The following is a 53036-nucleotide window of genomic DNA, read 5'->3' as shown; positions in this document are numbered from 1 at the left end:
TGTCCCGTGGCCTTTCGGGTGGACCACAATTCAAGGAGCATCCTTTGCCAGTCGAAGCCATTGCGCCATCGCCCGCCCTGCTCGCCGTCGAGGGCGTGACCAAGCGCTTTGCCGGCGTCACCGCGCTGAACGACGTTTCGCTTGAAGTCCGCCCCGGCGAGATCCTCGGCCTGCTCGGCGAGAACGGAGCGGGCAAATCGACGCTGCTCAAGATCCTGTCCGGCGTGATGCCGCCGTCCAGCGGCCGCATCGTCTTCGACGGTGTCGAATTCAGCCCGCACAATCCGCAGGATGCCAAGCGCCACGGCATCGTAACAATCTACCAGGAGCTGAGCCTGATCCCGACGCTGACCGTGGCGGAGAATATCTTCATCGGCCGCGCGCCGCTCGGCCGGTTCGGGCTGGTCAGTTGGCGGCGAATGGAGGAAGATTCCCGCACGATCATCGCTCGCGTCGGGCTCAATCTCGACCCGGCGACGCCGGTTTCCGCACTGTCGGTGGCCGAGCAGCAGCTGGTCGAGATCGCCCGCGCGCTATCGCTGAAGAGCCGCTTGATCATCATGGACGAGCCGACCTCGGCGCTGACCGAGACCGAAGTGCACAGGCTGATGTCGATCATGGACCGGCTGCGCAAGGATGGCGTCGCCATCATGTTCGTCACCCACCGGCTGGAGGAGGCATCGGCGATCTGCGACCGTATGACCGTGCTGCGCGACGGCAGGCTGGCCGGCCATCTCGACCGCGAAGGCGGGCCGATCAGGCTGCCGAAGATCATCGAGAAGATGGTCGGCCGTGCCGCTTCCGAGCTCTATGCCAGGCCGACGCAGCGCGATGTCGCCGGCGACGTCCGGCTCTCTGTGCGCGGCCTGCGCACGGTGCGCGATCCGCAGGCGCCGCACGCCATCGTACTCGAAGGCGTCGATCTCGACCTCAAGGCGGGCGAAATCCTCGGCGTCGCCGGGCTCGTCGGTTCCGGCCGCACCGAGCTCGCCCGCGCCATCTTCGGTGCCGACCGCATTGCCGCCGGCACCATCATGCTCGACGGCAAGCCGATCGCGCCGGCATCACCCGCCGACGCCATCGAGCTCGGCATCGGCCTGGTGCCGGAGGACCGCAAGCACCAGGCAATCTTCGCAGCACTCGCCATCCTCACCAATTTCTCGATCGCCGCGCTCGACCGCTACTCCAGTGTCGGTTTCATGGCCGAGCGGCGCGAACGCGAGGCGCTGGCGAACTACAGGAAGATGCTGTCGATCCGCATGGCTTCGCCCGAGCAGGCGATCGAGGGCCTGTCCGGCGGTAACCAGCAGAAGGTGATCCTTGCCCGCTGGCTGGCGCGCGATCCCAAGGTGCTGATCGTCGATGAACCGACGCGCGGCGTCGATGTCGGCGCCAAGGCGGAAGTGCACCAGATCCTGGTGGAACTCGCCGCGCGCGGCATCGCCATCATGATGATCTCTTCGGAGCTGCCCGAGGTGCTTGCAGTGTCGGACAGGATCGTCACCATGCGGCGCGGGCGCATTACCGGCGAGATGCCCGGCGTCGAGGCGACCGAGGAGAAACTGATGGAACTGATGGCGCTCGACCAGAAGCAGGAAGCAACGCAATGACCAGTACGACCGAACGGAGCCAGCGCGGTGGCGTCAATATTGCGCGCCTGCTGATGAGCTTCGGCCCGCTGATGTTCCTGGCGTTGCTGATCGTCGTCTTCACTGTGCTGAAGCCGAGCTTCATCGACCCGATCAACCTGTTCAACATCATGCGCCAGATCTCGATCACCGGCCTGATCGCGCTCGGCATGACCTTCGTCATCCTCACCGCCGGCATCGACCTGTCGGTCGGCTCGCTGCTCGCCTTCTGCGGCATGGTCGCGGCGGTGGTGGCCAAAGGCGGCACCGCCAACACGCTGTCGCTGTCGACAACGGGCACGCAGGGCTATGGCTGGTTCGCCGCCCTTCTCGCCGCCGTCGTCGTCGGCGCCGTGGCCGGCGGCGTCCAGGGCTTTGCCATCACCAGGCTGAAAGTGCCGCCCTTCGTCGTCACGCTCGGCGGCCTAACCGTGTTTCGCGGCCTGACCTTGACCATCTCCAATGGTGGCCCGATCTCCGGCTTCGACGCCTCGATGCGCTGGTTCGGTACCGGCCTGATCGGCCCGGTACCGGTGCCGGCGATCATCTTCGCGATTGCCGCCATCCTTTGCCACATCGTGCTGCGCTACACGCGCTACGGCCGCGCGGTCTACGCAGTCGGCGGCAATGCCGAGGCCGCGCGCCTCTCCGGCCTGCGCGTCGACCGCATCCTGATCTCGGTCTACATCATCGTCGGCTTCTTCGCCGGCCTTGCCGCCTTCGTTTTGTCGGCGCGGCTCAACTCCTCCGAAGCCGTCGCCGGCATCGGCTACGAGCTGACGGTGATCTCGGCGGTCGTTATCGGCGGCACCTCGCTGTTCGGCGGCATCGGCAGCGTCGGCGGCACGGTGGTCGGTGCAGGACTGATCGGCGTCTTGCAGAATGGGCTGCAGTTCAACAACGTCTCGTCCTACACGCAAAGCATCGTCATCGGCCTGATCCTCATCCTCGCCGTGGCCTTCGACCGCTGGCTGAAATCGCGGGTAATGCGGTGATGGCCGAGCGAACGCTGCGGTGCCATAAACTGCACGGCAGGTGGCGATGCCTCAAATAAGAACCATGACCGAACAGGATGTTCCGGCGGTGTCGCGGCTGCTTGGAGGGTCCTGGCGACAGACCTATTCGCCGATCCTGGGTGCCGCGACCACGGCACGGCTGTCGGATGAGAGGCACGCGCCGGAGCGGCTGGCGTCCGAGCTCGGGGACGACAACAAGATGTCCTTCGTCGCCGAGCGGGCTGACAGCTCGCTCGCCGGTTATGCGATGGCAGCGATGGACGACAAGGGCGAGGTCATGCTCGAGCGGCTCCATATAGACAAAAGCGAGTACGGCACCGGCCTTGCCGCCGACCTGCTGCATGCCGTTCTTGCCGCGCATGCGGGTATTCCCAGCATCGCCCTGGAAGTGATCGAGGGCAACGACCGCGCAATCGCCTTCTATCGCAAGCACGGCTTCGAGGTCGTCGAGCGCCGGCCGGCTGCACACGGCGTGGGCGGCCACGCCTCGCTGATCATGCGCCGGCTGCTGCCGATGGCTTAGCAAGCGAAAGCGGCTGAGCGCGTAATCTCCCCCCTTGAGGGGGAGATGTCCGACAGGACAGAGGGGGGCGCCGCGCGTGAGGCGCCAACTTTCTCTTTCGTCCAATATGGCGTCGCGCCAGGACGTACCGACCCCCTCTGTCGCCTTCGGCGACATCTCCCCCTCAAGGAGGGAGATTGGCACTCGCTCAGGCCGGGGCGTTGACGCGCTGTGGGCGCGTTGCCCAGTCGGCAACGGTCGCGCCAGCAACGCTCTCGCCGGCAACCATCCCGTTCGTCTGCGGCGCAAGCAGGTCGTTGCGGCGGGCGAAGGCAACGAAGGTGGCGCGCGCCGTTTCGGCGTCGATCTCTCCTTCCAGTGCTGCACGGCACGCTTTTGCGGCGATGTCATGCGCGGCCGTCCGGCTCGTTGCCGGCCATTCAGCCAAAAGTGCATAGGCCTCAGCCGCGCTTTCTATCTTCGTCGGTGTACCGAGGCCGGTGAGGATATTAACCGGCTTGTCGAACGAAGCACGATCCATGACACTCTCCTTTCCTGGCTCAATCGGCTCCTTTCGGAACTCCACCGCGCGGGCGCTTCGATCCTCGAGGGCCGCCTGCAGAACGATGCCACCGATCTGCGAGTTGGACGCAATCGGGGGCATGCCCGGCCGCGGCAGCAGCCGATGCACCTTGACCAGCGCTTCGAGCCAGGCCGCCACGCCCAGCGGCGGATGTTCGCGCCCGTAGAGCCACGCCTTTGCCTTGGCGAGCGGGTATCCCGCCTCTTCGGCGAAATCGTTTTCCGACCACCGCAGCAGGCGCAGGCATTCGCGCATCCGCGCCGCGATCATTTGCGCTCCTCCGTGCCGGCCCCCACGCGTTGAGCCGATAGAAACATCAGCGTGTAGGCCGCCTTGCGGCGGTCCCAGCCGGCCGACTCGGCCATATCCAGCAAGCCGTCGACCAAAGGCGCCAGCGCCGCCCTGCAGTCGGCTTCATAGTTGAAATCGTTTTTCGGGCGGGTCGGCGCCGCGATCTTTCCAAAACTGTCCATCATATCCATGGCAACACCTGCTCAGCATTAGTCCCGGACCGGCAAGACCGTGCCCGCTTTTGGCGGACACGGTCCATCTGCCGTTTCGAAGTCGCGCTTTGGAAGCCTGGCTTTAGAAGTCCATGCCGCCACCGCCGGGCATTGCCGGCGCGCCAGCTTCCTTCTTCGGCTTCTCGGCCACCATCGCCTCGGTCGTCACCAGCAGGCCGGCGACGGAAGCGGCATCCTGCAGAGCGGTGCGCACCACCTTGGCCGGATCGATGACGCCCTGGCCGAAGAGATCGCCATAGTCGCCGGTCTGCGCGTTCCAGCCGAACGAGAACTCCTGCTTTTCGCGCAGCTTGCCGACGATAATCGAGCCTTCGGCGCCGGCATTTTCGGCAATCTGGCGCACCGGAGCCTCGATCGCGCGCCGCACGATTTCGACACCGGTCTTCTGGTCGGGATTGTCGACCTGAATATTGTCGAGCGCCTTTGCCGCCCGCAGCAGCGCCACGCCACCGCCGGGCAGGATGCCCTCCTCGACCGCGGCACGGGTGGCATGCATGGCGTCGTCGACCCTATCCTTGCGCTCCTTGACCTCTATCTCGGTCGAGCCACCGACGCGGATGACGGCGACGCCACCGGCGAGCTTGGCCAGCCGCTCCTGCAGCTTCTCGCGATCATAGTCGGAGGTGGTCTCCTCGATCTGCGCCTTGATCTGGGAGACCCGGCCCTGGATTTCGCTCTTCGAGCCGGCACCGTCGACGATCGTGGTGTTTTCCTTCTCGACCACCACCTTCTTGGCGCGGCCGAGCATGTTGAGCGTGACGTTCTCGAGCTTGATGCCGAGATCCTCGCTGATTGCCGTGCCGCCGGTCAGGATGGCAATATCCTCCAGCATGGCCTTGCGGCGATCGCCGAAGCCCGGTGCCTTGACGGCCGCGACCTTCAGGCCGCCGCGCAGCTTGTTGACGACCAGCGTCGCCAGCGCCTCGCCCTCGACGTCCTCGGCGATGATCAGCAGCGGCTTGGACGACTGCACCACCGCCTCCAGCACCGGAAGCAGCGCCTGCAGGTTGGACAGCTTCTTCTCGTGGATCAGCACATAGGGCTCGTCGAGCTCGACGCGCATCTTGTCCTGATTGGTGATGAAATAGGGGCTGAGATAGCCGCGGTCGAACTGCATGCCTTCGACGACTTCGAGCTCCGTCTCGGCGGTCTTGGCTTCTTCGACGGTAATGACGCCCTCATTGCCGACCTTTTCCATCGCTTCGGCGAGGAAGCGGCCGATCTCGGCGTCGCCATTGGCCGAGATGGTGCCGACCTGGGCGATTTCGTCGTTCCTGGTCACCTTGCGGGCATTGGCCTTGAGTTCGGCGACGACGGCTTCGACCGCCTTGTCGATACCGCGCTTCAGGTCCATCGGGTTCATGCCGGCGGCAACCGCCTTAGCGCCTTCCTGGACGATCGACTGCGCCAGAACGGTCGCGGTCGTGGTGCCGTCGCCGGCGACGTCACTGGTCTTCGAAGCCACCTCGCGGACCATCTGTGCGCCCATGTTCTCGAACTTGTCCTCGAGCTCGATCTCCTTCGCCACGGTGACGCCGTCCTTGGTGATGCGCGGGGCGCCGAACGACTTGTCGAGGACGACGTTGCGGCCCTTGGGACCGAGCGTCACCCTCACCGCGTCGGCGAGGATGTTGACGCCGCGCAGCATCTTCTCGCGGGCTTCGGTATGAAATTTCACATCTTTGGCAGCCATTGGATCACTCCTTCGATAGGCAGCTTCGTTGACTGGAATGCTTGTTCAGGCCCACTCAGGCAGCCTTCTTCATCTCGCCGGCGCCCTCGATAACGCCCAGCACGTCGCTCTCTTTCATGATGAGCAGATCCTCGCCATTGAGCTTGATCTCGGTGCCGGACCATTTGCCGAACAGGATGCGGTCGCCGACCTTGACGTCGAGCGGCTGCAATTGGCCGCTGTCGTCGCGCGCGCCCGGACCGGCGGCAATGACCTCGCCCTCCTGCGGCTTCTCCTTGGCGGTGTCGGGGATGATGATGCCGCCGGCGGTCTTCTCGTCGACCTCGATACGGCGGACCAGGATACGGTCGTGCAATGGACGGAACGTCATGTCGTTCTCCTCTCGGGACAAACAGATTTTCGAAGATCCTCCTGACCGAACCGGCAATATCGGCCCGGCACGGGGTGCGCGACCCCTTCATCAGGCATCGCGCGCATACGAACTAGTCGCGCTTTTTTCTGCTTTCAAGAGGGTCACGCAAAAATTTTAGCACTCGACGCATGAGAGTGCCAATGCACTGTAATCGTTCGCACATTAGCCGCTCTCAGCTAAAGTGCGGCTCAAATTTTGGCGCGATATTTCAAAATGCCGCCGGTCCGGAGCCGCTCGTGGCGGCGGGAACCTATGTGGAAGGCGAGGCGTTTTGCAGACCGAGATTTCAACGGACCGAGATTTCAACGGAAAGGACGATCGCATGACCAGCAGGGACTTTCAGCTCCAGATGCAAGGGTTTGGTCTTACCACGGCGGAGATCCACTATCGCCTGCCCGATCATCGGAGCCTGCTGCAACTCTATATCTGGCAGGAATACGATATTGCCCCCGATTTCCCGACGCTGAAGCATTTCCTCGATTTCTGGGAGCGCGAAATCGAAGGCCCGCTGCATTCGGTGCGCGTCGCCCATCATCACCTGATCCAGCCCTCCGAATGGCGGGCCGTAAACGGCATTATCACCGTCCACTGAGGAGCAAGCCGATCTGCCGCTAGACAGCGGGCAAAGTCTCTCGCGGTGGGGGAAAGGCAGTTGCCTTTTCCCCAACTTGTTTTGGAGTTCAAATATCGGAGGGTCCGGGCTAGCCGGCGTGGTCGACAGGCTCGCAGGCGAGCAATCCGGCGTTGCGCGCCGCCCTGACGAAGGCCTTGCGCGCATCTCGCGCGGTGCGCCAGCCGTCGAGCGCGTCGCGGCAGGCCCGATAGGCGGCGCGCCAACTCCGGCCGCGGGCACGGTCCGGCCACTGCTGACGCATGCATTCGATGGCTTCCCAACTACTGGCGACCTTGCGCTCGCTGGATTGGAATTTCAACGTGATCGGCTCGGCGAAGCGGACGTCGTCCATCACTTCCTCCTTGTTTTCTGATCGTCTTCTTGTTTGAGCAAGCAACGTCATGCTGGCGGCACCGGCGACCAGCCGGCGCCGCTGAAGGACATGGTTCGTCCCTTTGCGCGGTTCAAGAGCATCGCGGCAACAGCGGTTATTCCTCCTCGTCCGGCCCTTGCAGCAGTTCGATCAGCGTCGCTACTCTTGCCGTCGGCAGCGGTCGGCCTTCGTTCACCAGCGCCTCGTCGGCGGCGATCCAGGCCAGGGCCTCACGCAATTCCTGGACCGTCCCGTCCGTCGCCGCAATGTCGGCGATAACGGCGTCGTCGACCGGGCCCAGCACGGAAATGATCTCGTCGCGTGTCATGGTCAGCTCCATCTGCGAGTGCCGGGAATGGGCCCGGCAACACAAGAATCTGGGTCTTGACCTGCGGCAGACAATAACCGGCCGGGGAACTCGGCGTTGGCGATTGAAGCCAAACAGGCAATCTCCTGCCGGACATCTCTCACAAGTAGATTGGCAGCCTCGCCGAACCGACCAAAAACCGGCCCGAAAACCGGCAACGCGAGAGCCATCGGGGTCTTGACTTGCGGCGGACAATAACCAAATCGATGGCACCGGTCGCCGAAATGGGGCCGGCGAAACCAGGGAGCGCCAGCTCTTTGGCGCTCCTCGTATCTATGTTGCTCGATGGAGGATGTAGCTATGAGAACCGCATTCGACTTTTCCCCGCTCTATCGGTCGAGCATCGGCTTCGACCGCGTCTTCAACCTGCTGGAAAATGCGCCGCAGGCTTTCGACGCCTGGCCGCCCTATGACATCGCGCGCAGCAGCGAGAACAACTACCGCGTCACTATCGCCGTCGCTGGCTTTTCCGAGGACGACCTCGAAATCATTCATGAACCCAACCTCCTGATTGTCTCCGGCCAGCATAAGGAGCCGGACAACGCGGAGTATCTGCATCATGGCCTCGCCACACGGCCCTTTACCCGCCGTTTCGAGCTTGCCGATCACGTCAAGGTCGCAGGCGCCTCGCTCGACAACGGCCTGCTCAGCATCGATCTGGTACGTGAGGTGCCCGAGGAGATGAAGCCTCGGCGCATCGCCATCGCGACCGATGTCGCCTCGCCGAAGACCGGGCCGAAGGCCGCGCAGGTCGAAGCAAACAAGCAGGCTGCCTGAACGAACCAGTCGAGAAAGGAGACTATGCAATGGCTATTCGTGATCTCATTCCCTGGGGCCGGGAGAATAATCAGGCCCCCAGCCTGTTCCGCAGCGGCGATCGCGATCCCTTCCTGACGCTGCATCGCGAAATGAACCGCCTGTTCGACGAGGCGTTCCGCGGCTTCGACACGAGGCTGCCGTCGCTCGGTGGCTTCTCCGCTGCCGGCGCCAGCTGGCCGAGCGTCGAAATCTCCGATAGCGAAAAGGAGATCCGCGTCACCGCCGAGATCCCCGGAATGGACGAGAAAGACGTCGAGCTGCTGCTCGATGACGGTGTGCTGACGCTGCGCGGCGAGAAGCGTGAAGAGACCGAGGACAAGGACAGGCAGTTCTCCGAACGCTTCTATGGCCGTTTCGAGCGGCGTATCCCGCTCGGCTACGAAGTCGACGAAGACAAGATCAACGCCGCGTTCCGGAACGGCGTGCTAAGCGTGACGCTGCCGAAGACGGAGCGCGCTCAGGCCAAGGCCAAGCGTATCGCCATCAACGGCGGCAACGGCAAGTCCTGATGGCTCGCAGCAGGACGACGCCCGCTTCTGCCCTGCCGGTTCCGGCGGGCAGAAGCGGGGAATGTCGATGACCCGTTCTCCCGACGCTCCGGTTCCGCCTGACCAGGCGCAGCAAGTCTTGCAGTGCCTGACGACCGAGCATTTCGTGCTGCAAAACGCTCGCGCCGCGACCATTCAGGAAGCGAACCAGCGAGCCAATCTGTTCCTGACGTCGGTCTCGAGCGCAACGATTGCCTTGTCCTTCGTCGCCCAGGTCACGGAGATGGGCAGGCCGTTCGTGTTGTTCAGCCTTATCTTGCTACCTTGCCTTTTCTTCATCGGCCTGGTCACCTTCGTGCGCGCTGTGCAGGTTGCCATCGAGGACATGGTGCATGCCCGCGGCATGGCCAGGATCCGCCACTATTTCGTCGAGCTGGCGCCGGTCCTGCAAAGATACCTTGTCAACTCCACGCATGACGACCTCTCGGCGGTGCTGGTCGACAAGGGCCTCCGCCCCTCGCCGCTGCAATATTTCATGACCACCGCTGGGATGGTGGGCACGATCAACGGCGCCATCGCCGGCGCCTTCACCGGCATCGTTGTTAAGTCCGCTTTCGGCGGAGGCATGTCGCCCGGCGTGATTTGCGGGCTGGCGGTCTTCGCGACATGCATTCTCGTCCTGCGGCGTTATCATAGTCGCGCCTGGGCCACGGCCGAAGAAAGCTTGCCAGCACGGTTCCCGGTCGACAATGACAGGAAAAGCTAGCGCCGACATATCCGGATGTCGAAAAATGGCAGGGCGCCGCCCTTGCGTCTTGCGCGCCAATTGACCATCCTCGCCAACATCATTTGCACCGCGGCCGGGGGGTTCGCACATGCCGACGCTTTATGCGCTGAAACCGGCCTTCCAGGCCAGGCTGCGGCCGCTTGCCGACGGCCTGGCCAAGGCCGGCGTCACCGCCAACCAGATCACACTGTTGGCCGCTGCCCTCTCGCTCGCTGCCGGCCTTGCGGTGGCAGCCCTTGCAGGCCGCCGCGCGGTCTTTCTGCTGATGCCGCTCGTGCTGTTTACGCGAATGGCGCTAAACGCCATTGACGGCATGCTCGCAAGGGAACATGGCCAGGCCTCGACGCTCGGCATGTATCTCAACGAGCTTTGTGATGTCGTCTCCGATCTCGCTTTGATCCTGGCCTTTACTGTCATTTTTCCTGCCTGGGGCGTCGTTGCATTCGCTATCGCGGCTATGATCGCGGAATTCGCCGGCGTGCTCGGCATCGCGGCCGGAGCTGGGCGCAACTATGCCGGCCCGTTCGGCAAAAGCGACCGGGCGCTGGCGCTTGGCATCCTCGCGGTGCTTATCGCGTCCGGCCTGTGGGTCCCGGCGCTCACGCCGCTCGTGTTTCCGGCCATGGCTACACTCTCGCTGGCGACCGCCATCAACCGGATACGCAGCGGCCTTAACGGGAGCGGTAGCTGAATTCCGGTCTCGCCAGGGAGAACAACATGCTTCACCAACAGACGGTTGCCGCCGTGGCTTCAGTCAATATCGAGCGGGTGGCGCAGGAGCGCAGCTTCAAGAGCCACGATGGCACAGAGATCTTCTATCGCTATTGGCCGGCGCTGTCGGAAAACCCCAAGGGCGCCATCCTGCTGTTCCACCGCGGCCACGAGCATGGCGGCCGTATGGCGCATCTGGTCGACGAGTTCCAGATGCCCGACCACGCCTTCTATGCCTGGGACGCGCGCGGCAATGGCCGCTCCGCCGGCGAACGCGGCTATGCGCCGTCATTTGCCGCGCTGGTGCGCGACATCGATTGTTTGGTGCGCGAGATCGACAGCGACGGCTTTGCCCGGCGCGACATCGCGCTGATCGCGCAATCCTTCGCCGCCGTGCTTGCCGCCGCCTGGGTGCACGATTACGCGCCCGACATTCGCGCCCTGGTGCTGGCCTCGCCAGCCTTCTCGGTCAAGCTCTACGTGCCCCTCGCCAAGCAAGGCATCGCGTTGTGGCAGAAGCTGAAGGGCCGCTTCTTCGTGAATTCCTACGTCAAGGCGAAATTCCTGACGCATGACCCCGAGCGTATCGCCTCCTTCGACGCCGACCCGCTGATCACCCGGCCGATCGCCTCCAACATCCTGGTCGAGCTCTACGACCATGCTGCGCGCATCGTCGCCGACGGACGCGCCATCACGGTGCCGACACAGCTTCTGATCTCCGGCAGTGACTGGGTGGTGCGGCATGAACCGCAGCACGAGTTTTTCGTCAATCTGGCGAGCCCGGCCAAGGAGCGGCATGTTTTGGCCGGCTTCTTCCACGACACGCTGGGCGAGCGCGACCGCCACAAGGCACTCGACCTGATCAGGCCTTTCCTTGAAAAGCAATTCGCGGCGCCGGAAAAGCCGGTCGACCTGACCGAGGCCGACCGCGCCGGCTACACGCGCGACGAGGCCGACCGGCTTGCCTCGCCGCTGCCGCTGCTGTCGCTAAGGGGCCTCTACTGGGCAATGAGCCGCGCTTCGATCCGCATGGGCGCCTGGCTGTCGTCCGGTATGAAGACGGGGATTGCCACCGGCTTCGATTCGGGCTCGACGCTCGACTATGTCTACGAGAACGAGGCGCGGGGCATCAGCCCCATCGGCCGCATGATCGACCGCACCTTTCTCGATGCCATCGGCTGGCGCGGCATCCGCCAGCGCAAGCTGCATCTGGAAGAACTGATCGGCAGCGCCGCCGCCTCGTTCAAGGCCGCCGGCCGGCCGGTCCATATCGTCGATATCGCCGCCGGCCATGGCCGCTACGTGCTCGATGCCGTGCAGAAATGCGCCGAGCCGCCGGCAAGCGTACGGCTGCAGGATTTCTCCGAGCTCAACGTCTCGCTCGGCCGCAAGCTGATCGCCGAGCGCCAGCTGCCGGCGAGCGTCACTTTCCATCAAGGTGACGCCTTCGACGCCACGATGCTGGCCGGGCTCGACCCGGCGCCGGATCTCGCCATCGTCTCGGGGCTCTACGAATTGTTTGCCGACAATGCCGTGATCGCCCGCTCGCTCGGTGGACTGGCCAGCGCCATGCAGCCGGGAAGCCTGCTCGTCTATACCAACCAGCCCTGGCATCCGCAGCTCGAGATGATCGCGCGCAGCCTGACCTCGCATCGCGGCGGCCAGGCCTGGGTGATGCGCCGCCGCACGCAGGCCGAGATGGACCAGCTGGTGGCGGCCGCCGGCTTTGAGAAGCTCGACCAGCGCATCGACCAGTGGGGCATCTTCACCGTTTCGGTCGCGCGGCGCGTCTGAACATGGACTTGCCTGCCTCTGCCTTACCTCGCGATGCCCCTGCCCTTCCGGCCTTGCCGCGTGAGCGGTATCCCGGGACCGTCCTGCGCGCCGCATTGTGGCTGGCATTTCTGGCGCCGTTCTTCTACGCCACCTACGGCTTCGCCAATTGGCTGGCGTCGCGGCGCGACGATGTCGGCAGCATCGTCTTCGGCTGGGAGCATGGCATCCCGTTCCTTGCCTGGACGATCGTGCCCTACTGGTCGATCAACCTGTTCTATGGCTTGTCGTTGCTGTTGAACAATTCGAAGAGCGGCGTCGACCGCCTTGCCGGCCGCTATCTGACGGCGCAGCTCGTCGCCGTCGCCTGCTTCATCCTGTTCCCGCTGACTGCGACCTTCGTGCGCCCGCAGACGAGCGGCCTGCCCGGCTTCATGTTCGCCGTGCTCGGCGGCTTCGACAAACCCTTCAACCAGGCGCCGTCGCTGCATATCGCGCTGCTGGTCATCATCTGGGACCATTGGCGTTACAGATTGACCGGCATCGCCGGCTTCGCCTGGCATGTCTGGTGTTTCCTGATCGGCGCCTCGGTGCTGACGACGTGGCAGCACCATTTCATCGACATTCCGACCGGCGCGCTGCTCGGCCTTTTCGCCCTGTGGCTGTTTCCGCGCGACAGCGAGCTGCCGTTCACCGGCTTCCGCCTGAGCGCTGACCCGAAGGCGCGGCGGTTGGCGCTGTTCTATGCGCTCGGCGCAAGCCTTGCACTGACCGGCGCCGCTGCCGGCGCGTTGGTCTCGGCGCTGTGGCTCATCCTGTTGTGGCCGGCACTGGCGCTGGCCATAGTCGCTTTCGCCTATGCCGGCGCCGGCGCCAAAATGTTCCAGAAAACAGCCGATGGCCGCGTGTCGCTGGCCAGCCGTCTACTGCTTTGGCCCTACCGCCTTGGCGCCAAGGCCAATGTGTGGGCATGGACGCGAAAGCTTCCGGCGCATATCGTCGTTGCCGACGGTGTTTCCCTTGGCCGTTTTCCGACCGCCGCCGAAGCCGACCCTTTCGGCACGGTGATCGACCTTGCCGGCGAACTGGAAAGGCCGCGTGGCGCCTCGATCCGCTGGGTCAGCCTGCCCATGGTCGACCTTTTGCCGCCGTCTCGCGAGGCGCGTGCGCAAGCGGTGGCGGCGATCGGGGCGGCGCAGAACCAGGGCACGGTGCTGGTCTGCTGTGCGCTCGGCTTCCAACGCAGCGCCGCCGTGGTCGCCGAATGGCTGGTCGCCAGCGGCCGGGCCGCCACGCCCGATCAGGCGCGAGGCAAGCTCGCCGCCGCGGGCCGGCCGGTGCATCTTTGCACGGACGCACCGGCATGACCGCCTATCGTGACAGGGCCGAAGCGTTCGCTGCCGGGCTGATGGTGCAGGTGGCATGGCCGCTGCTGCTGATTGCTGCTGCCTTGCTGGCGGCGCCGGTCATCGGCCTGGCGGTTGCGCCGCAAACATCGTCGCTGTCCGCGGTAGCCTGGCTGATCGCCGCCGCAAGTGCCATAGCCACAATCATTCTCTCGGCCCTGCTTTTGTTCGACGCGCTGCTGTTTCGGTTGATGGCCAGCCACGCCAGCGAGGCAGGCGGCGGCGCGGCGATCGACGACGTGCTGGCGCGCATGCGGCTGAAGTCCACTGCCGGCGGCCGCTCACTCGAGCAGCGGATGGCCGGCACGCGCCGCCTGCTCGCCAAGCAGCGTATCGCGTTCGGCCTGTTCGCGGCGGCCTCGGTCGTCGCGGCATTCTTTTGAGCCCGTCCATGACAAAGCTTCGCGTCAGCACCTATACCCTGCTGCAGACGGTGACCTCGGTCGGCCTGTCGGCGCTGGCCTGGGCGGTCACCGGCGTGCGGCCGATCTGGAACGGCAGCCAGCCATCGGACCGGCAGCGCATCTACTTCGCCAACCATGCCAGCCACGGCGATTTCATCCTGCTGTCGGCCTGCCTCAGCGAGAAGGAACGCGCCCGTACCCATGCGGTGGCGGCCGCCGATTATTGGGGCAAGACGCGGCTGCGCCGTTTCATTGCCGAGGACATGCTGTCTTCCGTGCTGATCCACCGGCAGTGGACGGATGAAACGCAGCACCCGATCTCGATCATGCTGTCGGTGCTCGACCAGGGCCATTCGCTGATCCTGTTTCCCGAAGGCACGCGCAACATGACCGACGAACCGCTCCTGCCGTTTCGCTCCGGCCTCTACAATCTGTCGATGGCGCGACCCGATGTCGAGCTCATCCCGTGCTGGATCGAGAACATGTCGCGGGTGCTGCCCAAGGGGCAATTCGTGCCGGTGCCGCTGCTCTGCCGCGTCGTCTTCGGCGCGCCGATCGCCATTCAACCTGGTGAGGAACGCCGCGCCTTTCTCGACCGCGCCCGCGAAACGCTGCTGGCGCTGAACCCCCGGCCGGAGCGAGACGATTGAGGATCAAGGCAAAATGCTGCCGATGATGCACGAAACCCTCATTCTGATTGTCGGCCTGCTGGCGGTGCTGATCAGCGCCAGCGTCGTCGCCGGCGTTTTGTCGTGGCGCGCGCCGAAGCCGTTGTCGCCGACGCTGGTCAACCTCACCCAGCGCATCAATGCCTGGTGGGTGATGGTGGTGGCGATCACCGTTGCCTTCTTCTTCGGCCGCCCCGGCATGACCATCCTGTTCGCGCTGATTTCGTTCGCCGCGTTGCGCGAATTCGTGACGCTGACGCACAGCCGCCGCAGCGACCACTGGGTGCTGCTCGGCATGTTCGGCATCGTCATCCCGTTCCAGTACTGGCTGGTGTGGACCGCCTGGTATGGCCTGTTCACCATCTTCATCCCGGTCTACTGCTTCCTGCTGATGCCGGCGATCACCGCGCTGCACGGCGACACCGAGCGCTTTCTCGAGCGCGTCTCGGCGCAGCAATGGGCGGTCATGATTTCGGTCTACTGCGTCAGCCACGTGCCGGCGCTGCTGACGCTCGATGTGCCTGGCTTCGAAGGCCGCAACCTGTTGCTGATCGCTTTCCTGATCATCACCGTGCAAGGCAGCGACGTGCTGCAATATATCTTCGGCAAGCTGTTCGGCCGGCATCTCCTGGCGCCGACGGTCTCGCCGTCGAAGACTTGGGAGGGGCTTGTCGGCGGGCTGGCGGCATCGAGCCTGCTCGGCGTGCTGCTGTCGTTTCTGACGCCGTTTTCGCCGCTGCAGGCAGCCGGCGTCGCCTTCATCGCCTGCCTGATGGGCTTCCTCGGCGGGCTGGTCGCCTCCGCCATCAAGCGCGATCAGGGCGTCAAGGACTGGGGCCATCTGATCGAAGGCCATGGCGGCATGATGGACCGTGCTGACAGCCTGGTCTTCGCCGCCCCGGTCTTCTTCCATACGGTGCGCTATTTCTGGACTGTATGAAGGTTGGCGCCGTTTGCCGGGGCGGACGGTTCAGCGCGACCTTGCGAGGATAACCTGATCCGTTTGGTTATTACCACTTTCGCGAAAGCGGTAATAACCCGACCTGCCGCCGTCGTCGGCCGCGTTCATTTTGCCGCGGCGAGCGGCTCTTTCTTGCGCGCCGGCGTCAAGCGGCGCATGCGGCGTTTGGCGGTAGCCTTCAGCGCCACCGGCGGAGCGCTGGACAACGCGCCGAGCACCGCGCCGACCATGCCGTGTGCGACGAAATCGGCATTGATCTCGTTGGCCAATCTGGCGTCTGCCTCCTGGTTGTCGCTGTCGGGTTCCGACCACAACACGATACCCACCCGCAACCTTGGTTTGGCGCGTTTCAGCCGACGGACCAGGAACCGGCCGTGCTTGACGGAATCGCGGTTCAAAAATCCGACGACGACGGTATCGACGGCGTCGAGTTCAAGGCGGCGAATGCTTCCCGGTTCCAGATCGGCGAAGCTCGCCCTCAACACCGTAGCGCCCTGGACTTCGAGCACCTGCGCCAGCATGGCGGCAGCGGCGTCGTCGAGTTCGCCGCGCCCTCCGGCGCACAGCACCGACATGCCCGTGCCATCCGGCAGTTCGGTGTCGTCCTCGTCCTCCCCCTGAATCTGCTTGTCCTCGCGTACACCATTGTCCTCGGCCGCGGCCGTATCGTCCGCTTCCGCCTCCTCCTGCGCGCTGTCGTCGAGGTTCGCCACCATCGTCAGCGCGCTGCCGGCGACCTGCTGTCTTTGCTCATCGCTCAACACACCACGCACACGGTCCTGCTCGCCGAGCAGAAGTGCGGGAATCGCGACCTTGTCGTAGAACTCGACTAGATAGTTTTCCTCCAGCATCTCCTCGGCATGGTCTGTCGCTTCCTCGGGATCGCCGGCCAGCAGCCGTTGGTAAAGCCGGGCGTGCGGTTCGAGCACGGGTTCGTTGCCGAACAGAACGTCGAGGAATTCGAACTGCGGCACATGGCGGCCGAGCACGACGAGGCAGACCGTGAGCGGCGTCGACAGAACCAGGCCCAATGGCCCCCAGAGCCAGGTCCAGAAGATCGCCGCAACGATGATGGCCAATGGCGACAGCCCGGTGCGCGAGCCGTAGAGCCAGGGTTCGATCACGTTGCCGGTGATCAGTTCCACGACCACGAAAAGCCCGGCGGTCCATAGCACGAGCGACCAGCCGGGCGCCACGGCCAGCGCCAGGAACAGAGGCAGCAGCGTCGCGATGACCGGGCCGATATAGGGAACGAAGCGCAGCGCCAGCGCCAGCAAGCCCCACAGCAATGGATTGGGTATGCCCAGAACCCAAAGCCCGAACGTAATCGGCACGGCATAGACGATGTTCACGACCAATTGCATGAGCAGGTAGCGGCCGACCCGCTTGCCGGCATCCTGCAGCGCCTCGGTGGTTCGATGCAGATCGCCGTAGCCGACGAGACGTATGAAACGATCGCGCAGGTCTTCCCGCTCGAGCAGCATGAATATGACGACCACGACGATCAGCCCGGCCGATCCCAGCGGGCTCAGCAGCGGGCCGATCAGATTCTGGAGAACCTCGAGCGGTCGTTCGCGCGCGACGATTTCGACCGGGATCGGCTCCCGCGGAGGCTGATCGGCGGCGGGTTGCACAGGTCCGGGTCTGTCGAGTTCCTGGCCGACGCGTTCGATCACCCGGCTCAATCTGGAAACGATACCGCCGCCGACGCCGGTGTCCTTGAGGGACCGGACCTTGGTCAGGATATTAGCCTGGTAAAGCGGGATGTTCTGCGCCAGTTCACTGACCTGCGTGGCGACGATGAAGGAGAACAGCGCCAGCACCGTGAATGCGCCGAGCACGCTCGCGATCACGGCAGGAAGACGCGGAATGCCAGCGCGCTTGAGTGCCGACACCATCGGTACAAGCGCAAAGGTAAGCAGCAGGGCGATTGCGATTGGCAGAAAGACCTCGCGCCCGAAATAGAGCGCCGCGACGGCCGTCACTACCGACGCTACGCTGGGCAACGATGTGCGCGGAAGCGCCCTGGCAGCGGCAACAATGCCCGCCCGCCGGGGCTCCGACAGGTGCGCGCCGTTTCGACGATTTGCCGCCACTTGATACCTCCGCCCCGCCGTCGCCATGATCGGGCATATTGAGCCGGCGTGCAACTTCGCAGCGTCTCCCCCAACTGGACACCGATTGCCCTGGACCTTAATTGGCTTTGTCGGGCTTCAGATCGGCAGCGCGGCTATTCAGTCACGGTAGAATTTTTCAGTCACGGTAGAATTTTTTGCATAAATGGCGTCACGGGCAATCCTGTTCCATGTCTGCGCCGGAACGCGGAACTTTTGGGTCAAAACACCGTTCCTTCGTAGATCGCTGATGGACAACCTCAAAGCAGCAGCTCAGGAGGAATGATCATGAACATCAAGATGCTTTGCATGGGCGCGATGGCGCTTTCGATGATGACCGGCGCAGCGCTTGCCGCCGGTGCCACTGGCACTTCGGCGCTCGACGATCCGCAGAAAATGTCACCCTTCTTCACCGACGCCGGCATGAAGAGCATGAAGTCGGAAGCCGAATTCAAGACCGCATGGATGGCCATGTCCACGAGCGACCGGGCCATGGTGTTGAAGGAATGCAGCGACGCCGGCATTGCCAAGACGCATGCCGACTTCTGCAAGATGGCCAACCAGCTCGGTAACAAGTGACCGCCGGCGTCTTGCCGATCGCAATAACGGACCAAGCGAAAGGGCGGGCAGGTCCGTCATTGCGCGACCTTCCAGTCTGCACGGCGGCTTAGCCATTTGACGTCGCTACGCCGGAATATCCGCGCAATGAAGGCCACGGCTTTTGTTCGATTGCCGTGGCGCCATCGGCATGGCCTGGTCGGAACGCATGTCGCGGAGTGGCAATGCCACCCCGAGCGGTCCCGTCTGCTCGCAGCCCGCCGGTTAGCCTCCGCATGGCATTGCCGGCACCGGCGATCCAGGCGAGATCGCATGCAGCACCAGGCAGCTGAAGGGCCTGGTGCTGAAGACCGAGTTTTTGAAAAAGGCCTGATCGCCTCGGCACCCTTCGCTTCCATCTCAATCGCCTCATGACTGAACCGCCAATGTGAGCGAATCGCCCATGCGACGAGTGGGAGGAGCCTGTCCCCTCGCCCTATGTTGCACTGCGTTAGATTTGTTGCATTGCAATATCGGCGCATCGGGTCGAGCCTCTGCGAGGTGGGCATTCCTTGCACGAGGTGATTGTGTCGGCATCATTTCGGCCTGACATCGAAGGGCTGCGCGCACTGGCGGTGGCGGGTGTCATCGCCTTCCATTTTGGTCTCTCCGGCCTGCCCGGCGGCTTTGCTGGCGTCGACATCTTCTTCGTCATCTCCGGCTACCTGATTACAAAACACCTGGTTACGGAAATAACCGAAACCGGGCGGCTGAACCTCTGGCGCTTCTACGCCCGGCGCGCCCGGCGCCTGCTGCCGGCGGCACCGTTCGTCATTCTCGCCACGCTGTTTGCTGGTTACTTCATCCTGTCGCCGGAGGAACAGGCGCTCTATTCGAAAGGCGCTATGTTCGCCTCCGCCTACATGATCAACCTCTGGCTGATCCGCTGGTCGTTCGACTATTTCGCCGCCGACGCCACCAACAACCCCTTCATCCACTTCTGGTCGCTGTCGGTCGAAGAACAATTCTATTTGGCATGGCCGGCGCTGCTTTTGATGGCCGCATGGCTGCGCCCGGGCAAGCGCACCGCTATAATCGTCATTGGCCTCGCCGGCCTAGCCTCCTTCGCCGCCTGCGCCTGGCTGACGGAAGTGTCGCAGCCCTGGGCCTTCTACTTCTCGCCGCTCAGGGCCTGGGAATTCGCCGCCGGCGGGCTCGCGACCATGGCGCCGGCAAAGATCTGGCGCGACCGGCCGCTGCTCGCCACGTTCCAGGCATGCCTCGGTCTGGTGCTGATTGCCTGGGCCTATCTGATGCTGGACGAAGACTCACCGTTTCCCGGGGTGAATGCGCTGGCGCCTGTCGCCGGCACCGTGCTGCTGCTGCTCAGCGGCAGCGGCGGCCGCAATCTGCCGAGCGCAGTGCTGGCGCTGCCGCCCATGCAATGGCTGGGCCGGCTGTCGTATTCGCTCTATCTCTGGCACTGGCCAGTCATCGTCTACGCGGCAATGGTGGTTCCCAACCTGTCCATCCTGGACCGCTTTGCCTGCGCGGCGCTGACGCTGCTTCTGTCGATGTTCACCTATCATTTCGTCGAGAACCCGATCCGCCGCAATGGCTGGCTGATGGCCGGAGCAGCGCGGGCGCTGGTGCCCGCCGTCGCGCTGACCGGCGCCGGCGTGGTGGCGGCCTATGGCAATGCGCGCTTTGCCGAGCACAATCTCAGCCCCGAACAGCACGTCATCGCCGACAGCGCCGCCCAACTCTCCACCGTGCGCGCGACCAATGGCGGCTGCGTGCTCGATTTCGAGACCGTCAAGCCGAAGCCCTGCATGTTCGGCCGCAAGGATGCCCAACGCTCGGTCGTGCTGTTCGGCGACTCGCATGCCGACCATTGGTCGACGCCGCTGATCAAGGCGGCCGAGAAGAACAATTTTCGCGTCGTCACCTTTCTCAAATCCTCCTGCCGGGCTTCGCGGGTGACGACCTGGAACTGGCGGCTGAAGCGCGACTACACCGAATGCGACCAGTGGCGCGAGCAGTCGGTCAAGGACATCATCGCGCTGCACCCGCAACTGGTGGTGATTTCGGAATTCTCGATCGGCAATGTGATGAAGGAATCGCCCGAGGAGTTGAAGCACGCCGATTGGCAAGCGCAGTGGCGGACGGGCCTCACCTGGACGCTTCAGGCCTTCAGCCAGGCCGGCATCAAGGTCGCGGTCATCAGGGACGTTCCCTACAATGCAAGCTACGCCGACAAATGCGTGGCGCGCGCGCTGTGGCGGGGCCAGACGCCCGCGACATGCGACACGCCGAGGATCATGGCGGCAAACGACGACATCGCCACAGTCGAGCGCGACATCGTGCGCTCGACGCCGAACGCCACTTACATCGACATGACCGACCGGTTTTGCGACCAGACCACCTGCCACGTCTTCATCGACGGCAAACTAGCCTTCCGCGACCGCCACCACCTGGCAACGCCCTTCGCCGAAACGCTGGAGCCGGCGGTGGAACGGGCGCTGTTTTCGAATGTGATGGCGGCGGCTGTGAAGTAACAGTGCGGGATCTTGTCGGATCACGACCGACCAGCCCTTGGCGAGCAACCCACGCCAGGTCAGCTAAGGATGAGACCAGCCAGTAAAACGGTAAGGATAAGCGACAGCGGAACTGCAAGAAGGCAGCACAGCTCGAAAGTATTGGCTCGCCAAGAAGTCATTGGTCGCTTTTCCATGTTGGCCTTCTCTCTCAACGGCCAGACCGGGACGGCAGTTCCTAGATGGTGCTCATCCCCACCACTCATCACGCAATTGGCGCAGTTCGTTCCGCTTCCTGGTCATCCATCGTGCACGCGCCAAATGTGTCGCCCACGCCCGGAAAGCCCTCTCCGGCTCCCGCTCCGGATCAATATGCAGAACGATGCGGGCGACCTCACGCCAATCGGTCCCTTCCGCCGAAGCGTCGAGCAGCCGGATATAAGTAAGCATGCGATCTTCGTCATAACCGGTCAGAACCGAAGACGTCGGCGCTGCGTTCGCGATATGAAGGTTTGGCGGCTTTAGCATTGCAACCTACCAGCACTGGCGCACCGTAGCAGCCTATGAAGAAGCCGGCGCCCTTTGATCGGAGGATGCGGATCGAGATTCGCCTCGACGGTCGACAAATGCGGGCCTCAGGCGGGGTTCCGCGCAGTTGGGCTCACGCCTCACCCATCGCGATCGGGTGGGCGCAATCTATGTATTTTACTAGGTATTTCAGTGGAACCTAATTTAGTCGACGCAATTATGCGTGCGTGAGAAAGCGTGAAATCCAGACCGTCACTGAAAGCCGGCTATCGCGGGATCAGTTGGCCGATGATCCAGTGATTGCAGTCGATTTGACCGAACGGATATTGCAGGCGGCCGACAACGACAGGATAGTCTGCCTCGTCGTGGCAACGGAGCAGCTGGAAGCCGACCGCATCGAGAAGGCGGAGCCTAGGGAGACCAGGATTGCCGCTAGTTTCGTCCGGGACTTTGAGGTGATGCTGCTTGTTCTTTATGCGGCCTACGCCCTCGCTGTGCTGGGTGCGACCGCTTTCGTTTTGCTGGAACTGGGGCATGTCCAATAGATCGGCAAGGTGACGGGACTGGCACCGCCCGATTGTCGCTGTTTTGACGGGACACCGGGATACATACGGCGCGGACCACAACCAGCTCGAGGCTTGCGTCGACGGCCACCCTGCCGCACAGCCAGAGGCATTTTCGCCCACGCGGCGCTAATTGGGGCTCTCAGTTGGGGGCATCTTGCTAATTTGTGGAACGAGCCTGCCCCTCGCGGGTTTTTCTATTAGAGGGACGTTAATGAAGGAGGTAGCTATGAAGAAGCTCCTGCTTGCCTCGGTGATCGCCATCGCCTCGGCGGCTTCCGTGATTGGCCCGGCCAATGCCGGCGGCAGCGTCACGATCGGCATCGGCAACGGCTATGACGACGACTATTATTATCGCCACCATCGGTATTCCGATTACGACGATGAGTACGTCCCCCGTTACCGCTATGATGTCTATAACGAGGACTACGCGCCGCGCTACCGGTACCGGTACCACCGGCGCTGCCATACCGAAGTCATCAGGCACTGGCGTCATCACCACCGGATCATCGAAAGAATCCGTGTCTGCCGTCGTTGACGGATCGATCCGGCCGGTAGTGCCGGCCGGATCGGCGGGGCTCCTCATCTCGGCTTGCGCATCAGCATCATGCCGTAATGCACGGCCAATATGTCGAGCCCGATCTTGAGTAGTTTCACCACCACGTCGCGCGGTTCGCCCGCCTGTTCGGCCAGGCTCTTGACCGTTGCGTCGGCACAGCAGACCTTTTGCACGATGCCGGCGATCTCCCAATGGACAAGCGCCCTGGTGGCCTCGGCATGGTCGCGGCCGGCGGACAGGATGTGTTCTGCGACGCCGCTGCCGGTGCGGCCGCCGTCGACACGCTCGGCCCAAGCCATCGGCTTGGCGGTTGCCTCCGACGAACTGCGGAAATCCTGGCGGTAGCGCATCCCCGCCTCGCGCTGCTGGCGCGACAGCGAGGTGAGGCCGCTCAGCGGGTCGACATTGCGCACCCGCACGATGCCGCCGGTCGCAGTGTGGCCGTCATTGGAGACCTCATAGAGGCGCGCCGCCTCCTGTGTTCCTTTGGCCAGCCGCTTGCGGCCGAACCTGTCGTCTTTCAGCGCGAAATCATGGCCGATCTCCTTGCGGATGCGCACCTGCTCGGCCTCGCCCTTCGGCAATCGCGTCGGCCTGGCTTTGGTCTTCTGGGCGATTTTGCTGCTCATCGGCTCGGTCCTCCTGGTTTTTTGTCGTCGGGCTCTGGCGAATTTCCGTCATCCACTGGGCTCAAATCGTTTCGGCCGGCAGCGTGCGCAGGAAGCGCGCCGCGTGATAGGCGCAGTAACTTTTCGAAGGCTTTGTGCGCAGCCCGCAGCACAGCATGTCCAAACCGGGGCGACTGCCGGTGGCATCGTTTTCGGCATCCTCCTGCAGCGTCGTGTCGAGCGGCGCGCGGCAACGGTCGAAAAGGCAATCGATGAAGCGCATGGCGGCGAAATGTGGCTGGCGGCCGCCGGCGGCGATCGGGCGCGGCGCCGGCATTTCGAGCCGCTCGCCATCGGACCCGGTGATCCGAGCCGGACCCGGCTGCCAGGCCGGCGGCGCCAGCCTGGCCGACAGCCTGGCGGGGCGGCAGCGTGGCTCGGCCTTCGGATCGGCCTCCGCTTGGCTTGCGGCATTTGATGGCTCAGGCGCCGAATCTCCGAGCCGGCCGCCCGAGCGTCCGCCACACCGGCCCTTGGATCTGGCAAGGCCGATGGTGCGCAAACGGGCGGTGCGGTGGACGATGCCGATGATGGCCGCGCGCGAGGCCGGGCGGCCGCCCAGCGCGGTCAACCGGGTGGCGATCTTCGCGGCCGACAGCCCGCTCATCAATAAGTTCTCGATTTGTCCAATTCAGAGGCGGAATAGCGGGCGGCCATGATGTTTTATTCCCTGCAAGGGTGGTTGTGTGTGGCGCCGGCTTCGCCGGCTCTCAGGCTGGAAAGCCGATCAGCCTTCGCGTGGCCTGCTACGATCGAGCTTCATCTCGGCCGCCTGCCTGGTTGCGCCGGAGACTGCCTTGCCCATCCGCTTGTCGAAGGCGATGACCGTGCCGTCTTCGGTACGGATCCAGGAAACCGCGGCACCCGCGTTGCCGGTCGACGGGTAATTCGTGGCCGGAGCCGTGAGGGGAACGGCTCCGGCCGTTCCGGCCGCTTGCGCTGCCGGAACCGAGGCGCGAGCCTCGGGCATCGGCCCGGCCGGGGAGGAGGACAGCCGCGACGAAGGGGAAACGGTTGGCACATGCATGGCCTTGGCGATCGTTTGCGGTACCGCCTCCAGGCCAGCGCCGCCGGCGCGCTGAACGGCGGATTTAAGGACCGAAAGCTGGTGAAGCGACTTGTGCATGCCCGCATAAGAGCATAACTCAAATCATAATGCAAGCGATTCTTGCATAGACGAAACCGAATCTTATGTCTCAGATGGGAGCCATGGCGAAAACTGCACTGTCGATCAAGGTCGGAGCGGCGATCCGCCGGGCGCGCAAGCAGCGCGGCCTGGTGATGCGTCACATTGCCGAGCACAACGACACCGACGTCGCTGCCGTCGGCAATTGGGAGACCGGGCGCAACCTGCCCAAGACCGAGAACCTTTTGAAGACCGCCGCTTTCCTGCGCGTCGATCCGGTGGCGCTCGGCAAGGGCGAGGTCGTCTTCCTCGAAGATGCTGGACCGGTCGCCGATGCCGAGATCGTCACCGATCCCGGCCCCCTGCCCGCCGGACCGATGGACATCCAGCTTCTCGGCACCGCCGTCGGCGGCGACGATGGCGACTTCACCTTCAACGGCCAACCGGCCGGCTATGTCCAGCGGCCGCCGGGGATCCGGCATCTGCGCAATGTGTTTGCGCTGCACGTGCTGAGCGATTCGATGGTGCCGCGCTACGAGCCCGGCGAGATGATCTATTGCGGCGGCCGCGACGCCGTGCCCGGCGACCATGTGGTGATCGAGACGCTGCCCGAAGAGAACGAGCAAAACGGCAAGGCCTTCATCAAGAAGCTGGTCAAGCGCACCGCCGCCGAGTTGATCGTCGAGCAGTACAATCCGCCCAAGACGCTGACCTTCAACCGCTACGCCATCAAAAACGTCTTCCGCGTCATCCCGCTCAAGGAACTGCTGGGGTATTGAGGAGGGTTTTCCCTTCTCCCCTTGTGGGAGAAGGTGGCCGAGCGAAGCTCGGTCGGATGAGGGGTGCCGGACGGATCGCTACGTAAGGCTTTAAAATCGTTCCATATTTTAACGCCGAGTTTCTTCCAGCACCCCTCATCCGGCTCGGCGCTACGCGCCGATCCACCTTCTCCCACAAGGGGAGAAGGAAGTTCCCCCCTCAAGCCCGCCTCGACTGCTCCGGCTCTCGACCGTTGAGCAGGCGCGCCTCGGCGCGCACCCGTTGCCGGTCGTCGATGAAGGCGGCCTGGATCGAAACGGCGGCGCCCGGCAGGCCATCGGCACGGCAGGCCTTGCAGATGAGGCGCCCCGAAAGCGCTGATAGCGGCGTCTCCGGCCTCACCCCATGCCGCTTGAGCTCGGCCGGCTTCCACCACCTGTTGCGGCCGCAATCGATGCACTCGACGGCAATCGAGACGACATCGGCGATCGTCGCTTCCTTGCCCGCCAATGCCATGGCCACCCCATCGTTGTTCCTGCTTTGTTCACATCATTATCGGTTTTTGGAGCGGAGTCGAGTCGGTTCCGCTTACATCAACGTGAAAGTTTCACTTGTTCAATTATTTGAGTTATGCTTATATCTCATGCGGGCTGGAATCGGCGCGAGCCACGGAACCGCGGCCGGCCGGCAGCAAGGGAGCGACGATGAACCCAGCCCAGTTCGCCCATGCCTGCGGCTATAGCGGCGACAGCCCGGCCATGCTTGCCGCTTTCGCGGCCATCCGCCAGGACGGCATCCGCAAGGCACGCCAGGGCCATCGCCAGCGCAAGGTGGCGATTGACCAGATGAAGCCGAGCCGCGTTCTGTTCCTGGCGGCGATCCGCCCGGCGCAGACAGCCGAGGAGGCACTCGAGGACGCCGCCCGCTTCCTGGCGATGTTCCGCAACATGCCGCGCTGGCGGCAGGAAAGGCGCGCCGCCGACCTCGCCCGTGCCAGACAGCAGCGCCTCTTCGCCCGCTTCTTCCGCCGCTACGGCCACCGCCTCTGGGCGTTCGAGATCACCTGAAGGCGCGGGCCTTCCCTTGCAAGTCAAAACGGATATTGCGATCGCCGACGTCGCACCGTATGTCTTCGCGCGATGAGCGAGATCGAATTCCGTCGCGCGCAGGCGCCCGACCTGCCGGCGATCGTTGCAATGCTTGCCGACGATGTGCTCGGCGCAGACCGGGAAGACCTATCCACGCCGCTTGCGCCATCCTATCTCGATGCCTTCAGCGCAATCGATGCCGATCCCAACCAGTTGCTGGCCGTGGCTGTCGAGGCCGGGCAAGTGGTCGGGACCCTGCAACTCACCTTCCTTCCGGGTATCTCCAGGAAGGGTGCCTGGCGCGGCCAGATCGAAGGCGTTCGCGTCGCCCGGCAATGGCGCTCGCGCGGCGTCGGCAAACTGATGGTCGAATGGGCGATTGAAACGTGCCGTTCGCGCAATTGCAACTTCGTCCAACTCACCACGGACAAAGGTCGACGGGAGGCGCACGATTTTTACGAGCGCCTCGGTTTCACCGCCAGTCATCTCGGCTACAAGATGGCGCTGTAGGTTGCGGCGGCGGCCTCCGCGCTGCTTGACAATTCACCCGCAATGTTCTCTTTATGTTCCTATCATAACGCGAGACAATGCGGCGTTCGAGCCGCCGCGAGCGAACGGGCCGGATGGAAGCCAACATCCTCCACGCGGATCTGGATGCCTTCTATGCCTCGGTCGAACAATTGCTCGACCCGGCCTTGCGCGGCAAGCCGATTGCCGTCGGCGGCGGGGTAGTGCTTGCCGCATCCTATGAGGCCAAGGCGTTCGGCGTGCGCGGCGGCATGCCGGGACGGCGGGCGCGGGAACTCTGCCCGCAACTCATTTTCGTCGGCGGCCATTTCAAGGACTATCAGCGGCTGGGCGATGCGGCAATCAAGGTGCTCGGCGATTTCACGCCGGTGGTCGAGCGGATTTCGATCGACGAGGCCTTTGCCGACGTCGCCGGCTGCACCCATTTGTTCGGCTCGCCGGCCGAGATCGCCGGCAAGATACGCCGCCGCGTGCGGGCCGAGCTCGGCCTGCCGATCTCGGTCGGAGTGGCCCGCACCAAGCATCTGGCCAAGATCGCCTCACAAGTGGCCAAGCCCGACGGGCTCGTGGTGGTCGATCCGCGCCACGAGCTGGAATTCCTCCATGAGCTGCCGGTCGAGCTGATGTGGGGCGTCGGCCCCGTCACCAGGGAGCGGCTGGCCGGTATCGGCGTCAACACCATCGGCGAGTTGGCGAAGACCAACAGTGGCGCGCTGGAGCGCCTGCTCGGGCCGGCGGCGGGAGAGAAACTGAATGCGCTGGCGTGGAACCGCGATCCGCGCAAGCTTGAGACGCAGCGCCGGGCGCGCTCGGCCGGCGCGCAATCGGCGCTCGGCCGAAAACCGGCCGACGAGCAGGTCTTCGTCCCCGCTTTGCTGCATCTGGCCGACAGGGTCGCCACCAGGTTGCGTGCGAAATCCCGGCCCGGCCGCACGGTGACGGTTCGTGTCCGCTTTGCCGATTTGCGCTCGGTGACGCGCTCGGTCACGCTCGACCAGCCGATTTCGGCAACCGCCATGCTGGCCGAAATCGCCGAGGCGCTGGTGCGCAAGGTGCTCATCGACCATCCGCACGAAAAGACCATCTCGCTGCTGGCGATCGCCGTATCGCATCTGGAGCAGCATGCCGGGCTGCAACTGGAGCTGCCGCTCGGGCTCGACGACCGCCGCCGCCCCGGCACCCGGAAGGACGCGGCGCGCTGGATCGCGGATCGCGCCATCGACAAGATCCGCGACCGCTTCGGCTGGGAGGCGGTCGGCTACGCCTCGGTCGCGCTCGGACTACAGCGGTCGGTTCCCGACGCATTTCGGGAGCTGGCCGAGAAGGAATTGTGAGTTGCGCGGCGGGGGCGAAAAAAAAATTATCCGACAGGAGCCAGGGGCGATACGGCCGGCCCGTTCAAAGCCGTGCCGTCGACGGCAAAATGCGAGCCGTGGCAGGGGCAGTCCCAGCAGCGTTCCAATGAGTTCCAATGGACGTGGCAGCCGACATGGGTGCATGCGGCCGAGCGCTTGTGGAGCGTGCCGTCCTCATCGCGAAAAGCCGCGACTTTGGTAAGCCCTTCGCGCACGATGGCGCCCTCTCCCGGCCGCAGCTTATCGGCGGAATCGATTTCGCCAGGCGCGACATACTCGGCAAAACTCCTGATCGCTGTCGCATTCTCCGCCAAATAGTCGCCGATCGCCCGTACCGTCTTGCGGGAGGGTTCGTAAAGTTCCCGCCAAGGGCTTTCCCCCTTCAGGATCAGGTCGGAAACCAATTGGCCGGCAACAACCCCATGGGTGATGCCCTGACCGGAATCGCCGGTGACCACGAAGACATGCCGGTTGCCGGGATTGCGGCCGATGAACCCGGCATAGTCGACGGTCTCCATCACCTGCCCGGACCATCGATTGGTTTCCGCGCCGATATCGGGCACCAATTTTTTGATCCAGTCCGCCAGGGCCGCGAAGCGGTTGTCGGCATCGTCGGCCTGCCCTGTCTTGTGGTCCTCACCACCGACGATCAGAAAGTCGGTTTTGCCTTCACCAGGCTGCAGGCGAACGTAGTGATAGGGATCCAGCGTGTCCCAATAGAGTGCATCCGGCAAAACGTCGCGCGCGATCTCGAACGACATCGCGTAGGTCCGATACGGCGCTTGCTTGGTGTGGAGCGCGACCCGATCGTTGATCGGCGAATTAGTGGCGACAACGGCCGATCTGGCAGACACGGTAAAGCCCGAGACCGTGCTTACGCGGACGCCGCCGTCGGTCTCCGCGACCTTGTCGACGATGGTCTGCGCATAAAGCATGCCGCCGCGCGCGCGAATGCCCGCAGCCAGCCCGCGGAGATATTCGAGGGGGTGAAATGTCGCCTGATTGGCGTAGCGAAGGACGGGCGTATCCGAAAAGCCTGCAAACGACACGCCTGCGGTTTTCTCGACGTCGACACCAATCTTCAGAGCGGCGCCCAGTTCGCGCTCGATGACGGATTCCCTTCTGCCTGACGCCGGAAACAGAAAGCCGTCGAGGCGGCGGAAATCACACGCGATACCCTCTGCTTCCTGGATCGATTGGACACGGTCGATAGCCGCCGACTGGCTTTGGTAGTAAATCCGCGCCAGTTCCTCGCCGCGCAATTTGATCAGTTCCGAAAAATAGTCGTCGCAGATCGACGACAGATGCGCGGTGGTGCGTGCCGTCATGCCGCTTCCGATCCGGCCGCGATCGAGCACCGCCACCTTTTGCCCGGCGACGGCCAGTTGGTAGGCGACCGACAGTCCGGCAATGCCAGATCCGACGACCACGACATCGACCTGTTCACTCCGCTCGAGCGGAACCGCCTCAGGCGCGACTTCGGTTGCCGCCCAAAGCGATACAGTCCTTTCATCGCTGACATTCATTGGCGGAGCCCTTCATACCCGACATTCGGATAAACGGACGCCAAGATTCAAAGTTCCTCGACGCCTGAATGCCTGCGTAAGCTTGACGTCACCGCCGGTCCGCCCCGACGCGTTGTGAGCCGGCCTGGCTGGGCGGTGCGATGCACTTTGCGTCAGGAGGGATCGTTTCCTGCAAATGCGACATTCGAGGCAGCCCTGGTCGTCAGACCAAAGCGTTGCGCCGCCCCAGGCGACCAGGGCGATGCCGGCCGCCCGACCAACCCACTGGCCGGCAGGAAACACCGGTTCGACGAGAACCCACGAAGGTCCCGAAATGACCCAGAAGCGGGCGTTCGGCAGCGATCCGAGCAGCAACGATTTGGCAGGACCGAAAATCGGCATGGAATGTCGCAATCATCATCATGTCCCGTCCAAGTTGTGGACACGTCCTTCTCAAAGGCGCACTCTTGGCATGCGAAACGCGAGCCAGAGTTTCGTCCAACGCTTCACATGCCTGACTTGCGTCGGTGATTGTCTGAGCCATCCGGATACTTCCGAATGGGCAGACTTCACATTGTGTCGCCTATCCGTGATCAGGCTACGGCCGAAGGCACGTTGCAGCCCGTTCCGGATCAACGATCAACTGGGAGGTAAACAACATGCCTGATTTTCAGCGCAGAGAACTTCTTGTTCAAGGAAGCGCGGCTCTTGCCGCAATTGCTGCTCTCTATACCTCGCGTCGGGCTTACGCTTTTCCAACACGGCCGAGCGAGGAAGTTATTCCATGGCTGGATCAGCCGACCGAAAATCCCGATCCGGTAGGTATCCAGAAACAGCTTGTCTGGGAAGATTTGGATAGCTGGATAACGCCAAACGACAAGTTCTTCAGCATCTCGCATTTCAACCGACCAACGATCGACGAGAAGACATGGTCGATGGAGATCGGAGGCCTGGTCAACAAGCCCTTAAAATTGACGCTCGCCGACATCAGGGCACGACCGCGGCAGGAGGTCGTTTTCACAGTGGAATGCTCGGGCAACCACGGGTTTCCCTTCTTCACCGGCGGCATCGGCAATGCCCGCTGGGCTGGGACGCCGCTCGCCCCGATCCTCGAGGAAGCCGGCGTTCTGGAGAAGGGCATCGAGGTCGTCTTTTTCGGTACTGACAAAGGCGAGGTCGCAATACGCGACGTCAAGATGCAGCAGAACTTCGCTCGCAGCATGTCGCTCGCCCACGCGATGAACCCCGATAATCTCCTCTGCTATGAAATGAATGGAGCCGTCTTGCCGGCGCCCAATGGCTTCCCGGTACGGCTCATTGCGCCAGGCTGGTACGGGATCGCCAACGTCAAGTGGCTAAAGCGCATCGAGGTTCGCGATACGCGGTTCATGAGCCTTCTGATGGCCCGTGACTATGTCACCATCCGGGAGGAGGACCACAACGGCGAGACCGTATGGGCCGAGACGTCAGTCGGGCGAGCGCTGATAAAGTCCGCGCCTGCGAAGGTTACCCGGAAAGACTCGGATTACCGCATCGTTGGCGCAGCCTGGGGGGCGCCGATCGACCGGGTCGAAGTTCAAATCGACCAGGGGCCTTGGGCACCAGCGACCATTGACCACAGTGAGGAGGCAGAGCACGCCTGGAAAATTTGGTCCCTGGCTTGGGCAAATCCCTCTCCTGGAGAACACACGGTGACCTCGCGCGCGGTCAGCACCACGGGACAAATTCAACCGGCGATGGACGATCCCTTGATTGCCAAGAAACACACATACTGGGAGAGCAATGGCCAGGTGACGCGCCGCGTGCGTGTCGGCTAGAGCATTTTGCAGCCAAATGGAATCATTTTGCGTCCGCATAAATGCGGCAAAACAAATAGTTAGAGTGGGTTACCGGTTCCAGGAGAGCCGGAACCGCTCTAAGAACTTGCGGCCATCTGGCAATTGCGTTTGGGTCAACTAGGAAGAGGCTGCCTGATCCGAAAGCTGGCGCCGCTCTATATCGAGCATGACGGCTGTGGGCCGTAGATCCTCTTCGCGACGATACCGCTCCCCGAAATCGGAAGCGGAACCCTTCAGCTTGGTGACCGAGGCGATGGCAGACTTGTCCGGTGGCGCAACCTTGGCCCCGTCGCCTCCGCGCGCCATCGCGGCAAGCCCCTCACCGCTCTATCGTACTGATCTCCGCATCGGGCAAGCACCAGGGTGCGTAGCGGAAATCCCGGATCTGGATGACCTCCTCGCCCGCCCATTCGACCAGCATGAAGCCGCGCACGGCGCCGTCCGGGTCCCCAGGGTTGCGGATGAGGATCGCCGGCCGGCCGTCGACAAAGCCCAGCGACAGCGCCCAATCGGTCGCGCGGTCGTAATTGCCGAAATAGGTCGACACTTCGGCCTTGCCGCGCAGGCGGACGCGGTTGACGACATCGAGCCGGACGTCCTCGGCGATCAGAGCCCTGACCGCGTCGAAGTCGCGCGCGTTGAACAGGTCGACATAGCGCCGCAGCCGGCGCTCGTCATCGGCGTCGAGCCTCGGCGCGAGCGCCTGCTCGGGCTGCAGCGCCAGCAGCTTGAGCTGCGCCCGCCCGCGATGCAGCGCGGCCTTGGTGGCGGCGAGCGTCGCGCCGGTGACTTCGCAGGTCTCGTGCAGGCTGAGGCCGAGCACGTCGACCAGGATCACGGCGCTGCGCTGCGGCACCGAAAGCTGCATGAAGGAGCGCAGGCCGGTCTGGGCGGCGAGCCGGCTGTCGGCGCTGCCGGAGGGATCCTCGATGACGCTCATGTCGGCCTCGGTCATGCGCGACCTTTCCCGATTGCGCCGCCGCAGATGATCCTGCGCGGCATTGTGGGCGATGCGAAACAGCCATTGCTCCGGCCGTTCGACCATCGCGCCGCCGTCGATCGCCTGCAGCGCCTTGATCAGCACCTCCTGGACGATATCCTCGCCGTCGATCACCGAGCCGGCCATGCGCGCGCAGTAACGATGCAGCCTTGGCCGCAACCCGACGAGCATCGCCTCCAAAGTCGCCCTGTTCATTTTCGGCGTAGCTTCCCATTTCTGCGCGAGCGGCATGGCAGGCGCTACCCGGCGTTTTGATCCGCCAGCATACGGTAGTTGCCGATGACTTTGACAGGCGATCGCATTGCCGGGGTCGAGCGGCGCTGGGCGTGGTTTTCCGTAAACGCCTTGAAGGCCGCAAGCCCGGTCAGCGTCGACGAATCGCCGTCCTGACCGACGATGTGGACGAACGAACCATCGTCCAGCTCGAGCACGAGATAGCGCACCGTCGGCGGTGCCGCCTCGCCCAGCGCTTCGAACACTTTTTCGACCAGCGCGCGGTTATTGTCCAGGTCGGCTTGGTTCACACCATATCGAATAAGCGCATAGTTCATCGTCGTCTCCTGACTGGTTGGTATGAACGAAGGACGACCGGCCGCGCCGAAAAGATTCTCACTACCGAAGAATCTTTTCGGTTGCCCGCATCGTCTTTTCCGCGTGGGCGGCTGCGCGGCAGCCATCAAGCAGGAGAGACGATCATGCATATCCAGTTTGCCGAGCTTCCAGTGTTCGACCAGGACCGTGCCAAGGCGTTCTACACCAGGCATCTCGCCTGTCAGGTGCTGGCCGACCAGAAGATGGGCGATGGCGGCTGGCGCTGGATCGAGCTGGCGTTTCCGCATGCCGTGACGAACCTGCATTTCATCAGGCGCGCCGACGACACCCCCGCCGCGGAGCCGGTATTGGTGCTGGTCGACGAAAATGTCGGAGCAATGACCGCGGCGTTGAAAGCGGGCGGCGTCGAGACCGTCACCGAACCTCATGAGGCGCCGTGGCAGCCGGGCCGCACGGTGGCGGAGTTTCGCGACAGCGAAGGCAACCGCATGGTCCTCGCCAGCCGATAAGCCTCCGGAACCCTCTGTCTGGCGGGGCGTCGTACCTAAGTCCTACCTCCGGCCGGACCATCGGCCGTGCTTCCTTCGCATTATTATTTCGTGACCTCTGCGCGCCGGAACCTTCCCTTGCATCGGGCGTTCGGGCGCTGTATTCGCGATGCCTCATATTTAGGCAGGCGGAGGAAATGCGAATAAGGGCGGGTGGCAAAACAAACATGGGCCGGGGAGGAGCATCTTACCATGTCGAACCGTAAAATCGGAATGTCCCACAGTTTGGGGCTGCGCGTTGCTGACCTCAAAGCCAGAATGCGAAGCGCCCAGATCACCGAGCACGAGATGAAGACGTTTCAGAAAGTTGCCGCCATCATGGGAGGCGCCGAAGGCTCCCTGCGGCTGGATGCCGACGATCTGATCGCCGCATCCTTCCTTGCCGACCCCTTAGAAGATCTCCCGCTACCCAGGTGAAGGGGGTGAACGCTGGTCAAATCCTATCGGGATTGAACCTGCGATTCCCGCCGGCGGAGCATCCGCCAGCCCAAGCCGCATGCCAAGAGGACGTTGGCCAGCGCCAGACCGGAAAGCGCGGCCAACGTCCCATGCGGGCCGAAGCGCTCCAGCAGCAATGCGCCGGCCGAGGGTGCCGCCGCCTGGGCGATCAGGCTCGGCATGGCGAGGCGACCCATTAGTCTCGCATAGCCGTTCGAGCCGAACAGCGCGAGCGGCAGCGTTCCCCGTGCGATGGATTCGAGGCCGATGCCCGCGCCATAGAAACCGAGCGCCACCGGGATGATTGGCATGCCGGCCCAGAGCGCCGAAACGCCGATCGCCACAAAGGCAACTGAGGCGAACTTGGTCAGGATCGGATGGTGGTAGCGCGCAATCATCATCTCGATCGCGCGCGCCGCCACCTGGGACGGGCCGACCAGAGCGCCGAGCCCGACGGCTGCGGCCAGCGCCATGCCGCTGCCCTGCAGGATGGTGAGCAGATGCACCGACAGCGTCGAGGAGATTACCGCCGCAAGCGTGAGGGTCGCGGCCAGAACGATCATGATCGACGGATCCATATTGTTTTCCAGGACCGGTGCCGCCTCCTTCAATTCTGGTTTGACTGCCGGTTGCGGCGCCGCGCGGGGCAGGATCACCAGATAGAGCGGAAGCGCAATTGCCAGCTGAAAGGCGGCGTAAACCAGGCAGGTGCCGCGCCAGCCGACCTCCCCCAGCAGCAAGGCTGAGATCGGCCAGCAGATCGTGCTCGCAAGACCGCCGAACAGCGTCAGCGCGGTGATTGCGGAGCGCGCGCCGTGGCCGTAGTGGCGGCCAAGCGTGGCGAAAGCGGCATCGTAGAGCCCCGCACCCATGCCCAGTCCGATGATCAGCCAGGCAGCGACATAGGCCGCAAGGTTGGGAGCAAGGGCTAGCCCGATCTGGCCGACCCCGATGCATCCGGCGCTGAATGCCAGGACGTTGCGGCCGCCATGCCGCTCGATCGATGAACCGACGCGCGGAGAGATCAATCCCGCCATGAGCAAGCCGAGAGACAGCCCGCCGACAACCCATGCCAGCGGCCAGCCGGTATCGGAGGAGACCGCCGGTGCAATGACCGCGGGAAGATAGTAGGACGATCCCCACGCCATGATCTGCGTCAGGCCAAGCGTGGTTATGGTCGCGCCGCTGCTGCGCAGGATGGCCGTCGAAGGCGGCGAAAGCCTCATGCGGCGACGCTGCAGCCGCAACCGCTTTTGCCGATCGCCTTTGCGTCGACATCGGCGACACAGCAGGCATCCGAAGCGGCGGGCGCCGGACCGCCGCAGCACCCCTTATCGGCAGTACCGATCGTCGGCACGGTGCAGACGCCGGTCTCCGGCAGCACGAGCTGGACATTGTCGGCCGCCACCATGTCTCCGGCGATCGCCGCCGCGACCGAGCGGACCTGCTCATAGCCGGTCAGCAGCAGGAAGGTCGGCGCGCGGCCATAGCTCTTGATGCCGACCGTATAGAACCCTTGCTCTGGATGGCTGAGCTCGCGGTGGCCGTGCGGCGGCACGTCGCTGCAGGAGTGCTCGTTGGGATCGATCAGGGGCCCCAGTGCCTTGACGCTTTCCAGCCACGGATCGAGCTCGAGCCGAAGCTCGCGCGTCAGCGACAGATCCGGGCGTTGTCCGGTCGCGGCGATGATGCGGTCGACCGGGCCAAGCGCCTGCAAACCGTCCCTGGTCTGGCCTTCGACGACCAGCCGTCCGTCGGCATCGCGGATCGAAACAGCCGCAAAGCCCGTCACCAGCCTGACGCCGCCGCTCTCGGCGAGCTCGCGCACTTCGGCGCCGAGTTCGCCGCGTGCCGGCAATTGGTCGGCATCGCCGCCGCCATAGATGCGCACCAGATCGGTGCCGCGCGTTGTCCAGATGAAAGCCGTGCCGGCCTCCACATTTGCCAGGCTGGCGAGATCCAGCACCGCATTGGCGGCGGAATGGCCGGAGCCGGCGACCAGCGTCGTCTTCCCCGCATAAAGGCTGCGGTCGCGGCCGAGAATATCGGGTATGCCGTAGGCGATGCGGTCGGCAAATTCGGCTTCGCCTTCTGCAGGAATTCCGCCGGCGCCGAGCGGGTTCGGCATCTGCCAGGTTCCCGACGCATCGATGACGGCGCGGGCGCTGTCGCGCCTGGTGCCGGTGGAGGTTTCGACTACCAGCATGAATGGCCGGTTTTCGCGTACCTTGCTCAGCACCTTGTCGGCGCCCCAGCGCGAAATGCCGACGACGCGGGCGCCGGTTTCGATCGACTGCGACAATTGCGGAAGCTTTGCAAGCGGCTCGAGATAGTCCGCGACGAGGTCGTCCGCGGTCGGGAATGCCTCGGGCTCGGGCATCCGCCAGCCATGCGCCTCGAGCAGGTCTCTGGCCGCCTGATCGACGCAATAGCGCCAGGGCGTGAACACCCGGACATGGCCCCAATCCCTGAGATTGGATGCAACCGCATTGCCGGCTTCATAGACTTTGACAGGAATGCCCTGCGCGATGAGGTGGACCGCTGCTGCCAGACCGACCGGCCCGGCGCCGATCACCGCGACGGGGAGTTTTTCAATTGTTTCCATGTCTTCCATCCTTCCGGTAATTTCGAATTATAATGCCAAAAAAATCACGCCGCCGTTTTGGCGACCGCTTCCGCCGATGCCGGCGCACAGGTGCCGTCGGCGCAGCATTCGTCCGCGAGGTATCCGATGAGCCCGTTCATGGCGGGATAGTTGGCCCGGCAGATCAGCGTGGTCGCCTGGCGCTCCTGCGTTACCAGGCCGGTGTCGACCAGCCGCTTGAGGTGATGCGACAGCGTCGAGGCGGCGATGCCGAGCCTGTCCTGGATGCGCCCGACCGGCAGCCCCTCATCGCCGGCTCGCACCAGCGTCCGATAGAGCTGCAACCGCGTCGGGTTGCCGAGGGCTTCAAGTTGTGCGGCTGCTTTTTCGAGTTTCATGGAAATAAGCTATTTCCAGAATCGCTGCACGTCAAGAGAATTTCGACAAAGATCGAAATAAGACGATATCTAGCCGACGCGCTTACCGCTGGCGTCGATGACGACCTCGCCGTTCTCCTTGGTGAACGGGCCGATATCCGGATTGGGCAGGATATCGAGCACCGCTTCGGAGGGTCGGGCGAGCATGGTGCCGAGCGGCGTCACCACGATAGGCCGGTTGATCAGGATCGGATGCGCCAGCATGAAATCGAGGATCTCGTCGTCGCTCCACTTGGGGTCGCCCAGGCCGAGTTCGCCATAGGACGTGCCCTTCTCTCGTAGCAATTGGCGCGGCGTCATGCCCATCGCCGCGATCAGCTCGACGAGTTTTTGCCGCGATGGCGGGTTCTTCAGATATTCGATCACCTCCTGCTCCTCGCCGGACTGCCTGATCATGGCCAGCGTGTTGCGCGAGGTGCCGCAATCGGGGTTGTGGTAGATGGTGATGGTCATTGCGCAGCTTTCATCTGTCCGACTGGTTTCGGTTGGGCGAGCAGCCACCCTGCCAATGCCACGGCCAGCAACGCGCCCAATAGCTCGGCGGCGATGAAGCCCGCCAGATCGGCGGGGCGGATCCCGGCAAACGTGTTGGAGAACGCACGGGCGATGGCGACGGCCGGATTGGCGAAGGATGTCGACGCGGTGAACCAATAGGCGGCGGTGATATAGAGCCCGACCAGCCAGGGGATCGAATCCGGACGTGAGCGCAGGCCGGCGAGGATGGTGAAGACCAGCCCGAAGGCGGCAACCAGCTCCGCAATCCATTGCCCGCTTCCGGTCCGCACCGTCGCCGACACTTGCAGGATCGGCAGTTCGAACATCGCATGCGCGAGCAACGTTCCGGCGATGCCGCCGGCAATCTGGGCGGCGACGTAAGCAAGCGCTGCGTTCGTTTCGATCTCGCGTCGAAGCGCAAATACCAGCGTCACCGCCGGGTTGAAGTGCGCTCCGGATATCGGCCCGAATATGGTGATGAGCACGACCAGGATCGCCCCGGTCGGCAAGGTGTTGCCGAGCAGGGAGACGGCGACATCATTGCTCAGCCTGTCAGCCATGATGCCGGAACCGACCACGGTGGCGACCAGCAGAGCTGTGCCGAGGGCTTCGGCGGCAAGGCGGCGGGAAAGATTGGCCACGATGCTCAGCCGGCCTTCGGCAGATTGCGGCCGATTTCATCGAGGCGCTTCTGCAGCGCAAGTCTGTCGACCGCATTGATCGGCAGGCTGACAAAGATCGAAATCCGGTTGTTGAGCATGCGGTACGCTTCGGCGAAGGCGAGATGCCTTTCCGCCTCGGTGCCTTCGACGGCTGCAGGATCAGGTACGCCCCAATGCGCCGTCATCGGTTGCGCGGGCCAGACAGGGCAGGACTCGTTCGCAGCATTGTCGCAGACCGTGAAGACGAAGTTCATCTCCGGGGCTCCGGGCACGGCAAACTCTTGCCAGTCCTTCGAACGGGCAAAGGACGTATCGTAGTTGAGGCTTTTTAAAAGCTGGAGGGCATAGGGATGAACCTCTCCCTTCGGATGCGATCCAGCCGAATAGGCCTTGAACTTGCCGGGGCCGACGCGGTTCAGGATCGCCTCGGCGAGGATCGATCTTGCCGAATTGCCGGTGCAGAGAAAAAGAACGTTGTATGGCTCGCTCATGGCGTACCCTCCCTTCTAGCAGTTGCAGGTCACGGCCTGGATGACCGGCTGGCAAAGTTCCGGCGCGCCATTGCAGCAATCCTCCATGAGGTAGGCCAGCAGATCGCGAAAGCCGGTCATATCGGCGAAGTAGCGCACGCTGCGGCCCTCTCGTTCGGTCCGCACCAAGCCGGCATGCGACAGTATCTTGAGATGGGCCGACATCGTATTCGGCAACGCGGCGAGCCGTGAGGCGATCTCGCCCGCAGCTACGCCCTCGGCGCCGGCCCGCACCAAAAGGCGAAAAACGTCCAGCCGGGTCTCCTGGCCGAGCGCGGCAAGTGCGGAAAGGGCGAGCGTCTTGTCCATATTTCCAGATTTCCAGAAATGGGGAATAGAGTCAACGCGCCTATGCCGGTGACGGCTCGCCTAGCTTATCAGCCAGGCACTGTGGCGGCGACCGCATCAGCGCGTCCAAGGCTTGCAACCGTTTTCCTGACCCGCTGCAGATGCGCCTGGCGTCCGGCGGCCGAGACGCTGTCCATCCGGTAGAGCGCCAGGAATTTGGTCCGGCACAGCGGATGGCAGACGGAGCGGAAGCCGCGCAGCAGGGTTCGCCGGCCGGGCTGTCCCATGATCCACGACATCAGCGGCGTGGCACCGCATGTCGTCATCGCCATCACCCGGCGTATGTGCCGCAATTTGGGCCGCGGACCGCGTCGTGCGGTCGGCATCTCGAAAGCGAAGCCCGGCACCAGCACGCGCTCCAGCCAGCCTTTCAGCATCGCCGGCAGGCCATACCACCAGGTCGGGTAAATGAAGACGACCGCCTCCGCCCAGAGCAGCTCCTGCGCATGTTCGTGCACGAGTTGCAGGTTCGCCGCCTTGTCGTGGTAGCCGCGCCACTCCTGCGTGCGCATGACTGGGTCGAAGCCGGTCGCATAGAGGTCGAGCAGGTGGACCTGATGGCCGCGTTCGGCAAGCGTCTCCAGCACCATATCGCGGACGGCGCCATTGAAGCTGTCCGTGCAGGGATGGCAATAGACGACGAGAACCTTCATCTTGCGCTCAGCCCGGTCGGTCACGAGAGGATCGCGGTGGTGCCAACAGGCGCGTCGCATGCAAACAAGCCACCCGCAGACGTAGTCGATCAGCTGTTTTCATGCGAAGCCCCGCAGCCCGTATCAAGACGCAACAGCTCCAGTCACGTCAAGGCCCGCTCGTTCGCTCAAAGAAAATTGCGCAGACATGGGCTTGCCGGAGGGCGCTGTCCCGGCCCTTCTCTGTCCCGCAAGCCGTCCGTTCCTTCAGTCGCCCATAAGCATTGCTTTCAGAGCATCCGCACCTAGCTTCAGGGCGTATCCAAAACCTCGGGAGAAAAAGATGCAGACAGGAAAACTGAGCGGCAAGATCGCCTTGGTGACTGGTGCCTCCTCAGGCATCGGCGAGGCCACCGCCTTGGCGCTGGCGGCCGAGGGCGCCACGCTGGTGATTGCTGCGCGGCGCGCCGAGCGCCTGGACAATCTGGCGAGGCGGATCCGTGAGACCGGCAGTGCGGCGCTGCCGATTGTCGTCGACGTCACCGACGAGACGCAAGCCACGGCGATGGTCGAACGGGTCCAGCAGGAGTACGGCCGGCTCGACATTCTGCTTGCGGTTGCAGGCGTCGGCGTCGCCGCGCCGTTCCGCAACACGACGCCGGAAGAGTACCGCCGGATGGTCGACGTCAACATTCTCGGGCTGCTTTATCCGATCCATGCGGCACTGCCCTCGATGCAGCGGCAAGGCGCCGGCCACATCGTCGTCGTCTCGTCCGGCACCGGCCGTTATATCCACCCTTCGGTGGTCTATTCCGGCACCAAGCACGCGGTGAGCGCGATGGCGGAATCGCTGCGCCGCGAGATCGGCAAGGACGGTATCCGCGTCACCTGCATCGAGCCCGGTGCCGTCAAGACCGAGTTCACCCAGAATATGCGCGCCGATGTGCGCCAAGCGGTCGAGCAAAGGCTGGGCGACATGGAGCAGCTGGAAAGCGAGGACATCGCCGCCGCCATCTTGTACGCGGTGACCCAGCCGCCACGGGTCAACGTCAACATCCTGACCCTCTATCCGACCGAGCAGGCGTGAGGGCCGCAAAGGTGGTACCCTGCCGCCTCCACAGCCCTGCAGCATCATCCGCCGGTCATCAGCGTGAACACAAGCTGCCGCAGCTTGCCGCCCGGGCCGAATTCGACCCGGTCGAAATCGCGGCTCGCCTGCCGCTGTGCCTGCGAAATTCCGGCGAGACGTCTCGTCACTTCGGTCCTGATCTTGCTGCAGCCGCGGTCATCGGCGACGGTCAGGCCGATGGTGGCCGCCTCGATCTTATGCACCATGTCGATGATCCTGGCGCCATGCACCTTCTCGTGGGCAGCAAGGCCGGCTGAGAATATCTCCCAGTTCTTCTGGATTGCGCCCGGCAGCCGCGCGGCCGGCTTCGGCAAGGTGTAGGTGATGATCAGCTTCGGTAGCGCCGACACCAGTACGCAGGCGTCGCCTTGCGGCTGGTAGTCCCTCACCCAGGTCAGCTTGAAATTGGTATGCGCGATGACGCGGCGCTCGCCGAGCAGCGGCCCGCGCCCACCGATCGAGGCATAGAGCTCCGGCCCAGATTGCCCTGAGATGGCATAGGTCTCGACCTTCTCGACCGCCTGCCAGCCGGCATGCGCCAGCGATGTCGGCAGACAGGCGAGCAGCAGGCAAAGGCGAACGGCTGTTTTCATGCAAGTCCTCGCAGCCGCTGCGCACGATGCAAATGACATGCAGTTCCCTTCCGGGGACATAGCCGGCGGCCGGCTATAGTGGGATGCTCGTATACAAGAATCCACAGGCAACGCCATGTCGCCACGACCGAACATTGCCCGGCAACGCCCTGCCCCCCGGACCCAGCCTCCCGGTGTCAAACTGCCGCGCGCTGTCTAACTTGGCCTGTGCTCGCGCAAGTCGGAGTGCGTTATCGCTTCTGGCTGACGCCTGAATGCTTCGAGTCGGGGTTGACATTCTGTGAAGGTGCGCCGGTTGCCGCCGCCCGTGAACACTGCCATCACCTTTCCGATCAACTTGCCGCCAACTTCCCATGCGCATGCGTTCGGTCGGCGAGCGTTTCGATCACGCGACACTCGCCGACCCGCCCGCACGCGCATTCCTCGACCATCTTCCGCAATTCCCTGCGCAGAGCCTTAAGACTGGCGATGCGCTTCTCCACCTCGACCAGCCGCGCCTTTGCGATCTCATCGGCGCGGGCGCATGATTGATCCGGATCGTCCTGCAACGAAAGCAGCGTACGGATCGCATCAACCTCGAAGCCGAGTTCTCGCGCGTGCCGGATGAAGGCAAGCCGCGCTACTGCCCTCCTTCCATAGCGTCGCTGCTTTCCTTCGGTTCGACCCGTTTCGGGCAACAGGCCAATTTGCTCGTAGTAGCGGATCGTCGGTATTTTCACCTCCGCGCGACGAGACAATTCACCGATCGACAAATCCATAAAAAGCCTCTTGAACCTCTAGCCACTAGAGATCCTACAGTGTCTTCACTGAGGAGTCACCCCATGTCTGAAGCTTGCTGCGATCATAAAACCAAAAGCTGTGCGGGACCGCCGCCGCTGGTTCTGCCGGCGAAGCTGCACGGTCATTCACATGATCGTGCAGCGGAAGCCTCATGCTGTTCGGACGGCGTGCCGGTCTTTGACGGCATGAACCCGCGCTACAAGCGTATGCTGTGGACGGTCATCGCTATTAATGCGGCCATGTTCCTGACGGAAATGACTGCCGCCTCACTTGCCGGTTCTCAGGCGCTGAAGGCCGACGCGCTGGATTTCCTCGCCGACACCCTCACCTATGGGCTGAGCCTCGCGGTCATCGGCGCGAGCTTGAGGACGCGCGCAACGGCTGCGCTGCTCAAGGGTCTGTCGCTCAGCCTGATGGCGCTATGGGTTTTCGGCTCGACCGTCTATCAGACGCTGATCCTCGGCGTACCCAGCGCGGAAGTCATGGGCATCATCGGCTTTCTGGCCCTTGCCGCCAATCTTGCTTCCGTTGGTTTTCTGATACCTTACAAGGATGGTGACGCGAATGTCCGCTCGGTTTGGCTGTGCTCGCGCAACGACGCGATCGGCAATATGGTGGTGATGGCCGCAGCTGTCGGCGTTTGGAGTACGTCAAGCGCATGGCCGGATCTGACCGTCGCCGCACTTATGGCCGGTATCTTTCTAACCTCATCGGTGCAAATCCTGCGGCAGGCCTGGAGCGAATACCGCGAAGGCGCACCAGACCGAACGACTGTGCCTGCCGAATGATCTGTTGGTTATGTGGGCAAGAGCGGATGTCCAGATACCCGTCTCGTTGTCTGTAATCGGGTCACGGAGCGACGCTTTGTGAAAGCGCCGCTCCTCTTCTGCACGATCACCGCCTGATCACGCACGCTGCCGGAAAGGGCGACGTCTCCGACGGTGATCGTGACCAGGTCGCAACCCCGCAGCTTGCTGTCGATGGCAAGATTGAACAGCGCAAGATCGCGTTCTGCATCTGATACTGCAGTCGCGTTCCGATGCTCCAGACCTCTCGTGCCTTGGGCGGAGACTTCTGGCCGACGATGTGGCCCGTGTTCCAACTGGGCATGGTCCTTCTCCTATGCCACCCTCCACAGCCGCAGCGGCCGATGCGGGCCTGCGAAATTGCAACGTCTAACCTGGAGCCGCCTCCGAGGATTCTATTCGGAAGGTTACCGACTTGCGCCGCATCCGATGAAGTGGATCACGCAATGCGCGCAGTCGTGCCATTTGTTGCGCTTCTAAAAAGCGTAAGGGCTCAAGTCGACCAAGGACGCCCATCTGGAGGATAAATCGACTTCGCCGCTGGGTCGCCTCCCACGGATGAGACGACCCACTGTTCCGCGGCGCTCGAGACGGCTCGCGAAACGGGCGACCCGCAGATGAATTTTTCGTGTTATGATGCGCTTGCAACACGCGTAATCTCGACCTCGGCAATATGGCAGAGGTCGAAAGCTATTGCCTTGGCACAGGAAGCTTTCGCCCCCGGCAACTTGATCGCCTCCGAAACGCTGGGTGTGCTGCTTTCCCTGACTGACCCAGGGCGAGGAGGTTGTCCATGTCCACGAGTAGTGTTGACCGCCCGCTGCAGCCGGGCGACCGGGCACCGAATGTTGTGCTCAATGCGATCTCACGCGAAGGCAAGATCGCGCTCGATGATTTTCGAGGCCGTAGCCCGTTGTTGATCGGTTTGTTCCGAGGCCTGCACTGTCCGTTCTGCCGGCGCCATGTCGCGGCGATGGCGCAACTTAAGCCGGCCCTGCGTGAGAAAGGCGTCGAATGCCTGGCGGTGGTCAATACGCCAGTCGAGCGGGCGCGGCTCTATTTCCGTTACCACCCGGCACCCGATCTTCTCGCTGCATCCGACCCGGAGCGGGCCTCGCACCGTGCCTTCGGCTTGCGCGAGGTCGGGATGGAAACGGTCATGGCGATACCGTTCCATCTCCCGGGCGAGTTGCCCGAGCCTATGGACGTCATGGCAATGAATGAATTTCTTAACAAGAAAGAAGGTTATGAGATTACGGAAGTCGATCAGCAGGCGATGGCTTCCAGCCAGGCGCAGCTTGTCGGTCAGTTCCTAATCGACCGGGCGGGCATCGTACGCTGGAATTTCACTGAAGTTCTGGAGGATGGCCTCAACACCTTCAGAGCGCCGAATCCCGAGGAATTGATGTCGGCAGCTTCCGAAGTTGCACATACTTAGGCTGCGGAACCAGGCTGCTGAAAGCTCGCTCGACGAGCACCGAACTGTGGTGATTTTGGATTCAACCATCATCGAGATGCTCAGGCGCGGAGGGCTAACGGCCGGCTGCCGTCCAAGTGGTACAGCGCGTGGTCCAGGCGGAGTGACGCATGGTCGTCTTCGAGCCCCATAATTCCCCCTCATGAGTTAGGACGTCCGGTGGGCACTGGGATGGTTTGCTGCCCGGGTGTGTACCCGGCGCGCGTTTACCTGAGGTGTCGCCCGGTGTCGGGCGGCAGCATCGGGAAGAGTCCTGGCCGCGTTGAAAGCGCACGGCGCTGAGCGGATCGAGATGGATCCGGCGCGGTCTTCTGCTCAACATTGCCGAAAGCTTGCGCCGCAAAGGGGCGGATCGCTGGTTGCTAGCGGGCGGCGAGCTTGTCGGACCGTTTGCAATACAGGCGGACGCCGACGGGCACGATCTCATAGCCGGCGTTGTTCAACTGGAGCTTCATCTCCTCGAAATGCCGCTTTGAGCCGCTGACGATCGATTCAGGCGTGTAGTCCCAGCCGTTGCGGGCGGCATTGGCCAGGATGTCGGCGTAGAGTCGCATGCTCGTGATTTTCACATCCGATTCCAGCACCTGCCTGCATCCTCTTGCGAACGACGGCGACGGGGCCGCAGAAGAACTCAAAATCGTGCATGCAATAACGACCGAAACGGTACGCATGGAAGCCTCCCCTGACTACAGCTGTTGCTGCGGGCGATCTTGCAGTTTGTGCGTCAGCGGCGGCATCGGGCAGATGCAGTATTCGATCTCCTGCATATGTAGTATTCTTCCGCTGGGGACGGTTTCCAGCATGATGCTCAACGACGCTTCGAAAGCGCGGGCGCTCGACGCCTTGTCGGGTCGCGAGCGCGCGGTTGCGGAAAAATTCGCGTCCGGTATGACTTACCGTGAAATCGGCAAGGCGCTTTTCATTGCCCCGACCACAGTTCGCACTCACCTTGCGAGCATCTACGAAAAGCTCGGCGTACGGACCAAGATCGGGCTTGCGACCTACTTTAGCGGTATCCCGCGCGCGTCGCAGGAAGCGCTTTTGCCTTTGTCCGAAGCCCCGCCAGCGCTTGCCATATTCCCGATTGAATGCCTCAATTCCGAAGAGCGATGGCGTCGCTTTGCCGATGGCCTGTCGTCGGACATCACCATCGACCTGGCGCGCTACGCAGGCCTGCCTGTCATAGCCTTTCACACGATGAAATCACTGGGCAGCAAGCCGGCCGATTTTGCCGCGGACGGCAAGACGCTCGGCGTCACCTATATAGTTTCGGGCCGGTTGCGCGCCGACGACCAGAGGGTTCGCTTGACGATAGAGCTTGCCGATGCTCGTAACGGCGTCAGCCTGTGGAGGGAGCGCTACGACCGGCCTGTCGAGGACATTTTCGAGCTGCAGGACAGCCTGACCGAAAGCATCATCAATGTGTTCGCCGGCAGTTACGGAACCCTCGCCACCGTCGGCCGCAACGCGGTTCGCCGCAAGCCGCCGGCCAGCCTGCGCGCCTATGATTGCTATCTGCTCGGTGTAGAACAGCACACGACGTTCAGCCGCGCCGGCAATGCGGCGGCGATCCGTCTGTTTTTACGAGCGCTGGAGCTTGACCCCACTTTCGCCAACTGCTGGGCCGAACTCGCCTATGCCTATTCGATCGAGGCCTGCAACGGCTTTGGCGACGACGTGCTGACCTCGATCGAGAACTGGCGGACGGCGGCCGAAAACGCACTGCGCCTCGACCCGACGGACAGTTGCGCCCACGCGTGCCTTGGCAACCTCAGAGCATGCCTTGGCGATCTCGAAGGAGCGGAGCGCGCCCACCGGCGCGCTCTCGAATACGGCTTCAATCATGCCGGCATATTGCCGCTACTTGCCGGCAGCAAGGCGCTTGTCGTTGGCGATCCGGCCGAGGCAATTCCGCTCATCGAGCGTGCCATGCGGCTTAACCCACTGGCCCCGCCCTGGTATTTCGGCATGCAGGGCCGCATTCTGTTCGTCGCCGGCAGACACCGGCAAGCCATTGCAGCGCTCCGCCGGAGTTCGCCGGAGTCGCCGGACGTGCTGATGTTTCTGGCGCTCGCGCATGCGGCCACGGGTGAGGCCGGCGAAGCGGCCAGGTTTGCCGCCCGTTTGAAAGCCGAATTCCCCGAATTTTCGGTCGAACGCTTCATCACTGCCTATCCCGTGACCAATCCGGATGCCGTGCTGGCCATACGCGACGCCGCAAGGCTGGCCAGGCTCATCTAACAGGGCCACATGCATCCGAGGCGACATTCCAGTCCTTGCATGGACACAGCCGGCAGCCGGTTATACTGGAAACGCGGAACGAGAACCAACGCCATGTCGCCGCGACCGAACATTGCCCGGCAGCGCCCTGCCCCCGGGACCCAACCTCCCGGCGTCAGCCTCTGTCGCGCGCTGTCGAAGCTTGGCCTGTGCTCGCGCAAGCAGGCCGAGCTTCTGGTTGCCGAGGGCCGCGTGCGGGTCGCCGGAAAGATCGTGCGCAACGGCTCGATGCGCGTCGATCCAGGCCGCGACCGCATCGAGGTCGACGGCCGCCGCGTCGCCGCCGAGCGCAAGGTCTATCTGATGCTCAACAAGCCGCGCGGGCTGGTCACCACCCGTGACGACCCGCAGGATCGCGGCACCGTCTATGATTGCCTGGCCGGGCTCGACCTGCCTTTCGTCTCGCCGGTCGGCCGCCTCGACAAGGCCAGCGAAGGCCTGCTGTTGATGACCAACGACACGCGCCTCGCGCAGCGCCTGCTCGACCCCGCCTCACATGTCGCCAAGACCTATCACGTGCAGATCGGCGCCCTGCCCGACGAGGCCATGCTGACGCGGTTGCGCGCCGGCGCGACAGTCGACGGCGAATTGCTGACGGCCCGCTCGATCGAGCTGCTGCGCGGCGGCACCAGCACCGCCTGGCTGGAAATCGTGCTCGACGAGGGCCGCAACCGCCATATCCGCCGGCTGCTCGCCGCCCACGACGTCGAGGTGCTGCGCCTGGTACGGATCGCGATCGGATATCTGCAACTCGGCGACCTCGCCAAGGGCAAGGCACGCCAACTGACCGCCGAAGAGCTGGCGCTGCTTCGGGCCTAAGCGACCAGGCACTGGACGCCCCTCGAACCGAAGCGGCAATTGACATTTGCATCTCTGTTTCATATTTTCCATTTGTGAAACCGAAATGCGCCGATGCAGTCAAAGTGTCAGGCTGACACGCATGGGCGAAGCTGGCTTGGAAGCCGGAGAGAAAATATGGCTACGGCGTTGCGGGCGGTTCCCAGATTCCTGGACGAATTGGGCACGTTTGGCGGTCTCAAGGGAACCGATATTGCAAACATCACCGACGTGTCCAAGGCCACGGTTTCGAGGTGGAAGGCCGGCGACATCAAGCCCCAGCCACGCAGCGAGCTCATTCTATCGGATCTGCACTATATCGTCGGCCGACTGCAGGAATTCTACGAGCCAAGCGATATCCGCACCTGGCTTTACGCTCGCCACCCGCAATTGAACGGTGAAAGGGCGATAGATCTCATTCACGACGACCGTGCTCTCGACGTGCTCAAAGTCATCGATCGGCTTGAGAACGAGGTCTTTCTCTAGTTGGCGATCGCCGGGCGGAAACGACGCGATAGCCGGCTCATCGACGCTATCGAGGCAATAGTTCCGGTCGAATACTCCGGAACGGTTTGGCGTGTCGTGCGCCAGGGCCGCAGCCCGATCCAATGCTCGAGCTCCGGTGGCCGTTGGGACGATGGAACATTCGACGTGCTCTACACCTCGCAAGAGCGCGAAGGTGCCTTGAGCGAGATGAGATTCCACCTGACGCGGGGGCAGCCAGTGGTCCCTTCACGTGTCAGATACAATCTCTTCGAGATCGATCTTTCTTTGGACCGGACGCTCAGATTGCTCGACCTGGCCGCCTTGCAGACCCTTGGCCTCGACACCTCGCGCTACGGCCAGCTTTCGTATCAGGAAAAGCACGCCGAATATCCGAGGTCGCAAGACATCGGCGAGGCCGCATATTTCCTCGATTATGACGGTCTGATCGTGCCCAGCGCGCGATATGACTGCCTGAACGTCGTCGCGTTTTGTGATCGGCTGCCGGCCGCGGCGATAACGACAAGAACCGATCACGGGGAAATCGACTGGACTTAGCGGCGGGTCCGCCGCCGCCAGGCAAGGCCGCCGACCTCGTCTATGTGGCGCGACATGTCGTCGGGTCTGCACAGCCGCGGGACGTCACCCGCCGCGAAGCGTCATGGATTTCGGCAAAATCCAGCCCATATCCTAGGTGTGGAGCTTTGAGCGTGAAACTCGCGCGTGCGGTCCTGCTTGCCGCGGCTTTCGTGGCTGTTGCGGCCGTTTGTCCCTCTTCCGCCACCGGAGAGGCGAACGGCCGGGAGAAAATTGTGTTGCGCGTCGAGATAGACGGCGCCATCGGTCCGGCGAGTGCCAGGCAGCTCGAGGAAGCGCTGGCGGTGGCCGCGGACCGAAACGTCGAGGCTCTCATCCTGCAGATGGACACGCCCGGCGGGCTGGTCACCAGCATGCGCGAGATGATCGCCGGCATTCTCGCCTCGCCGGTTCCAGTCATTGGCTATGTCGCGCCCGCCGGCGGGCATGCGGCGAGCGCCGGAACCTATATCCTCTACGCCACCCATGTAGCGGCGATGGCGCCCGGCACCAATCTGGGCGCGGCAACGCCGATCGAGATGGGCGGGCCGCTGCCATCGTTTCCCGGTGGCAAGAACGATGCCCCCGAGGCGGACAAGGACAAGAAGAACGCCCCCGCGGGCGATGCGATGATCGCCAAGGCGACGAACGATGCCGTTGCCCTGATCCGCAGCCTGGCTGAATTGCGCGGGCGCAATGCCGAATGGGGAGAAAAGGCCGTGCGCGAGGCGGCCAGCCTGTCGGCCGGCGCGGCGCTGCAGCAGCATGTCATCGACTTCCTCGCCCGCGACACCACCGAACTGCTTCAACTGGCCGACGGCCGGACCGTCGAGGTCGCCGGCAAAAAAGAGGCATTGGCGACCAAAGGGCTGCCGGTCGAAACGCTCGAGCCAGGCTGGCTTATCAGGCTTCTCGCCGTCATCACGGACCCGAACATCGCCGTCATCCTGATGCTGGTCGGCGTCTATGGCCTCGTCTTCGAGTTCACGAGCCCGGGCGCGGTCGCACCCGGCGTGATCGGCACGATTTGCCTGCTGCTCGGGCTCTATGCGCTCAATCTCCTGCCGATCAGTTATGCCGGCCTGGCTTTGATGCTGCTTGGCATCATCTTCCTGGTCGTCGAAGCCTTGAACCCGACTGTGGTCCTTGGGCTGGGAGGCGTGGCTGCGTTTCTGCTGGGCGCAGCCATGCTGCTCAGGATCGAGGGGCCCGGCTTCGAGATGTCGTGGGCCGTTATCGGCACCGCCGCCGTCCTGACGCTCGGCCTGGCACTGTTGACCGGCAGCTATCTGTGGGCGGTCCGCAAGAACGTTCCGCGTGTTGGGGCACAGGCCATGCAGGGTCTGCCGGCGGAGGTCCTCGACTGGCAGGGCTGCGAGGGCCACGTGCTCGCCCGGGGCGAGCGCTGGCGGGCAAAAGCCGACGAACCGCTTGCAGTGGGCGACAGCGTCGAGGTGGCCGATGTCAGAGATCTTGTGCTGACGATACGGCGCCGCAATGTGAGAAGCGATGGAGCAAGGCAATGATCATCGGTTATGTGGCCTATCTGGCAGCAGCGCTCGTCGTGGTCATGTTCCTATCCGCGGCCATTCGCATCCTGCGGGAATATGAGCGCGGCGTGGTCTTCACGCTCGGCCGCTTCACCGGGGTCAAGGGCCCCGGCCTTATCATCCTCATCCCCTTCGTGCAGCAGATGGTGAAGGTCGACCTGCGAGTGGTGGTCCAGGACGTGCCGCCGCAGGACGTGATCTCGCGCGACAACGTCTCGGTGAAGGTGAACGCGGTGCTGTATTTTCGTATCGTCGACGCTGAGCGGGCGGTGATCCAGGTCGAAGACTTCATGACCGCCACCAACCAGCTGGCACAGACCACGTTGCGCTCGGTGCTCGGCAAGCATGAGCTCGATGAAATGCTGGCCGAACGTGACAAGCTTAACAGCGACATCCAGGAGATCCTCGATCAGCGAACCGATGCCTGGGGCATCAAGGTCTCCGATGTCGAGATCAAGCATGTCGACCTCAACGAGAATATGGTCCGCGCCATCGCCAAGCAGGCCGAGGCCGAACGGCTGCGGCGTGCCAAAGTGATCAATGCCGACGGCGAACAGCAGGCGGCGGCAAAACTCGTCGAGGCCGGCAAGATGCTGGCCGAGACACCGCAGGCCATGCAGCTGCGCTATTTCGAGGCTCTCCATGACATCGCCGGTGAGCGCTCGTCGACGGTCGTGTTTCCGGTGCCGATGGATCTGCTCGGTCATTTCATCAAGCAGGGTGGAGGCGGAGGCGGCTGAGCGCGTAATCTCCCGCCTCGAGGAGGGAGATCAGCACCCTCACCTCCGCCACGGCGGGACCGGCGCAAAGCGTTTGCCGATCCAGTCGGCGAAGGCACGTGTCTTGGCGGCTTGCCCCTTGGCCGAAGGCATGACGACATAGACGGCGCCCTCATCGGCAAGCGTCCAGTCCTCCAGCACTGGCACCAGCCGGCCGTCGGCGAGCTCGCGTCCGACCAGCCAATCCGTGCTCATCATCAGCCCGACGCCTTGCACGGCGGCTTCGACCAGCACCTCGGCATCATCGGTGACCAGGGGGCCGGAGACCTCGATACTGACGCGCCGGCCCGAACTGTCGGTCATCTCCCAGGCCGGAAAAGTCTGGAAGCCTGAGAAACCGAGACAGCTGTGTTCCAGCAGCGCTTCAGGTTCGGTCGGCGTGCCCCGGCGGGCGAGGTAGGACGGCGCCGCGCACAGCAGCCGCCGCCGTGTCGCGACCTTGCGCGCCACCAGCCGCGAATCCTCCAGTGCGCCGAGACGCACGGCGACATCGAAATTCTCGGCGACGAGATCGACGAAACGGTTGGAGAACTCGGCCTCGATACGAACGTCGGGAAATTCGGCGAGAAACTGCGGCAGCAGCGGGGCGATCCACATGCGCCCGAACGAGCCGGGCAGCGCCAGCCGCAGCACGCCGCGCGGCCCGCCGCCGGCATGCGCCGACGCGGCAGCCTCGGCTTCGTCGACCGCGGCCAGGATGGCGCGGACGCGGACGAGAAATTCCGAACCCGCCTCGGTCAGCGACACGCTTCGCGTCGTCCGGTGCAGCAGGCGCACGCCCAACCGCTCTTCCAGCGAGGCAAGGCGCCGCGACAGGATCGTCGCGTCGCGGCCGATGCGAGCCGCCGCCTTGGTGAAGGAGCGTGCTTCGGCGATTGCCGCGAAGGCGGCCATTTCGGCCAATGCTGCCGGTTCGTACGATTGCTGCATCAGACGCAGAGCTCAAATGTAAAAGCCAAGGATTATATACCAATAGCGCAGCAGCTAGTTTCACTCAATCCCGGCCCGTCAATCGGCCATTAACCGGAGTGAGACATGAAAGCGATCGAACTGACTGCCCCGAAACTGGACGCGTTTCGCGCGGCCACCGTTCCCACGCCTGAACCGCAGCGTGGCGAAGTGCTGATCCGCCTGCGCGCCGCAAGCCTCAATTTTGTCGATGTCGCGGTAGCGAGCGGCAACTATCCAGGTCCGAGCTTTCCGCTCATTCCCGTCGTCGACGGCGCCGGCGAGATCGTCGGCATCGGCGAGGGCGTGTCGAGGGTCGCCATCAACGACCGCGTCATCGCCCACGCAAAACCGCGCTGGATCGGCGGCCGTCCTCGGCCTTACGAGACAAGAGAGATGCGCGGCCTGACGCTGCCCGGCTCGCTCGCCGAGTATGTCGCGCTGCCGGCCAATGCCGTCGTGCCGATGCCGGCGCATCTTTCCTTCGAAGCGGCAGCGACGCTGCCGATCGCCGGCACCACCGCATGGAATGCGATCCGCGCCGCCGATGCCGGGCCGGGATCGGTCGTCGTCCTGCTCGGCACCGGCGGTGTCTCGATCTTGACCCTGCAGCTGGCCAAGGCAGCCGGCGCCACGGTCATCATCACCTCGTCGTCTGACGAAAAGCTGGCCCGCGCCAAGGCTTTGGGTGCTGATCACCTCATCAATTATCGTGAGACGCCGGACTGGGACGCCAAGGTGCTCGAGTTGACCGATGGCCTCGGCGCCGATCTGATCGTCGAAACCGGCGGCTCGGCCACCTTCGCCCGCTCCATCAATGCCGCGGCGCCTGGCGGCACGGTGTTCGCCATCGGCTTCGTCACCGGCGCCGAGGCCACCACGAACCTGCTGCCTATCATCATCAAGGCACTCAAGGTGGTGGGCAACAACACCGGTTCGGTATCCGACCTGCGCGACGCGGCGCGCGCCATCGGCGCCGCCCATATCGATCCGGTCATCGACACGGTCTACAGCCAGCACCAGGCGACCGAGGCCTACGCCCATATGGCAGCTGGCGGCCGGCATTTCGGCAAGCTTGCGTTTACGCTTTCGTGGTGAGCCTGGAGAAGGCGCCGTCGCTGAAGCTGCCGATCTCCCCC

The 53036-nt window shown here is 63.6% G+C and carries 62 protein-coding genes and 1 pseudogene; 35 read left to right on the top strand and 28 right to left on the bottom strand.

The genetic code is table 11. The features are described 5' to 3' along the window. Positions 1 to 44 precede the first annotated feature (44 nt). The 3 genes from NKJ13_RS26645 to NKJ13_RS26635 are packed head-to-tail and all read left to right on the top strand — an operon-like array spanning position 45 to position 3167. On the top strand, positions 45 to 1610 hold the full coding sequence (locus tag NKJ13_RS26645; protein ID WP_352507795.1) for a sugar ABC transporter ATP-binding protein: 1566 nt from the start codon (positions 45 to 47) through the stop codon (positions 1608 to 1610). Continuing rightward, positions 1607 to 2623: an ABC transporter permease gene (locus NKJ13_RS26640; protein WP_352507796.1), complete on the top strand. Its 1017-nt coding sequence runs from the start codon at positions 1607 to 1609 to the stop codon at positions 2621 to 2623. Before NKJ13_RS26645 ends, NKJ13_RS26640 begins: the two co-directional genes overlap by 4 nt. 46 nt (positions 2624 to 2669) lie before the next feature. Further along, positions 2670 to 3167 carry a GNAT family N-acetyltransferase gene (locus NKJ13_RS26635; RefSeq protein ID WP_352507797.1) on the top strand — a complete coding sequence of 166 codons (498 nt, stop codon included), beginning with the start codon at positions 2670 to 2672 and terminating at the stop codon, positions 3165 to 3167. 187 nt (positions 3168 to 3354) lie between these two features. On the opposite strand, the gene NKJ13_RS31660 is transcribed toward NKJ13_RS26635, so the two are convergent. From NKJ13_RS31660 to NKJ13_RS26615, 4 genes are all read right to left on the bottom strand, one after another. Beyond that, on the bottom strand, positions 3355 to 3999 hold the full coding sequence (locus tag NKJ13_RS31660; protein ID WP_502896260.1) for a DUF982 domain-containing protein: 645 nt from the start codon (positions 3997 to 3999) through the stop codon (positions 3355 to 3357). Further along, complete coding sequence (locus NKJ13_RS26625; RefSeq protein WP_254819654.1) at positions 3996 to 4211, bottom strand: hypothetical protein; 216 nt, start codon at positions 4209 to 4211, stop codon at positions 3996 to 3998. The genes NKJ13_RS31660 and NKJ13_RS26625 overlap by 4 nt, the downstream gene beginning before the upstream one ends. 103 nt (positions 4212 to 4314) lie before the next feature. Further along, positions 4315 to 5946, bottom strand: a complete 1632-nt coding sequence (gene groL, locus NKJ13_RS26620) for a chaperonin GroEL (RefSeq protein WP_352507798.1) — start codon at positions 5944 to 5946, stop codon at positions 4315 to 4317. A gap of 55 nt (positions 5947 to 6001) precedes the next feature. Next, entirely contained in the window at positions 6002 to 6316 is a 315-nt protein-coding gene (locus NKJ13_RS26615) for a co-chaperone GroES (protein ID WP_254819656.1), read from the bottom strand. A gap of 364 nt (positions 6317 to 6680) precedes the next feature. Here NKJ13_RS26615 and NKJ13_RS26610 point away from each other — a divergent pair, with 364 nt between their 5' ends. After that, entirely contained in the window at positions 6681 to 6950 is a 270-nt protein-coding gene (locus NKJ13_RS26610; protein ID WP_023718102.1) for an usg protein, read from the top strand. A 109-nt stretch (positions 6951 to 7059) separates the two neighbouring features. Here the strand turns inward: NKJ13_RS26610 and NKJ13_RS26605 are convergent, their stop codons facing one another. Both NKJ13_RS26605 and NKJ13_RS26600 read right to left on the bottom strand, forming a co-directional pair. Beyond that, on the bottom strand, positions 7060 to 7323 hold the full coding sequence (locus NKJ13_RS26605) for a DUF982 domain-containing protein (RefSeq protein WP_254819658.1): 264 nt from the start codon (positions 7321 to 7323) through the stop codon (positions 7060 to 7062). 136 nt (positions 7324 to 7459) lie between these two features. Beyond that, the gene (locus tag NKJ13_RS26600; RefSeq protein WP_352475551.1) at positions 7460 to 7672 is read right to left on the bottom strand and encodes a hypothetical protein; all 213 of its coding nucleotides are present in this window, start codon (positions 7670 to 7672) and stop codon (positions 7460 to 7462) included. Positions 7673 to 8011: 339 nt separating this feature from the next. On the opposite strand from NKJ13_RS26600, the gene NKJ13_RS26595 reads away from it, so the two are divergent. The 9 genes from NKJ13_RS26595 (at position 8012) to NKJ13_RS26555 (ending at position 15707) form a co-directional block, all read left to right on the top strand. Next, positions 8012 to 8488, top strand: a complete 477-nt coding sequence (locus NKJ13_RS26595) for an Hsp20 family protein (RefSeq protein ID WP_254819660.1) — start codon at positions 8012 to 8014, stop codon at positions 8486 to 8488. 29 nt (positions 8489 to 8517) lie between these two features. Further along, positions 8518 to 9039 carry an Hsp20/alpha crystallin family protein gene (locus tag NKJ13_RS26590; RefSeq protein WP_352705277.1) on the top strand — a complete coding sequence of 174 codons (522 nt, stop codon included), beginning with the start codon at positions 8518 to 8520 and terminating at the stop codon, positions 9037 to 9039. Between the two features lie 67 nt (positions 9040 to 9106). Beyond that, positions 9107 to 9784, top strand: coding sequence for a hypothetical protein (locus NKJ13_RS26585; RefSeq protein WP_352507800.1), 678 nt, complete (start codon positions 9107 to 9109; stop codon positions 9782 to 9784). 109 nt (positions 9785 to 9893) lie between these two features. Continuing rightward, positions 9894 to 10496: a CDP-alcohol phosphatidyltransferase family protein gene (locus tag NKJ13_RS26580; RefSeq protein ID WP_254819663.1), complete on the top strand. Its 603-nt coding sequence runs from the start codon at positions 9894 to 9896 to the stop codon at positions 10494 to 10496. A gap of 26 nt (positions 10497 to 10522) precedes the next feature. Next, positions 10523 to 12310 (top strand): bifunctional alpha/beta hydrolase/class I SAM-dependent methyltransferase, encoded by a 1788-nt coding sequence (locus tag NKJ13_RS26575; RefSeq protein ID WP_352741000.1) that lies wholly within the window; start codon positions 10523 to 10525, stop codon positions 12308 to 12310. 2 nt (positions 12311 to 12312) lie between these two features. Then, positions 12313 to 13656 carry a phosphatase PAP2/dual specificity phosphatase family protein gene (locus tag NKJ13_RS26570; RefSeq protein ID WP_352740998.1) on the top strand — a complete coding sequence of 448 codons (1344 nt, stop codon included), beginning with the start codon at positions 12313 to 12315 and terminating at the stop codon, positions 13654 to 13656. Then, positions 13653 to 14078 carry a hypothetical protein gene (locus tag NKJ13_RS26565; protein WP_352740996.1) on the top strand — a complete coding sequence of 142 codons (426 nt, stop codon included), beginning with the start codon at positions 13653 to 13655 and terminating at the stop codon, positions 14076 to 14078. The genes NKJ13_RS26570 and NKJ13_RS26565 overlap by 4 nt, the downstream gene beginning before the upstream one ends. Before the next feature lie 8 nt (positions 14079 to 14086). Continuing rightward, positions 14087 to 14749: a lysophospholipid acyltransferase family protein gene (locus NKJ13_RS26560; protein ID WP_254819667.1), complete on the top strand. Its 663-nt coding sequence runs from the start codon at positions 14087 to 14089 to the stop codon at positions 14747 to 14749. Positions 14750 to 14771: 22 nt separating this feature from the next. Then, on the top strand, positions 14772 to 15707 hold the full coding sequence (locus NKJ13_RS26555; protein WP_254819727.1) for a phosphatidate cytidylyltransferase: 936 nt from the start codon (positions 14772 to 14774) through the stop codon (positions 15705 to 15707). A 125-nt stretch (positions 15708 to 15832) separates the two neighbouring features. Here NKJ13_RS26555 and NKJ13_RS26550 read toward each other — a convergent pair whose 3' ends face one another. Beyond that, positions 15833 to 17824: an AI-2E family transporter gene (locus NKJ13_RS26550; RefSeq protein WP_352507803.1), complete on the bottom strand. Its 1992-nt coding sequence runs from the start codon at positions 17822 to 17824 to the stop codon at positions 15833 to 15835. Positions 17825 to 18130: 306 nt separating this feature from the next. On the opposite strand from NKJ13_RS26550, the gene NKJ13_RS26545 reads away from it, so the two are divergent. The 3 genes and pseudogenes from NKJ13_RS26545 (at position 18131) to NKJ13_RS26535 (ending at position 20937) form a co-directional block, all read left to right on the top strand. Then, positions 18131 to 18421 carry a hypothetical protein gene (locus NKJ13_RS26545; RefSeq protein WP_254819668.1) on the top strand — a complete coding sequence of 97 codons (291 nt, stop codon included), beginning with the start codon at positions 18131 to 18133 and terminating at the stop codon, positions 18419 to 18421. Positions 18422 to 18677: 256 nt separating this feature from the next. Further along, positions 18678 to 18773: pseudogene (locus NKJ13_RS26540) on the top strand (alkylphosphonate utilization protein); the annotation flags it as partial. A gap of 193 nt (positions 18774 to 18966) precedes the next feature. Further along, positions 18967 to 20937 (top strand): acyltransferase family protein, encoded by a 1971-nt coding sequence (locus NKJ13_RS26535; protein ID WP_352778824.1) that lies wholly within the window; start codon positions 18967 to 18969, stop codon positions 20935 to 20937. A 228-nt stretch (positions 20938 to 21165) separates the two neighbouring features. On the opposite strand, the gene NKJ13_RS26530 is transcribed toward NKJ13_RS26535, so the two are convergent. Then, positions 21166 to 21444: a DUF2285 domain-containing protein gene (locus NKJ13_RS26530; RefSeq protein ID WP_352475563.1), complete on the bottom strand. Its 279-nt coding sequence runs from the start codon at positions 21442 to 21444 to the stop codon at positions 21166 to 21168. 227 nt (positions 21445 to 21671) lie between these two features. On the opposite strand from NKJ13_RS26530, the gene NKJ13_RS26525 reads away from it, so the two are divergent. Then, the gene (locus tag NKJ13_RS26525) at positions 21672 to 21989 is read left to right on the top strand and encodes a hypothetical protein (RefSeq protein WP_352691793.1); all 318 of its coding nucleotides are present in this window, start codon (positions 21672 to 21674) and stop codon (positions 21987 to 21989) included. Between the two features lie 247 nt (positions 21990 to 22236). Then, the gene (locus NKJ13_RS26520) at positions 22237 to 22545 is read left to right on the top strand and encodes a hypothetical protein (protein WP_292664589.1); all 309 of its coding nucleotides are present in this window, start codon (positions 22237 to 22239) and stop codon (positions 22543 to 22545) included. 44 nt (positions 22546 to 22589) lie between these two features. On the opposite strand, the gene NKJ13_RS26515 is transcribed toward NKJ13_RS26520, so the two are convergent. From NKJ13_RS26515 to NKJ13_RS26505, 3 genes are all read right to left on the bottom strand, one after another. Beyond that, positions 22590 to 23195 carry a DUF6456 domain-containing protein gene (locus tag NKJ13_RS26515; protein WP_352475566.1) on the bottom strand — a complete coding sequence of 202 codons (606 nt, stop codon included), beginning with the start codon at positions 23193 to 23195 and terminating at the stop codon, positions 22590 to 22592. Between the two features lie 61 nt (positions 23196 to 23256). Beyond that, on the bottom strand, positions 23257 to 23841 hold the full coding sequence (locus NKJ13_RS26510) for a GcrA cell cycle regulator (protein WP_352475567.1): 585 nt from the start codon (positions 23839 to 23841) through the stop codon (positions 23257 to 23259). 120 nt (positions 23842 to 23961) lie between these two features. Then, entirely contained in the window at positions 23962 to 24360 is a 399-nt protein-coding gene (locus NKJ13_RS26505; protein WP_352691794.1) for a hypothetical protein, read from the bottom strand. Positions 24361 to 24434: 74 nt separating this feature from the next. Here NKJ13_RS26505 and NKJ13_RS26500 point away from each other — a divergent pair, with 74 nt between their 5' ends. Further along, a complete protein-coding gene (locus tag NKJ13_RS26500) occupies positions 24435 to 25139 on the top strand; it encodes an XRE family transcriptional regulator (protein WP_352691796.1) in 705 nt (234 codons plus the stop codon). A 199-nt stretch (positions 25140 to 25338) separates the two neighbouring features. Here NKJ13_RS26500 and NKJ13_RS26495 read toward each other — a convergent pair whose 3' ends face one another. Then, on the bottom strand, positions 25339 to 25635 hold the full coding sequence (locus tag NKJ13_RS26495) for a hypothetical protein (RefSeq protein ID WP_352507809.1): 297 nt from the start codon (positions 25633 to 25635) through the stop codon (positions 25339 to 25341). 188 nt (positions 25636 to 25823) lie between these two features. Here NKJ13_RS26495 and NKJ13_RS26490 point away from each other — a divergent pair, with 188 nt between their 5' ends. The 3 genes from NKJ13_RS26490 to dinB all read left to right on the top strand — a co-directional run bounded on the left by NKJ13_RS26490 (position 25824) and on the right by dinB (position 28069). Next, complete coding sequence (locus tag NKJ13_RS26490) at positions 25824 to 26186, top strand: hypothetical protein (protein ID WP_352691743.1); 363 nt, start codon at positions 25824 to 25826, stop codon at positions 26184 to 26186. 72 nt (positions 26187 to 26258) lie between these two features. Then, positions 26259 to 26717: a GNAT family N-acetyltransferase gene (locus NKJ13_RS26485; protein WP_352691742.1), complete on the top strand. Its 459-nt coding sequence runs from the start codon at positions 26259 to 26261 to the stop codon at positions 26715 to 26717. A gap of 113 nt (positions 26718 to 26830) precedes the next feature. Further along, positions 26831 to 28069, top strand: a complete 1239-nt coding sequence (dinB, locus tag NKJ13_RS26480; protein ID WP_352691741.1) for a DNA polymerase IV — start codon at positions 26831 to 26833, stop codon at positions 28067 to 28069. Between the two features lie 26 nt (positions 28070 to 28095). On the opposite strand, the gene NKJ13_RS26475 is transcribed toward dinB, so the two are convergent. Continuing rightward, complete coding sequence (locus tag NKJ13_RS26475) at positions 28096 to 29616, bottom strand: FAD-dependent oxidoreductase (protein ID WP_352691740.1); 1521 nt, start codon at positions 29614 to 29616, stop codon at positions 28096 to 28098. Between the two features lie 638 nt (positions 29617 to 30254). On the opposite strand from NKJ13_RS26475, the gene NKJ13_RS26470 reads away from it, so the two are divergent. Next, positions 30255 to 31412 carry a sulfite oxidase gene (locus tag NKJ13_RS26470; RefSeq protein WP_352691739.1) on the top strand — a complete coding sequence of 386 codons (1158 nt, stop codon included), beginning with the start codon at positions 30255 to 30257 and terminating at the stop codon, positions 31410 to 31412. 138 nt (positions 31413 to 31550) lie between these two features. Here the strand turns inward: NKJ13_RS26470 and NKJ13_RS26465 are convergent, their stop codons facing one another. The 3 genes from NKJ13_RS26465 to NKJ13_RS26455 are packed head-to-tail and all read right to left on the bottom strand — an operon-like array spanning position 31551 to position 32984. After that, on the bottom strand, positions 31551 to 31739 hold the full coding sequence (locus NKJ13_RS26465) for a hypothetical protein (RefSeq protein WP_352691738.1): 189 nt from the start codon (positions 31737 to 31739) through the stop codon (positions 31551 to 31553). 13 nt (positions 31740 to 31752) lie between these two features. Next, a complete protein-coding gene (locus tag NKJ13_RS26460) occupies positions 31753 to 32628 on the bottom strand; it encodes a sigma-70 family RNA polymerase sigma factor (RefSeq protein ID WP_352691736.1) in 876 nt (291 codons plus the stop codon). 44 nt (positions 32629 to 32672) lie between these two features. Next, on the bottom strand, positions 32673 to 32984 hold the full coding sequence (locus NKJ13_RS26455) for a hypothetical protein (protein WP_352691735.1): 312 nt from the start codon (positions 32982 to 32984) through the stop codon (positions 32673 to 32675). 144 nt (positions 32985 to 33128) lie between these two features. Here NKJ13_RS26455 and NKJ13_RS26450 point away from each other — a divergent pair, with 144 nt between their 5' ends. Together NKJ13_RS26450 and NKJ13_RS26445 are read left to right on the top strand one after the other, a co-directional pair. After that, a complete protein-coding gene (locus NKJ13_RS26450; protein WP_352691733.1) occupies positions 33129 to 33494 on the top strand; it encodes a VOC family protein in 366 nt (121 codons plus the stop codon). 231 nt (positions 33495 to 33725) lie between these two features. Further along, a complete protein-coding gene (locus NKJ13_RS26445; RefSeq protein ID WP_254819690.1) occupies positions 33726 to 33950 on the top strand; it encodes a hypothetical protein in 225 nt (74 codons plus the stop codon). Between the two features lie 23 nt (positions 33951 to 33973). On the opposite strand, the gene NKJ13_RS26440 is transcribed toward NKJ13_RS26445, so the two are convergent. The 8 genes from NKJ13_RS26440 to NKJ13_RS26405 all read right to left on the bottom strand — a co-directional run bounded on the left by NKJ13_RS26440 (position 33974) and on the right by NKJ13_RS26405 (position 39680). Beyond that, complete coding sequence (locus tag NKJ13_RS26440; protein WP_352778822.1) at positions 33974 to 35197, bottom strand: MFS transporter; 1224 nt, start codon at positions 35195 to 35197, stop codon at positions 33974 to 33976. Continuing rightward, complete coding sequence (locus NKJ13_RS26435) at positions 35194 to 36576, bottom strand: NAD(P)-binding domain-containing protein (protein WP_352740143.1); 1383 nt, start codon at positions 36574 to 36576, stop codon at positions 35194 to 35196. Before NKJ13_RS26435 ends, NKJ13_RS26440 begins: the two co-directional genes overlap by 4 nt. A gap of 44 nt (positions 36577 to 36620) precedes the next feature. Beyond that, entirely contained in the window at positions 36621 to 36953 is a 333-nt protein-coding gene (locus tag NKJ13_RS26430) for an ArsR/SmtB family transcription factor (protein WP_254819693.1), read from the bottom strand. Positions 36954 to 37022: 69 nt separating this feature from the next. Beyond that, complete coding sequence (arsC, locus tag NKJ13_RS26425) at positions 37023 to 37445, bottom strand: arsenate reductase (glutaredoxin) (RefSeq protein ID WP_352740141.1); 423 nt, start codon at positions 37443 to 37445, stop codon at positions 37023 to 37025. Further along, complete coding sequence (locus NKJ13_RS26420; RefSeq protein WP_352740152.1) at positions 37442 to 38131, bottom strand: aquaporin; 690 nt, start codon at positions 38129 to 38131, stop codon at positions 37442 to 37444. Before NKJ13_RS26420 ends, arsC begins: the two co-directional genes overlap by 4 nt. Before the next feature lie 2 nt (positions 38132 to 38133). Beyond that, positions 38134 to 38640 carry an arsenate reductase ArsC gene (locus NKJ13_RS26415; protein WP_352740140.1) on the bottom strand — a complete coding sequence of 169 codons (507 nt, stop codon included), beginning with the start codon at positions 38638 to 38640 and terminating at the stop codon, positions 38134 to 38136. 15 nt (positions 38641 to 38655) lie between these two features. Further along, a complete protein-coding gene (locus NKJ13_RS26410) occupies positions 38656 to 38988 on the bottom strand; it encodes an ArsR/SmtB family transcription factor (protein ID WP_352475581.1) in 333 nt (110 codons plus the stop codon). A 68-nt stretch (positions 38989 to 39056) separates the two neighbouring features. After that, positions 39057 to 39680: an NAD(P)H-dependent oxidoreductase gene (locus tag NKJ13_RS26405; protein WP_352740150.1), complete on the bottom strand. Its 624-nt coding sequence runs from the start codon at positions 39678 to 39680 to the stop codon at positions 39057 to 39059. Positions 39681 to 40002: 322 nt separating this feature from the next. Between NKJ13_RS26405 and NKJ13_RS26400 the strand changes: the two genes are divergently transcribed. Beyond that, positions 40003 to 40746 carry an SDR family oxidoreductase gene (locus tag NKJ13_RS26400; protein ID WP_352475583.1) on the top strand — a complete coding sequence of 248 codons (744 nt, stop codon included), beginning with the start codon at positions 40003 to 40005 and terminating at the stop codon, positions 40744 to 40746. A 44-nt stretch (positions 40747 to 40790) separates the two neighbouring features. Here NKJ13_RS26400 and NKJ13_RS26395 read toward each other — a convergent pair whose 3' ends face one another. Next, the gene (locus NKJ13_RS26395; protein ID WP_352740137.1) at positions 40791 to 41381 is read right to left on the bottom strand and encodes a DUF922 domain-containing Zn-dependent protease; all 591 of its coding nucleotides are present in this window, start codon (positions 41379 to 41381) and stop codon (positions 40791 to 40793) included. Between the two features lie 332 nt (positions 41382 to 41713). Next, on the bottom strand, positions 41714 to 42139 hold the full coding sequence (locus NKJ13_RS26390; protein ID WP_254819699.1) for a MerR family transcriptional regulator: 426 nt from the start codon (positions 42137 to 42139) through the stop codon (positions 41714 to 41716). 63 nt (positions 42140 to 42202) lie between these two features. On the opposite strand from NKJ13_RS26390, the gene NKJ13_RS26385 reads away from it, so the two are divergent. Then, positions 42203 to 42949 (top strand): cation efflux transmembrane domain-containing protein, encoded by a 747-nt coding sequence (locus tag NKJ13_RS26385; protein WP_352778819.1) that lies wholly within the window; start codon positions 42203 to 42205, stop codon positions 42947 to 42949. 811 nt (positions 42950 to 43760) lie between these two features. Then, a complete protein-coding gene (locus tag NKJ13_RS26380; protein ID WP_352740148.1) occupies positions 43761 to 44405 on the top strand; it encodes a peroxiredoxin-like family protein in 645 nt (214 codons plus the stop codon). A 401-nt stretch (positions 44406 to 44806) separates the two neighbouring features. Here the strand turns inward: NKJ13_RS26380 and NKJ13_RS26375 are convergent, their stop codons facing one another. Continuing rightward, a complete protein-coding gene (locus NKJ13_RS26375) occupies positions 44807 to 45115 on the bottom strand; it encodes a hypothetical protein (protein ID WP_352705610.1) in 309 nt (102 codons plus the stop codon). 130 nt (positions 45116 to 45245) lie between these two features. On the opposite strand from NKJ13_RS26375, the gene NKJ13_RS26370 reads away from it, so the two are divergent. The 6 genes from NKJ13_RS26370 (at position 45246) to NKJ13_RS26345 (ending at position 50910) form a co-directional block, all read left to right on the top strand. Beyond that, positions 45246 to 46685 carry a LuxR C-terminal-related transcriptional regulator gene (locus tag NKJ13_RS26370; protein WP_352778817.1) on the top strand — a complete coding sequence of 480 codons (1440 nt, stop codon included), beginning with the start codon at positions 45246 to 45248 and terminating at the stop codon, positions 46683 to 46685. A 93-nt stretch (positions 46686 to 46778) separates the two neighbouring features. After that, positions 46779 to 47543 carry a pseudouridine synthase gene (locus NKJ13_RS26365; RefSeq protein ID WP_352740132.1) on the top strand — a complete coding sequence of 255 codons (765 nt, stop codon included), beginning with the start codon at positions 46779 to 46781 and terminating at the stop codon, positions 47541 to 47543. A gap of 156 nt (positions 47544 to 47699) precedes the next feature. Beyond that, positions 47700 to 48047, top strand: a complete 348-nt coding sequence (locus NKJ13_RS26360; RefSeq protein WP_254819704.1) for an antitoxin Xre/MbcA/ParS toxin-binding domain-containing protein — start codon at positions 47700 to 47702, stop codon at positions 48045 to 48047. After that, complete coding sequence (locus NKJ13_RS26355; protein ID WP_352740130.1) at positions 48048 to 48602, top strand: RES family NAD+ phosphorylase; 555 nt, start codon at positions 48048 to 48050, stop codon at positions 48600 to 48602. 152 nt (positions 48603 to 48754) lie between these two features. Continuing rightward, a complete protein-coding gene (locus tag NKJ13_RS26350; RefSeq protein ID WP_352778816.1) occupies positions 48755 to 50146 on the top strand; it encodes an NfeD family protein in 1392 nt (463 codons plus the stop codon). Beyond that, the gene (locus NKJ13_RS26345; protein WP_352705623.1) at positions 50143 to 50910 is read left to right on the top strand and encodes a slipin family protein; all 768 of its coding nucleotides are present in this window, start codon (positions 50143 to 50145) and stop codon (positions 50908 to 50910) included. Before NKJ13_RS26350 ends, NKJ13_RS26345 begins: the two co-directional genes overlap by 4 nt. A 39-nt stretch (positions 50911 to 50949) precedes the next feature. On the opposite strand, the gene NKJ13_RS26340 is transcribed toward NKJ13_RS26345, so the two are convergent. Beyond that, positions 50950 to 51879, bottom strand: a complete 930-nt coding sequence (locus NKJ13_RS26340) for a LysR family transcriptional regulator (RefSeq protein WP_352740126.1) — start codon at positions 51877 to 51879, stop codon at positions 50950 to 50952. A 105-nt stretch (positions 51880 to 51984) separates the two neighbouring features. Between NKJ13_RS26340 and NKJ13_RS26335 the strand changes: the two genes are divergently transcribed. After that, positions 51985 to 52995 carry a zinc-dependent alcohol dehydrogenase family protein gene (locus NKJ13_RS26335; RefSeq protein ID WP_352753642.1) on the top strand — a complete coding sequence of 337 codons (1011 nt, stop codon included), beginning with the start codon at positions 51985 to 51987 and terminating at the stop codon, positions 52993 to 52995. Positions 52996 to 53036 lie beyond the last annotated feature (41 nt).

It is taken from the genome of Mesorhizobium sp. M0174 (genome assembly GCF_040322275.1).
Classification (GTDB): Bacteria; Pseudomonadota; Alphaproteobacteria; order Rhizobiales; family Rhizobiaceae; genus Mesorhizobium.
Note: the sequence above shows the minus strand (reverse complement) of the source record. Positions and strands in the feature narration are given on the sequence as shown.

Excerpts from the sequence above, each read along its gene's own strand:
- NKJ13_RS26640 (WP_352507796.1), top strand. The coding sequence starts at position 1,607 with ATGACCAGTACGACCGAACGGAGCCAGCGCGGTGGCGTCAATATTGCG.
- NKJ13_RS26635 (WP_352507797.1), top strand. The coding sequence starts at position 2,670 with ATGCCTCAAATAAGAACCATGACCGAACAGGATGTTCCGGCGGTGTCG.
- NKJ13_RS31660 (WP_502896260.1), bottom strand. The coding sequence starts at position 3,999 with ATGATCGCGGCGCGGATGCGCGAATGCCTGCGCCTGCTGCGGTGGTCG.
- NKJ13_RS26625 (WP_254819654.1), bottom strand. The coding sequence starts at position 4,211 with ATGGATATGATGGACAGTTTTGGAAAGATCGCGGCGCCGACCCGCCCG.
- groL (WP_352507798.1), bottom strand. The coding sequence starts at position 5,946 with ATGGCTGCCAAAGATGTGAAATTTCATACCGAAGCCCGCGAGAAGATG.
- NKJ13_RS26615 (WP_254819656.1), bottom strand. The coding sequence starts at position 6,316 with ATGACGTTCCGTCCATTGCACGACCGTATCCTGGTCCGCCGTATCGAG.
- NKJ13_RS26610 (WP_023718102.1), top strand. The coding sequence starts at position 6,681 with ATGACCAGCAGGGACTTTCAGCTCCAGATGCAAGGGTTTGGTCTTACC.
- NKJ13_RS26605 (WP_254819658.1), bottom strand. The coding sequence starts at position 7,323 with ATGGACGACGTCCGCTTCGCCGAGCCGATCACGTTGAAATTCCAATCC.
- NKJ13_RS26600 (WP_352475551.1), bottom strand. The coding sequence starts at position 7,672 with ATGACACGCGACGAGATCATTTCCGTGCTGGGCCCGGTCGACGACGCC.
- NKJ13_RS26595 (WP_254819660.1), top strand. The coding sequence starts at position 8,012 with ATGAGAACCGCATTCGACTTTTCCCCGCTCTATCGGTCGAGCATCGGC.
- NKJ13_RS26590 (WP_352705277.1), top strand. The coding sequence starts at position 8,518 with ATGGCTATTCGTGATCTCATTCCCTGGGGCCGGGAGAATAATCAGGCC.
- NKJ13_RS26585 (WP_352507800.1), top strand. The coding sequence starts at position 9,107 with ATGACCCGTTCTCCCGACGCTCCGGTTCCGCCTGACCAGGCGCAGCAA.
- NKJ13_RS26580 (WP_254819663.1), top strand. The coding sequence starts at position 9,894 with ATGCCGACGCTTTATGCGCTGAAACCGGCCTTCCAGGCCAGGCTGCGG.
- NKJ13_RS26575 (WP_352741000.1), top strand. The coding sequence starts at position 10,523 with ATGCTTCACCAACAGACGGTTGCCGCCGTGGCTTCAGTCAATATCGAG.
- NKJ13_RS26570 (WP_352740998.1), top strand. The coding sequence starts at position 12,313 with ATGGACTTGCCTGCCTCTGCCTTACCTCGCGATGCCCCTGCCCTTCCG.
- NKJ13_RS26565 (WP_352740996.1), top strand. The coding sequence starts at position 13,653 with ATGACCGCCTATCGTGACAGGGCCGAAGCGTTCGCTGCCGGGCTGATG.
- NKJ13_RS26560 (WP_254819667.1), top strand. The coding sequence starts at position 14,087 with ATGACAAAGCTTCGCGTCAGCACCTATACCCTGCTGCAGACGGTGACC.
- NKJ13_RS26555 (WP_254819727.1), top strand. The coding sequence starts at position 14,772 with ATGATGCACGAAACCCTCATTCTGATTGTCGGCCTGCTGGCGGTGCTG.
- NKJ13_RS26545 (WP_254819668.1), top strand. The coding sequence starts at position 18,131 with ATGAACATCAAGATGCTTTGCATGGGCGCGATGGCGCTTTCGATGATG.
- NKJ13_RS26530 (WP_352475563.1), bottom strand. The coding sequence starts at position 21,444 with ATGCTAAAGCCGCCAAACCTTCATATCGCGAACGCAGCGCCGACGTCT.
- NKJ13_RS26520 (WP_292664589.1), top strand. The coding sequence starts at position 22,237 with ATGAAGAAGCTCCTGCTTGCCTCGGTGATCGCCATCGCCTCGGCGGCT.
- NKJ13_RS26515 (WP_352475566.1), bottom strand. The coding sequence starts at position 23,195 with ATGAGCAGCAAAATCGCCCAGAAGACCAAAGCCAGGCCGACGCGATTG.
- NKJ13_RS26510 (WP_352475567.1), bottom strand. The coding sequence starts at position 23,841 with ATGAGCGGGCTGTCGGCCGCGAAGATCGCCACCCGGTTGACCGCGCTG.
- NKJ13_RS26505 (WP_352691794.1), bottom strand. The coding sequence starts at position 24,360 with ATGCACAAGTCGCTTCACCAGCTTTCGGTCCTTAAATCCGCCGTTCAG.
- NKJ13_RS26500 (WP_352691796.1), top strand. The coding sequence starts at position 24,435 with ATGGGAGCCATGGCGAAAACTGCACTGTCGATCAAGGTCGGAGCGGCG.
- NKJ13_RS26495 (WP_352507809.1), bottom strand. The coding sequence starts at position 25,635 with ATGGCATTGGCGGGCAAGGAAGCGACGATCGCCGATGTCGTCTCGATT.
- NKJ13_RS26490 (WP_352691743.1), top strand. The coding sequence starts at position 25,824 with ATGAACCCAGCCCAGTTCGCCCATGCCTGCGGCTATAGCGGCGACAGC.
- NKJ13_RS26485 (WP_352691742.1), top strand. The coding sequence starts at position 26,259 with ATGAGCGAGATCGAATTCCGTCGCGCGCAGGCGCCCGACCTGCCGGCG.
- dinB (WP_352691741.1), top strand. The coding sequence starts at position 26,831 with ATGGAAGCCAACATCCTCCACGCGGATCTGGATGCCTTCTATGCCTCG.
- NKJ13_RS26475 (WP_352691740.1), bottom strand. The coding sequence starts at position 29,616 with ATGAATGTCAGCGATGAAAGGACTGTATCGCTTTGGGCGGCAACCGAA.
- NKJ13_RS26470 (WP_352691739.1), top strand. The coding sequence starts at position 30,255 with ATGCCTGATTTTCAGCGCAGAGAACTTCTTGTTCAAGGAAGCGCGGCT.
- NKJ13_RS26465 (WP_352691738.1), bottom strand. The coding sequence starts at position 31,739 with ATGGCGCGCGGAGGCGACGGGGCCAAGGTTGCGCCACCGGACAAGTCT.
- NKJ13_RS26460 (WP_352691736.1), bottom strand. The coding sequence starts at position 32,628 with ATGAACAGGGCGACTTTGGAGGCGATGCTCGTCGGGTTGCGGCCAAGG.
- NKJ13_RS26455 (WP_352691735.1), bottom strand. The coding sequence starts at position 32,984 with ATGAACTATGCGCTTATTCGATATGGTGTGAACCAAGCCGACCTGGAC.
- NKJ13_RS26450 (WP_352691733.1), top strand. The coding sequence starts at position 33,129 with ATGCATATCCAGTTTGCCGAGCTTCCAGTGTTCGACCAGGACCGTGCC.
- NKJ13_RS26445 (WP_254819690.1), top strand. The coding sequence starts at position 33,726 with ATGTCGAACCGTAAAATCGGAATGTCCCACAGTTTGGGGCTGCGCGTT.
- NKJ13_RS26440 (WP_352778822.1), bottom strand. The coding sequence starts at position 35,197 with ATGAGGCTTTCGCCGCCTTCGACGGCCATCCTGCGCAGCAGCGGCGCG.
- NKJ13_RS26435 (WP_352740143.1), bottom strand. The coding sequence starts at position 36,576 with ATGGAAACAATTGAAAAACTCCCCGTCGCGGTGATCGGCGCCGGGCCG.
- NKJ13_RS26430 (WP_254819693.1), bottom strand. The coding sequence starts at position 36,953 with ATGAAACTCGAAAAAGCAGCCGCACAACTTGAAGCCCTCGGCAACCCG.
- arsC (WP_352740141.1), bottom strand. The coding sequence starts at position 37,445 with ATGACCATCACCATCTACCACAACCCCGATTGCGGCACCTCGCGCAAC.
- NKJ13_RS26415 (WP_352740140.1), bottom strand. The coding sequence starts at position 38,640 with ATGAGCGAGCCATACAACGTTCTTTTTCTCTGCACCGGCAATTCGGCA.
- NKJ13_RS26410 (WP_352475581.1), bottom strand. The coding sequence starts at position 38,988 with ATGGACAAGACGCTCGCCCTTTCCGCACTTGCCGCGCTCGGCCAGGAG.
- NKJ13_RS26405 (WP_352740150.1), bottom strand. The coding sequence starts at position 39,680 with ATGAAGGTTCTCGTCGTCTATTGCCATCCCTGCACGGACAGCTTCAAT.
- NKJ13_RS26400 (WP_352475583.1), top strand. The coding sequence starts at position 40,003 with ATGCAGACAGGAAAACTGAGCGGCAAGATCGCCTTGGTGACTGGTGCC.
- NKJ13_RS26395 (WP_352740137.1), bottom strand. The coding sequence starts at position 41,381 with ATGAAAACAGCCGTTCGCCTTTGCCTGCTGCTCGCCTGTCTGCCGACA.
- NKJ13_RS26390 (WP_254819699.1), bottom strand. The coding sequence starts at position 42,139 with ATGGATTTGTCGATCGGTGAATTGTCTCGTCGCGCGGAGGTGAAAATA.
- NKJ13_RS26385 (WP_352778819.1), top strand. The coding sequence starts at position 42,203 with ATGTCTGAAGCTTGCTGCGATCATAAAACCAAAAGCTGTGCGGGACCG.
- NKJ13_RS26380 (WP_352740148.1), top strand. The coding sequence starts at position 43,761 with ATGTCCACGAGTAGTGTTGACCGCCCGCTGCAGCCGGGCGACCGGGCA.
- NKJ13_RS26375 (WP_352705610.1), bottom strand. The coding sequence starts at position 45,115 with ATGCGTACCGTTTCGGTCGTTATTGCATGCACGATTTTGAGTTCTTCT.
- NKJ13_RS26370 (WP_352778817.1), top strand. The coding sequence starts at position 45,246 with ATGATGCTCAACGACGCTTCGAAAGCGCGGGCGCTCGACGCCTTGTCG.
- NKJ13_RS26365 (WP_352740132.1), top strand. The coding sequence starts at position 46,779 with ATGTCGCCGCGACCGAACATTGCCCGGCAGCGCCCTGCCCCCGGGACC.
- NKJ13_RS26360 (WP_254819704.1), top strand. The coding sequence starts at position 47,700 with ATGGCTACGGCGTTGCGGGCGGTTCCCAGATTCCTGGACGAATTGGGC.
- NKJ13_RS26345 (WP_352705623.1), top strand. The coding sequence starts at position 50,143 with ATGATCATCGGTTATGTGGCCTATCTGGCAGCAGCGCTCGTCGTGGTC.
- NKJ13_RS26340 (WP_352740126.1), bottom strand. The coding sequence starts at position 51,879 with ATGCAGCAATCGTACGAACCGGCAGCATTGGCCGAAATGGCCGCCTTC.
- NKJ13_RS26335 (WP_352753642.1), top strand. The coding sequence starts at position 51,985 with ATGAAAGCGATCGAACTGACTGCCCCGAAACTGGACGCGTTTCGCGCG.